The organism is Ectothiorhodospira sp. BSL-9 (assembly GCF_001632845.1).
Lineage (GTDB): Bacteria > Pseudomonadota > Gammaproteobacteria > Ectothiorhodospirales > Ectothiorhodospiraceae > Ectothiorhodospira.
Genome location: NZ_CP011994.1, coordinates 2,438,278 through 2,494,737 on the forward strand (window position 1 = coordinate 2,438,278; position 56,460 = coordinate 2,494,737).

General features: G+C 62.7%; 51 protein-coding genes and 2 pseudogenes (2 of these 53 cut by a window edge). 39 read left to right on the forward strand and 14 right to left on the reverse strand.

The window, feature by feature from the left end; all coding sequences use genetic code 11:
• The 29 genes and pseudogenes from fliG to ECTOBSL9_RS11485 all read left to right on the forward strand — a co-directional run.
• Positions 1-29, forward strand: partial view of a flagellar motor switch protein FliG gene (fliG, locus tag ECTOBSL9_RS11345; RefSeq protein WP_063465146.1) — the 3' portion only. Its footprint begins 979 nt before the window's first position; the window shows 29 of its 1,008 coding nt (coding positions 980-1,008); its start codon lies off the left edge, out of view; it ends in the stop codon at positions 27-29.
• A gap of 12 nt (positions 30-41) precedes the next feature.
• The gene (locus ECTOBSL9_RS11350) at positions 42-854 is read left to right on the forward strand and encodes a flagellar assembly protein FliH (RefSeq protein ID WP_063465147.1); all 813 of its coding nucleotides are present in this window, start codon (positions 42-44) and stop codon (positions 852-854) included.
• On the forward strand, positions 847-2,286 hold the full coding sequence (fliI, locus tag ECTOBSL9_RS11355) for a flagellar protein export ATPase FliI (RefSeq protein WP_063465148.1): 1,440 nt from the start codon (positions 847-849) through the stop codon (positions 2,284-2,286). The genes ECTOBSL9_RS11350 and fliI overlap by 8 nt, the downstream gene beginning before the upstream one ends.
• Before the next feature lie 11 nt (positions 2,287-2,297).
• Entirely contained in the window at positions 2,298-2,735 is a 438-nt protein-coding gene (gene fliJ, locus ECTOBSL9_RS11360) for a flagellar export protein FliJ (RefSeq protein WP_063465149.1), read from the forward strand.
• A 74-nt stretch (positions 2,736-2,809) separates the two neighbouring features.
• Positions 2,810-3,829: a flagellar hook-length control protein FliK gene (locus ECTOBSL9_RS11365; RefSeq protein ID WP_168161553.1), complete on the forward strand. Its 1,020-nt coding sequence runs from the start codon at positions 2,810-2,812 to the stop codon at positions 3,827-3,829.
• Positions 3,830-3,882: 53 nt separating this feature from the next.
• A pseudogene (locus ECTOBSL9_RS11370) lies at positions 3,883-5,792 on the forward strand (methyl-accepting chemotaxis protein).
• A gap of 266 nt (positions 5,793-6,058) precedes the next feature.
• The gene (gene fliL, locus ECTOBSL9_RS11375) at positions 6,059-6,574 is read left to right on the forward strand and encodes a flagellar basal body-associated protein FliL (RefSeq protein WP_063465151.1); all 516 of its coding nucleotides are present in this window, start codon (positions 6,059-6,061) and stop codon (positions 6,572-6,574) included.
• A gap of 9 nt (positions 6,575-6,583) precedes the next feature.
• Entirely contained in the window at positions 6,584-7,564 is a 981-nt protein-coding gene (gene fliM, locus ECTOBSL9_RS11380; protein WP_063465152.1) for a flagellar motor switch protein FliM, read from the forward strand.
• Between the two features lie 16 nt (positions 7,565-7,580).
• On the forward strand, positions 7,581-8,228 hold the full coding sequence (fliN, locus tag ECTOBSL9_RS11385) for a flagellar motor switch protein FliN (RefSeq protein ID WP_156500105.1): 648 nt from the start codon (positions 7,581-7,583) through the stop codon (positions 8,226-8,228).
• Positions 8,229-8,236: 8 nt separating this feature from the next.
• Positions 8,237-8,686 (forward strand): flagellar biosynthetic protein FliO, encoded by a 450-nt coding sequence (gene fliO, locus ECTOBSL9_RS11390; RefSeq protein WP_082829888.1) that lies wholly within the window; start codon positions 8,237-8,239, stop codon positions 8,684-8,686.
• Entirely contained in the window at positions 8,683-9,435 is a 753-nt protein-coding gene (gene fliP / locus ECTOBSL9_RS11395) for a flagellar type III secretion system pore protein FliP (RefSeq protein ID WP_063465153.1), read from the forward strand. Before fliO ends, fliP begins: the two co-directional genes overlap by 4 nt.
• Positions 9,436-9,445: 10 nt before the next feature.
• Positions 9,446-9,715 carry a flagellar biosynthesis protein FliQ gene (fliQ, locus tag ECTOBSL9_RS11400; protein WP_063465154.1) on the forward strand — a complete coding sequence of 90 codons (270 nt, stop codon included), beginning with the start codon at positions 9,446-9,448 and terminating at the stop codon, positions 9,713-9,715.
• Positions 9,716-9,730: 15 nt separating this feature from the next.
• On the forward strand, positions 9,731-10,507 hold the full coding sequence (gene fliR, locus ECTOBSL9_RS11405) for a flagellar biosynthetic protein FliR (protein ID WP_063465155.1): 777 nt from the start codon (positions 9,731-9,733) through the stop codon (positions 10,505-10,507).
• Positions 10,508-10,510: 3 nt separating this feature from the next.
• Positions 10,511-11,668, forward strand: a complete 1,158-nt coding sequence (gene flhB, locus ECTOBSL9_RS11410) for a flagellar biosynthesis protein FlhB (RefSeq protein WP_063465156.1) — start codon at positions 10,511-10,513, stop codon at positions 11,666-11,668.
• A 12-nt stretch (positions 11,669-11,680) separates the two neighbouring features.
• On the forward strand, positions 11,681-13,759 hold the full coding sequence (flhA, locus tag ECTOBSL9_RS11415; RefSeq protein ID WP_371259024.1) for a flagellar biosynthesis protein FlhA: 2,079 nt from the start codon (positions 11,681-11,683) through the stop codon (positions 13,757-13,759).
• Between the two features lie 67 nt (positions 13,760-13,826).
• Complete coding sequence (gene flhF / locus ECTOBSL9_RS11420; RefSeq protein WP_063465158.1) at positions 13,827-15,365, forward strand: flagellar biosynthesis protein FlhF; 1,539 nt, start codon at positions 13,827-13,829, stop codon at positions 15,363-15,365.
• The gene (locus tag ECTOBSL9_RS11425) at positions 15,349-16,239 is read left to right on the forward strand and encodes a MinD/ParA family protein (protein WP_063465159.1); all 891 of its coding nucleotides are present in this window, start codon (positions 15,349-15,351) and stop codon (positions 16,237-16,239) included. The genes flhF and ECTOBSL9_RS11425 overlap by 17 nt, the downstream gene beginning before the upstream one ends.
• A gap of 11 nt (positions 16,240-16,250) precedes the next feature.
• Complete coding sequence (locus ECTOBSL9_RS11430) at positions 16,251-16,973, forward strand: RNA polymerase sigma factor FliA (RefSeq protein ID WP_063465160.1); 723 nt, start codon at positions 16,251-16,253, stop codon at positions 16,971-16,973.
• Between the two features lie 102 nt (positions 16,974-17,075).
• Positions 17,076-17,456, forward strand: coding sequence for a chemotaxis response regulator CheY (locus tag ECTOBSL9_RS11435; protein ID WP_063465161.1), 381 nt, complete (start codon positions 17,076-17,078; stop codon positions 17,454-17,456).
• Between the two features lie 9 nt (positions 17,457-17,465).
• Entirely contained in the window at positions 17,466-18,251 is a 786-nt protein-coding gene (locus ECTOBSL9_RS11440; protein ID WP_063465162.1) for a protein phosphatase CheZ, read from the forward strand.
• Positions 18,252-18,358: 107 nt separating this feature from the next.
• Positions 18,359-20,479, forward strand: a complete 2,121-nt coding sequence (locus ECTOBSL9_RS11445; protein ID WP_063465163.1) for a chemotaxis protein CheA — start codon at positions 18,359-18,361, stop codon at positions 20,477-20,479.
• Between the two features lie 63 nt (positions 20,480-20,542).
• Positions 20,543-21,664, forward strand: a complete 1,122-nt coding sequence (locus tag ECTOBSL9_RS11450; RefSeq protein ID WP_063465164.1) for a chemotaxis response regulator protein-glutamate methylesterase — start codon at positions 20,543-20,545, stop codon at positions 21,662-21,664.
• Between the two features lie 4 nt (positions 21,665-21,668).
• On the forward strand, positions 21,669-22,412 hold the full coding sequence (locus ECTOBSL9_RS11455) for a flagellar motor protein (protein ID WP_063465165.1): 744 nt from the start codon (positions 21,669-21,671) through the stop codon (positions 22,410-22,412).
• A 38-nt stretch (positions 22,413-22,450) separates the two neighbouring features.
• Positions 22,451-23,338 (forward strand): flagellar motor protein MotD, encoded by an 888-nt coding sequence (gene motD, locus ECTOBSL9_RS11460; protein ID WP_063465166.1) that lies wholly within the window; start codon positions 22,451-22,453, stop codon positions 23,336-23,338.
• Positions 23,338-24,141, forward strand: coding sequence for a ParA family protein (locus tag ECTOBSL9_RS11465; RefSeq protein WP_063465167.1), 804 nt, complete (start codon positions 23,338-23,340; stop codon positions 24,139-24,141). Before motD ends, ECTOBSL9_RS11465 begins: the two co-directional genes overlap by 1 nt.
• Entirely contained in the window at positions 24,138-24,809 is a 672-nt protein-coding gene (locus ECTOBSL9_RS11470; RefSeq protein WP_063465168.1) for a chemotaxis protein CheW, read from the forward strand. Before ECTOBSL9_RS11465 ends, ECTOBSL9_RS11470 begins: the two co-directional genes overlap by 4 nt.
• A gap of 107 nt (positions 24,810-24,916) precedes the next feature.
• Positions 24,917-25,396 carry a chemotaxis protein CheW gene (locus ECTOBSL9_RS11475; protein WP_025281242.1) on the forward strand — a complete coding sequence of 160 codons (480 nt, stop codon included), beginning with the start codon at positions 24,917-24,919 and terminating at the stop codon, positions 25,394-25,396.
• Between the two features lie 83 nt (positions 25,397-25,479).
• Positions 25,480-25,722 (forward strand): hypothetical protein, encoded by a 243-nt coding sequence (locus ECTOBSL9_RS11480; RefSeq protein ID WP_063465169.1) that lies wholly within the window; start codon positions 25,480-25,482, stop codon positions 25,720-25,722.
• Positions 25,719-26,129, forward strand: a complete 411-nt coding sequence (locus ECTOBSL9_RS11485) for a DUF2802 domain-containing protein (protein WP_063465170.1) — start codon at positions 25,719-25,721, stop codon at positions 26,127-26,129. Before ECTOBSL9_RS11480 ends, ECTOBSL9_RS11485 begins: the two co-directional genes overlap by 4 nt.
• On the opposite strand, the gene ECTOBSL9_RS11490 is transcribed toward ECTOBSL9_RS11485, so the two are convergent.
• The gene (locus ECTOBSL9_RS11490; protein WP_082829890.1) at positions 26,114-26,479 is read right to left on the reverse strand and encodes an EscU/YscU/HrcU family type III secretion system export apparatus switch protein; all 366 of its coding nucleotides are present in this window, start codon (positions 26,477-26,479) and stop codon (positions 26,114-26,116) included. The genes ECTOBSL9_RS11485 and ECTOBSL9_RS11490 overlap by 16 nt on opposite strands.
• Entirely contained in the window at positions 26,476-27,696 is a 1,221-nt protein-coding gene (locus ECTOBSL9_RS11495) for a flagellar hook-length control protein FliK (RefSeq protein WP_063465171.1), read from the reverse strand. Before ECTOBSL9_RS11495 ends, ECTOBSL9_RS11490 begins: the two co-directional genes overlap by 4 nt.
• Before the next feature lie 201 nt (positions 27,697-27,897).
• On the opposite strand from ECTOBSL9_RS11495, the gene ECTOBSL9_RS11500 reads away from it, so the two are divergent.
• Positions 27,898-28,431, forward strand: coding sequence for a low molecular weight protein-tyrosine-phosphatase (locus ECTOBSL9_RS11500; protein ID WP_063465172.1), 534 nt, complete (start codon positions 27,898-27,900; stop codon positions 28,429-28,431).
• 61 nt (positions 28,432-28,492) lie between these two features.
• Here ECTOBSL9_RS11500 and ECTOBSL9_RS11505 read toward each other — a convergent pair whose 3' ends face one another.
• Positions 28,493-31,489, reverse strand: coding sequence for an Rne/Rng family ribonuclease (locus ECTOBSL9_RS11505; protein ID WP_063466164.1), 2,997 nt, complete (start codon positions 31,487-31,489; stop codon positions 28,493-28,495).
• Between the two features lie 417 nt (positions 31,490-31,906).
• On the opposite strand from ECTOBSL9_RS11505, the gene ECTOBSL9_RS11510 reads away from it, so the two are divergent.
• The 3 genes from ECTOBSL9_RS11510 to ECTOBSL9_RS11520 are packed head-to-tail and all read left to right on the forward strand — an operon-like array spanning position 31,907 to position 34,568.
• Positions 31,907-32,869, forward strand: coding sequence for an RluA family pseudouridine synthase (locus tag ECTOBSL9_RS11510; protein ID WP_063466165.1), 963 nt, complete (start codon positions 31,907-31,909; stop codon positions 32,867-32,869).
• 33 nt (positions 32,870-32,902) lie between these two features.
• Positions 32,903-33,601, forward strand: a complete 699-nt coding sequence (locus tag ECTOBSL9_RS11515; protein ID WP_063465173.1) for an HAD-IA family hydrolase — start codon at positions 32,903-32,905, stop codon at positions 33,599-33,601.
• Complete coding sequence (locus tag ECTOBSL9_RS11520) at positions 33,594-34,568, forward strand: S49 family peptidase (protein ID WP_063465174.1); 975 nt, start codon at positions 33,594-33,596, stop codon at positions 34,566-34,568. Before ECTOBSL9_RS11515 ends, ECTOBSL9_RS11520 begins: the two co-directional genes overlap by 8 nt.
• A 64-nt stretch (positions 34,569-34,632) precedes the next feature.
• Here ECTOBSL9_RS11520 and ECTOBSL9_RS11525 read toward each other — a convergent pair whose 3' ends face one another.
• A complete protein-coding gene (locus tag ECTOBSL9_RS11525; protein ID WP_063465175.1) occupies positions 34,633-35,226 on the reverse strand; it encodes a DUF502 domain-containing protein in 594 nt (197 codons plus the stop codon).
• A 217-nt stretch (positions 35,227-35,443) separates the two neighbouring features.
• On the opposite strand from ECTOBSL9_RS11525, the pseudogene ECTOBSL9_RS11530 reads away from it, so the two are divergent.
• Positions 35,444-39,228: pseudogene (locus ECTOBSL9_RS11530) on the forward strand (magnesium chelatase subunit H).
• Between the two features lie 116 nt (positions 39,229-39,344).
• Here the strand turns inward: ECTOBSL9_RS11530 and nspC are convergent.
• From nspC to ECTOBSL9_RS11545, 3 genes are all read right to left on the reverse strand, one after another.
• Positions 39,345-40,514: a carboxynorspermidine decarboxylase gene (gene nspC / locus ECTOBSL9_RS11535; RefSeq protein WP_240480967.1), complete on the reverse strand. Its 1,170-nt coding sequence runs from the start codon at positions 40,512-40,514 to the stop codon at positions 39,345-39,347.
• Positions 40,511-41,710 carry a saccharopine dehydrogenase family protein gene (locus ECTOBSL9_RS11540; RefSeq protein ID WP_063465176.1) on the reverse strand — a complete coding sequence of 400 codons (1,200 nt, stop codon included), beginning with the start codon at positions 41,708-41,710 and terminating at the stop codon, positions 40,511-40,513. The genes nspC and ECTOBSL9_RS11540 overlap by 4 nt, the downstream gene beginning before the upstream one ends.
• 93 nt (positions 41,711-41,803) lie before the next feature.
• The gene (locus tag ECTOBSL9_RS11545) at positions 41,804-42,499 is read right to left on the reverse strand and encodes a hypothetical protein (RefSeq protein ID WP_063465177.1); all 696 of its coding nucleotides are present in this window, start codon (positions 42,497-42,499) and stop codon (positions 41,804-41,806) included.
• Positions 42,500-42,846: 347 nt separating this feature from the next.
• On the opposite strand from ECTOBSL9_RS11545, the gene ECTOBSL9_RS11555 reads away from it, so the two are divergent.
• A protein-coding gene (locus tag ECTOBSL9_RS11555) for an IS3 family transposase (RefSeq protein WP_371258969.1) occupies positions 42,847-43,982 on the forward strand; the annotation gives its coding sequence in 2 pieces (ribosomal slippage) (positions 42,847-43,123 and positions 43,123-43,982; 1,137 coding nt in all).
• A gap of 53 nt (positions 43,983-44,035) precedes the next feature.
• On the forward strand, positions 44,036-44,821 hold the full coding sequence (locus ECTOBSL9_RS11560) for an HDOD domain-containing protein (protein WP_063465178.1): 786 nt from the start codon (positions 44,036-44,038) through the stop codon (positions 44,819-44,821).
• Between the two features lie 12 nt (positions 44,822-44,833).
• Here ECTOBSL9_RS11560 and ECTOBSL9_RS11565 read toward each other — a convergent pair whose 3' ends face one another.
• The 4 genes from ECTOBSL9_RS11565 to ECTOBSL9_RS11580 form a co-directional block, all read right to left on the reverse strand.
• Positions 44,834-45,781 (reverse strand): 1-phosphofructokinase family hexose kinase, encoded by a 948-nt coding sequence (locus ECTOBSL9_RS11565; protein WP_063465179.1) that lies wholly within the window; start codon positions 45,779-45,781, stop codon positions 44,834-44,836.
• A 60-nt stretch (positions 45,782-45,841) separates the two neighbouring features.
• The gene (locus ECTOBSL9_RS11570) at positions 45,842-47,416 is read right to left on the reverse strand and encodes an alpha/beta hydrolase (protein WP_063465180.1); all 1,575 of its coding nucleotides are present in this window, start codon (positions 47,414-47,416) and stop codon (positions 45,842-45,844) included.
• A 4-nt stretch (positions 47,417-47,420) separates the two neighbouring features.
• Positions 47,421-48,905 carry a sodium/proline symporter PutP gene (putP, locus tag ECTOBSL9_RS11575; protein ID WP_082829892.1) on the reverse strand — a complete coding sequence of 495 codons (1,485 nt, stop codon included), beginning with the start codon at positions 48,903-48,905 and terminating at the stop codon, positions 47,421-47,423.
• A gap of 209 nt (positions 48,906-49,114) precedes the next feature.
• Positions 49,115-50,128, reverse strand: coding sequence for a penicillin-binding protein activator (locus ECTOBSL9_RS11580; protein ID WP_063465181.1), 1,014 nt, complete (start codon positions 50,126-50,128; stop codon positions 49,115-49,117).
• A 1,456-nt stretch (positions 50,129-51,584) separates the two neighbouring features.
• Between ECTOBSL9_RS11580 and ECTOBSL9_RS11590 the strand changes: the two genes are divergently transcribed.
• Genes ECTOBSL9_RS11590 through ECTOBSL9_RS11600 form a run of 3 tightly spaced genes read left to right on the forward strand, consistent with a single transcriptional unit; the run spans position 51,585 to position 54,480 of the window.
• Positions 51,585-52,481, forward strand: a complete 897-nt coding sequence (locus ECTOBSL9_RS11590) for a flagellar assembly protein T N-terminal domain-containing protein (protein ID WP_082829894.1) — start codon at positions 51,585-51,587, stop codon at positions 52,479-52,481.
• Positions 52,478-53,185, forward strand: a complete 708-nt coding sequence (locus ECTOBSL9_RS11595) for an SDR family NAD(P)-dependent oxidoreductase (RefSeq protein ID WP_063465184.1) — start codon at positions 52,478-52,480, stop codon at positions 53,183-53,185. The genes ECTOBSL9_RS11590 and ECTOBSL9_RS11595 overlap by 4 nt, the downstream gene beginning before the upstream one ends.
• 26 nt (positions 53,186-53,211) lie before the next feature.
• Positions 53,212-54,480 (forward strand): HD domain-containing protein, encoded by a 1,269-nt coding sequence (locus ECTOBSL9_RS11600; protein WP_063465185.1) that lies wholly within the window; start codon positions 53,212-53,214, stop codon positions 54,478-54,480.
• Between the two features lie 15 nt (positions 54,481-54,495).
• On the opposite strand, the gene ECTOBSL9_RS11605 is transcribed toward ECTOBSL9_RS11600, so the two are convergent.
• From ECTOBSL9_RS11605 to ECTOBSL9_RS11615, 3 genes are all read right to left on the reverse strand, one after another.
• Positions 54,496-54,999: an acyl-CoA thioesterase gene (locus ECTOBSL9_RS11605; protein ID WP_063465186.1), complete on the reverse strand. Its 504-nt coding sequence runs from the start codon at positions 54,997-54,999 to the stop codon at positions 54,496-54,498.
• Positions 55,000-55,013: 14 nt separating this feature from the next.
• The gene (locus tag ECTOBSL9_RS11610) at positions 55,014-55,550 is read right to left on the reverse strand and encodes a DUF411 domain-containing protein (RefSeq protein ID WP_082829895.1); all 537 of its coding nucleotides are present in this window, start codon (positions 55,548-55,550) and stop codon (positions 55,014-55,016) included.
• Between the two features lie 86 nt (positions 55,551-55,636).
• Positions 55,637-56,460, reverse strand: partial view of an NAD(P)-dependent oxidoreductase gene (locus tag ECTOBSL9_RS11615; RefSeq protein ID WP_063465187.1) — the 3' portion only. The gene runs 199 nt beyond the window's last position; 824 of the gene's 1,023 nt are visible here — the last part of the coding sequence; its start codon lies off the right edge, out of view — the gene reads right to left on this strand; its stop codon occupies positions 55,637-55,639.

Below are 56,460 nucleotides of genomic sequence, written 5' to 3' on the forward strand. Positions count from 1 at the left end.
GCAACAAGGGCTCCGAGCAGATGGTCTAAGGGGGCAAGAGCATGGGTGGCAACGAACGCGTGATTCCCCAGGCCCAGGCCGGTCTGGCCCAGTTGTGGAAGATTCCCGAGGTGGGAGATCCTTCCGCAGAGGTCGAACCACAGGCGCAGGCCGACGAAGAAGCCGAATCCGCGGCCGAAGCCGGGCTCACGTTGCCCACCGCAGAGCGTATCCGTGAGATTGAGGATCAGGCCTATCAGGCAGGATTCGAGCGGGGACGGGAGGCGGGTTATGAGGAGGGCCTGACCACCGGGCGCGAGATGGGATACAAGGACGGTGAAGCCAAGGGTGTGAAGGCGGGCGAGAAGATCACCGAGCAACGGGCGAAGGCCTGGGATCGGTTGCTCCAGGGGCTGGTCAGTCCCTATGAGGATCTGGATGCCGTGATCGAGAATGAGCTGGCACAACTGGCCATCGCCGTGGCGAGGCAGTTGGTGCGCCGGGAATTGCGCACGGACCCCTCGGCCATCGTGGCGGTATTGCGCGAAGCCCTGGGAGCACTGCCCAGTGCCGATCGCAAGGTCAAGCTGTATCTGCACCCCCAGGATGCCAAGCTGGTCAAGGAGGCACTGCACCTCAACGACCTGGAGCGGCCCTGGTCCGTGGTGGAAGACCCCACGCTCAGTCGCGGGGGCGTCAAGGTGGAAACGGATACCTCGCGGGTGGATGCCTCTCTGGAATCAAGACTCAATGCGGTGATCGCCTCCCTGTGGGGTGGCGAGCGCCGTAGCGACAACCCTGACGCTGAGGCGAGGGGGGAAGACTCCGCCGAGACAAGGGTATCTGCGCCAGCATCCGGAGATGGACATGAGTGAGGCCTCCGTCATTCCCCGGTCAATTGCCACCCATGCCCGCGTTGCCCGGCTTGAGGCGCGACTGAAGCGCTACCGGGGGCGCCTTGAACATGCCCGCCCAGTGGTGGCCGAGGGGCGCCTTGTGCGCATGGTGGGACTGACCCTGGAAGCAGAGGGGTGTCAGGTTTCCGTCGGTGGCCGCTGCCGGGTCGTCAGTCTGGATGGTCATGAGGTGGAGGCCGAGGTGGTGGGATTTTCCGGCGAACGGACCTACCTGATGCCGGTGGGCGATGTCAGCGGCCTGACACCGGGGGCCCGTGTGATCCCCACACGCCATGCTCGCGAGACGCTGGTGGGTGAGGCCCTGCTGGGCCGGGTACTGGATGGCTCGGGCCGCCCCCTGGATAGCGGGGGGGTACCGCAATGTGATGACCATGTGTCGTTGCATGGCAGGCCCATCAACCCGCTGGCCCGGGAACCCATCCATGAACCGCTGGATGTGGGCATCCGCGCCATCAACGGTCTGCTCACTGTGGGGCGGGGGCAGCGCATGGGGCTGTTCGCCGGCAGTGGTGTGGGCAAGAGTGTGCTGCTGGGCATGATGACCCGTTACACCGCGGCGGACATCACCGTGGTGGGCCTGATCGGTGAGCGCGGACGAGAGGTCAACGAGTTCGTGCAGAAGATCCTGGGGCCGGAGGGCATGGCCCGGGCGGTGGTGGTGGCGGTGCCTGCCGACCATCCACCCTTGATGCGCCTGCATGGGGCCATGCTGGCCACCAGCATTGCCGAGTATTTCCGCGACAAGGGGCATAACGTGCTGCTGCTGATGGATTCGCTGACGCGTTTCGCCCAGGCCCAGCGGGAGATCTCCCTGGCCATTGGCGAACCCCCTGCCACCAAGGGCTACACCCCCTCGGTCTTTGCCCGTCTGCCGCAGTTGGTGGAGCGCGCTGGCAATGGGGATCGGGGCTCAGGCTCGATCACTGCGTTCTATACCGTCCTGGCGGAGGGCGATGACACCAACGACCCGATCTCCGACGCAGCCCGGGCCATTCTGGATGGGCACGTGGTGCTTTCCCGGCGTATTGCCGATACGGGGCGGTACCCGGCCATTGATGTGGAGGCCTCCGTGTCGCGGGTCATGAACGATATCGTCGACCCGGGGCATGTGCAGGCCGCCCGTCAATTCAAGCAACTTTATTCACAGTATCAGCAAAACCGCGACCTGATCAGCGTGGGGGCCTATCAAAAGGGCTCCGATCCCCGCGTTGACGAGGCGATTGCCCTGTTTCCCCGTCTGGAGCGTTTTCTGCAACAGGACCTTCGAGAGGCCGTGAACTTCAAGAAGAGCCTGCGGGCGCTGGAAGACCTGGTATCCAGGCGGGAGCCGGCACAGGCAGAGAAACCCGCCCAGCAGGTTGCTCCTGCCGGTCGCGCAACCTCGTCGTGAGGTGAGATCCAATGAATCGATCCAAGCGTATGGAACCCGTGGCCCGTTTGGCCGACACCCGACAGCAGAAGGCGGCACGCCAGTTGGGGGACTGGCAGAAGACCCTGGAAGACCGCCTTGCCAGACTGGATGAATTGAGCGGGTATCGCGATGAATATGCCCAACGATTTGAGTCCAGCACGTCCGTCCCTCTCAATGGCTTGGGGTTGCGGGACTACCGGTTATTCCTGTCTCGGCTGAACCAGGCCATCGAGCAACAGATGAAGCTGGTGCAGGCGGCGAGGGCAGAGCTGGAACGCAGTCGCGGTCAGTGGGTCGAGGCCCGGGGGCGCACAGAGGCGATCAACCGTGTGGTTGAACGGTTTGAGGTCGAGGAGCGTCATGAGATGGATCGACGGGAGCAGGCCGAGCAGGATGATCGCAATGTGCAACGCAAGTCGGATTTCTAGAACGGCACGTTTCTTGACTGTTAATTGGTCAAGAGTGGCCATCACATAGGTATCCCGTCATGGATATGCCCATCATGCAATTCCCCCTGCCCGTGCGGGGCTCCGGAGAAGGCGGTCTGGCGCAGTTCGTCAAGGAATTGCCACCTGAGCTTCAGGAGGAACTGGCCGAGGGAGGCAACTTCTGGGAGAGTCTTTTACTGCATTTTCAGGCGCTGGAAGCGGATCTGCCCGGGGAACTCGGCGATCAGTTACCAGAGGGTCTGATGTTGCCGACCGATCTGGATGCCGACCAGCTCAGGGCGCTGATGGAGGAGCAGGGCGAGGCCGATGCACAGGCGCTGTTCGCCATGCTCCAGGCCTTGCGGGGCGGAGAACTGCCAGAACCCGGCCAGGTGTTGCCGTTACAGACTGGGGAGCAGGACAGTCGCCCCAACCTCCTGGCCGCCGCCATGGCGCAGGTATGGCGGGGGGGTGTCGAGGGGCAGGTTCAACCACAGACGCCGGTTCAGATGCAGTCCACGGCCCAGATGCAGTCCATCGAGACCCTGCTGGCACGTGCCATCCCCCAGGCTGAGGGCGCGGGCCGGGAGGGGCTGTCCGTACACATGGCCGGGGATGTGTCACTGGGCCTGCAGCCTGCGTCCCAGCAGCAGTCGGGTCTGCGGGTCATGAGCCTGGATGTGCCCATGTCGCAACCCAAATGGAATGAAGCGGTGAGCAACCGGGTGCTATGGATGGTGAACCAGAATGTACAGGGAGCCGAACTGCGCCTGAATCCACCCCACCTGGGGCCGCTGGAGATCCGCGTGTCCATGGAAGGGGATCGCGCCAACGTGCAGTTCCTGGCGGCCCACGCGGTCACCCGGGATGCCCTGGACGCCGCCATGCCCCGGTTGCGGGAAATGTTTGCGGAAAGCGGCGTGCAACTGGGTGACGTGGATATCTCGCACCGGGAGGGTGGAGATGGGGGGCAGACCGGCCAGGAGGAGGGCCAGAAGGCTGGCATGACCCAGGCCGAAGGGGCAGCCGGTGGCGAGGCTCAGGATGGCGGTATCCCGGGCAGGCCATCGGGTCTGCTGGATGCCTATGCCTGAAAACAGTTGCCCCGGAGCCAAAGGGACAAAGAACCACAACTGAGTAACAGGATATGTTGAACAACATTCGCATCAGTACCCGCCTGCTGGTGGGGGTTGCTGCGGTGCTCCTGGTCACCCTGGGCCTGGTCATCCCTACAGCGCTCAATGCCATCAGCCAGATCACCGAGCGCGCCCAGTTGAGGCAACTGGAGGATCTGTTTACGGCGCTGCAGGCCTCCGTGGAGGAGACGAGTCTGCGGGCGCAGACGCAGGCCGAGGTGGTCGCCAGTCAGCCGAATGTGCAGCGTGCCTTTGCCGAGCGGGACCGCGAGGCGTTGACGGAACTCACCTTGCCTATCTTTGAGCGCATGCGCGATGAATATGATGCGGTTCAGTTCCAGTTCCTGACGGCCCCCGCCACCTCGTTCCTGCGCCTGCACATGCTGGATCGCCATGGTGATGATCTGCGCTCCATGCGCGAGACCGTGGTTCAGGCCAATCGCCAGGGGCGTCCTGTGCGAGGGCTCGAGCGCGGTGTGGCTGGTCTGGGTGTGCGTGGTGTGACACCGGTTCGCTACCAGGGCGAGTCGGTGGGGGTGGTGGAGTTCGGACTGTCCTTCGGAGAACCCTTTTTTCAGGACTTTACCGAGCAATATGGTGTTCGTGCGGCCCTGCATATCCCCACTGAGCGGGGCTTTGAGACCTTTGCCGGCACCATCGGTGGCCCGGCTCGCTTCCGCGAGGATCACCTGGATCGGGTGATGGGGGAGAAACCCTTCTGCAAGCCATTGAGCACCAGGGGCAGGCCGTCGCCCTCTACGCAGGCTCGGTCATGGATTTCGCTGGCCGCCCCGTGGGTGTACTGGAAGTGATGATTGACCGCAGTGAGTATGTGGCTGAGTACCGTCAGGCATTGATGCGGGTCCTGGGTATTGGGGCATTGGTCATGCTGGGTGGGCTGCTGGCGGCCTGGTTTATCGCCCGGGGGATTGTGGTGCCGCTCAGACTCACCGCCCAGCGCATGGATGAGATCGCCCAGGGGGATGGTGACCTCACACAGCGTCTGCCCGCCGAGGGGCGCAACGAACTGGCACAGCTTTCCCACTCCTTTAACGGCTTTGTGGACAAGATCCATCAGTTGGTGCGCCAGATCGTTGGCGCCTCTGCCCAGGTGGCCGCCGCCGCAGAGCAACTCTCGGCGACCACCGAGGAGACGGTTCAGCAGATCAAACGGCAGCAAAGCGAATCGGATCAGGTGGCCACGGCCATGAACGAGATGGCCACCACGGTCCAGGATGTTGCTCGCAACGCCTCCGAGGCGGCTCAGGCGGCGACCGGAACGAACCAGGAGGCGCATGCCGGCAATGATGTGGTGAACCGGACGATTGATTCCATCGAGACGCTGGCCAATGAGGTGGAGAATGCGGCGCAGGCCATCGAGCGGGTGTCGCATCAAAGCGATGAGATCGGCAAGGTGCTGGATGTGATCCGCGATGTGGCCGAGCAAACCAACCTGCTGGCCCTGAATGCAGCCATTGAGGCGGCTCGGGCCGGTGAGCAGGGGCGTGGCTTCGCAGTGGTGGCTGATGAGGTGCGCACATTGGCCAGTCGCACACAGGAATCCACCAATGATATCCGTGGCATCATCGAGCGTCTCCAGGCGGGTACCCATGAGGCAGTGCAAACCATGGCCACCAGTCGTTCCAAGGCTCGCGACAGCGTTGAGCAGGCGGCGTCGGCGGGTCAGAGCCTGCGATCCATCAATCAGTCCGTTGGGACCATCAACGATATGAACGCGCAGATTGCCAGCGCCGCCGAGGAACAGTCTGCGGTGGCGGAGGAAATCAATCGCAATATCAATAACATCAGTCATGCCGTTGAACAGACGGCAACCGGCTCGGATCAGATTGCCCGCGCCAGCGAGGAACTCGCCCGTCTGGCGGCCGATCTGCAGTCTTCGGTAGGCCGCTTCAGGATATGACCATGACGAGTTGAACGATCTGGCATGAAGGCGGTTAATCCGCCATCATGTCGGCACAAGTATCGTCACTTCGTTAGACTCCCCCAGGTTTGACACGCCCCCTGCTTCTCACGGCGCAGGGGGCGTGTTTGCGTCTATGGTGTCTGTCAAGATTATGGCGCGATGTTTGGCGGGTAAATCTTAACTTTCTGATTAATAGATTATTTTTCGGGGTTTTCCTGTGTGGCATATGCCTTGCATCAACCCCAGTAGAGGGAGACCAACCGATGGCCAAGAAACCTGAAAAAAGCAAGCTCGACCTGAATCCCAATGCCGGCAAAGGCAGTGGCAAGGGGGGCGCCTTGAAACTGATCCTGATCGTGTTGGTGACCTTCGTGGTGGCTGCCGCGGTGGGAGGGGCTGCCGCCTGGTATTTCCTGGTGATGCCAGGAGATCGCCCGGCAGAAGAGCAGACCGTTGTGGCCGAGCCGCTATACCTGCCGCTGGAGCCACCGCTGGTGGTGAATTTCTCCGGCTCGGAGCGCATCCGCTTTGCGCAGGTGGGCATCGTGGTGATGGCACGCAATGAAGACGTCTTTACGGGCGTGGAGCGACACATGCCGGTGATACGCAACAATCTTATGCTGCTGCTGAGCCAGAAGACCTATGACCAACTGGTCACGTCGGAGGGCAAGGAGGTATTGCGCGCCGAGGTGCTGGATGAGATTCGTGGTGTGCTGGAGCAGCGCGGGGCACCCGCGAACGTGGAAGCGATTTATTTCAATAACCTGGTGATGCAGTGAGGCTGGGCCATGCCGACCAATGATGTTCTTTCCCAGGACGAGATTGATGCCCTCTTGCACGGGGTCGATAGCGGGGCAGTGGAAACCGAGGAGGATTTCCTGGCCCATGATGGGGTGGCGCGTGGTTATGACCTGACCACCCAGGATCGCATTGTGCGGGGTCGCATGCCGACCCTGGACATGATCAACGAACGCTTCGCCCGCTACATGCGTATCGGTATGTTCGAACTGCTGCGCCGGTCTGCCGAGATCTCGGTGCTCGGTCTCAAGATGATGAAATTCGGGGAGTATGTCCATTCCTTGTACCTGCCCACCAGCCTGAACATGGTTCGCGTCAAGCCCTTGAGAGGGACGGCCCTGTTCGTGATTGATCCCAAGCTGGTTTTTATTCTGGTGGACAATTTTTTCGGTGGGGATGGACGTTACCCAGCCAAGATCGAAGGTCGGGAGTTCACGCCTACGGAGCTGCGGGTGATCCGCATGCTGCTTGAGCAGGCCTTCCGGGATTACAAGCAGGCCTGGGCCCCGGTGATGGATCTGGAGTTCGAATACAACCGCTCGGAAGTCAATCCGCAGTTCGCCAATATCGTCAGCCCCACCGAAGTGGTGGTGGTGTGCTCCTTCCAGGTGGAACTGGATGGTGGTGGTGGTGAGTTCCACATCACCATGCCCTATTCAATGATCGAGCCGATCCGGGATCAGCTGGATACTGGCCTGCAAAGCGATCGCGCCGATGTGGACGATCGCTGGCCCAAGGCCCTTCGGGAAGAGCTGAAGATGATTCAGGTGAATGTCAGCGCGACCCTGGCAGAGGCCGAGTTGACCGTGGCGGAGATGATCAACCTCAAGCCGGGGGACGTGATCCCCATCGAGATGCCTGAAAACATCATTCTGCGGGCGGAGGACGTGCCCGTCCTGCGAGGTGAGTTTGGCGTTTCCAATGGATTCAATGCATTGAAGATTGTAGGGCAAGTGAAGCTCTCGAACTGAATATCAGGAGGCTCCCATGAGTGAAAAGAACGAACAGGACAACGCTGCAGACGCAGAAGATCCCTGGGCTGCCGCGCTGGCGGAACAGGCCGAAGCCGAGAGCCAGGCCCAGAAGCCTGAAGGCGAGGGAAGCGAGCAAAGTGCCCAGGACGACCTGGACAAGCTGCTGGCCGAGCAGGAAGCTTCCATGAAGGACGCCGAGACAAAAAAAGCCGATGCCAAGGCTGGCAAGGGTGCCGCCAAGGATGCTGGCCAAGGCGATCAGGCCACCAAGGCGAAGCCGGGCAAGGATGATGATTTCGAACACGCAGGTGAGAGTTCGGCGGCCATGGGGGCGAAGAAGGTCTCCCGGGCGGAGTTTGAAGATCTGATGGATGAATCCAGGAAGGGGAAAGGGGAATCCGACCTGAACCTGGACGTGATCCTGGACGTGCCGGTGACCATCTCCATGGAGATCGGCCGCACCAAGATACCCATTCGCAACCTTCTTCAATTGAACCAGGGATCGGTGGTGGAACTGGATCGTCTGGCTGGCGAGCCCCTGGATGTCATGGTCAACGGCACGTTGGTGGCCCATGGCGAGGTGGTGGTGGTCAACGAGAAATTCGGTATTCGACTGACCGATGTCATCAGCCCGGCGGAACGGGTGAGAAAGCTCAAGTGAGGTCCACCATGCGCACCGCAACACAGATCATGACCGCCCTGGGGCTGCTCTGCATGCCCTGGATGCTGGCTGCCGAGGAGGTCCAGCGCGGCACCCCGGGTCTGGGTGTCACCGGCGACAGTGCCGCGCATCTGGTGCAGCTGGTGCTGGGCCTGATCGTGGTGGTGGCCGCCATTCTGGTGCTGGGTTTTGTACTGCGCCGCATTCACGGGCTTTCCGGTGGGCTTTCCAGCGAATTCAGAGTGATCGGCAGTGTTTCGCTGGGCTCCCGGGAGCGCATGGTGCTGGTGCAGGTGGGCGATGTGCAGATGGTGGTGGGCGTGGCCCCGGGGCGCGTGCAGACCCTGCATGTGCTGGAACGCCCCATTGATGTGAACCCGACTGCGGTCAAGGGCGCCGATCCGTCCTTCGCTCAGCGTTTACGCACCGCCATGGGCGGTCAGGGAGCGTCGTCATGAAATCCCGCGCCGGGTGGGCCCTGTGGCTGCCGCTGCTGGCCATCTTGCCCCTGGATACGGCCATGGCCCAGGCAGGATTTGACATCCTCACCGTGGAGCCGGGCCCGGACGGCAGTGAGACCTATTCGGTCACCCTGCAGATCCTGATCCTCATGACCCTGATGAGCCTGCTGCCGGCGGCGCTCATCATGCTGACTGCCTTTACGCGCATCATCATCGTACTGGGCATTCTGCGTCAGGGCATCGGTACCACCCAGACGCCTTCCAACCAGATCCTCATCGGTCTGGCCCTGTTTCTCACCTTCTTCGTCATGGCGCCGGTCTTCCAGGCGGTGAACGAGGAAGCCGTGCAGCCCTTCGTGGCAGAGGAAATCTCTCAGGAAGAGATGGTACAGCGGGCCTGGGAGCCCATGCGGGACTTCATGCTGGAGCAGACCCGTGAAACGGACATCGCCATGTTTGCCCGCATTGCCGGCTACGAGAGCTTCGAATCCCCCGAAGAGGTGCCTTTTTCGGTCCTGGTGCCCTCGTTCATCACCAGTGAACTCAAGACCGCCTTCCAGATCGGGTTTCTGATCCTGATTCCGTTCCTGATCGTGGATCTGGTGGTGGCCAGCGTGCTGATGTCCATGGGGATGATGATGCTCTCCCCGCTGATCATCTCGCTGCCCTTCAAGATCATGCTGTTCGTGCTGGTGGATGGCTGGGCCCTGATCATGGGCACCCTGGCCACCAGCTTTTTCGCCTGAGGAGGCCGATATGACCCCCGAGACCGTCGTTGAAGTGGGCCAGGAGGCATTGATGACCATCATCATGCTGGCCGCGCCGGTGCTCATCACCGGGCTGAGCATCGGGCTGTTCATCGGCATGATCCAGGCCGCCACGTCCATTCAGGAAATGACCCTGTCGTTCATCCCCAAGCTGCTGGGCATGTTCGCCGCCCTGATGGTCTTTGGTGGCTGGATGCTGGATCTTCTGGTCAATTACGTGACCCGTCTCTACGACGCCATTCCCGGACTCATCGGGTAGGCGGGGAGGCATCTCATGTTCAGTTTCACCGAAGCCGAACTCCTCGCCCTGGTGGCCGCTTTCGTGTGGCCCTTCGTGCGCATCAGCGCCATGCTGCTGGCGGCGCCGATCTTTGGCGCGGGTACGGTGCCGGTCCGGGTTCGTATTGTGCTGGCCCTGGTGCTGGCACTCATGGTGGCGCCGCTGTTGCCCGAGCCACCGCCGGTGTCGCCGTTCAGTCTGGAAGGGCTTCTGGTCACGGCTCAGCAGGTGCTGATCGGGCTCACCATGGGCTTCATCCTGCAGATGGTGTTGAGCGCCCTGACCATGGCGGGTGAATCCATCGCCCTGTCCATGGGCCTGGGCTATGCCTCCATGGTGGATCCGGCGATGGGTGTTCAGGTGCCGGTGGTATCACAGTTCTTCATGATCATGGGGACGTTGATCTTCCTCGCCATGAATGGCCACCTGGTGATGCTGGAGATGCTCCTGCGCAGTTTTGAAATGATGCCCGTGGCGGTGGACGGGCTCAGTCAGGTGGATATGTGGGCCGTGGTGCAGTTCGGCTCCACCATGTACGTGGGGGCACTGCTGGTGGGGCTGCCCATTGTGTCCGCCATGCTCATGGTCAACCTGTCCATGGGGGTGATCACCCGCGCCTCGCCGCAGTTGAACATCTTCGCCGTCGGTTTCCCCATGATGATCCTGCTGGGGTTCATTCTCATCATGTTCACGCTGCCCGCCCTCACGCTTCGGGTCGAGGATCTGGCCATGGCAGGCTTCGGTGTGATCTCACGGATGCTGGGGAGTTAGGTCATGGCCGAAAACGAAACTTCCCAGGAAAAAACGGAACAACCGACCCCCAAACGCCTGCGGGATGCGCAGGACAAGGGGCAGGTGGCCAGTTCCAAGGAACTCAACACCACGCTGGTGCTGCTGGCCGGCTCGGGCACGCTGCTTGTGCTGGGCGGCGACATGCTCAACCGGATTCAGGAACTGATCCGGCGCAGCTTCATGGTGGATCGGGAACGTATTTTTGATCCCGCCTTCATGCTCACTGCCCTTGAGCACCGGATCGCCGAGGCCCTGCTGGTGCTGGCACCGATGATGCTCATCCTCGTGGTGGCCGCGATCACGGGCCCGGTGGTGATGGGCGGTGGGCGTTTCAGACCACAGGGCATGGCGCCCAAGCCGGACAAGCTCAGCCCCATCAAGGGGATCAAGCGGATCTTCGGCCCCCAGGGCGCCATGGAACTGGGCAAGACCCTGGCCAAGTTTTCGCTGATCACCACGGTGGCCTCGTTCCTGTTGTGGAACCTCTCCGGACGCATCGTCGGCCTGGGCGCCCAGGACATGGTGCCCGGGGTCGTGCATGCCGGCTACCTGATCGCCTGGACCTTCGTGGCGTTGAGTGTGTCACTGATCCTGGTGGCCATGATCGATGTGCCGTTTCAGATCTGGAATCACCAGCGCCAGTTGCGCATGACCAAGCAGGAAGTCAAGGACGAGTTCAAGGAGACGGAAGGCAAGCCGGAAGTGAAGAGCAAGATCCGCCAGACCCAGCACGAGATCTCCCAGCGGCGCATGATGGGGGAGGTGCCCAAGGCGGATGTGGTGGTGACCAACCCCACCCACTTTGCGGTGGCCTTGAAGTATGACCAGTCAAAGATGGGTGCCCCGCGGGTCGTGGCCAAGGGGGCGGACGAGGTGGCGGCCGAGATCCGCCAGCTGGCCCGGGTGCATCAGGTGCCTTTGTTCTCCGCCCCGCCGCTGGCGCGGGCGCTGTTCTTCAGCACTCGCCTGGATCAGGAGATTCCGGCAGGCCTTTATGTGGCCGTGGCCCAGGTGCTGGCCTATGTCTATCAATTGCGCCATGCCCATCGCCAGGGGGCCGACGAGCCCACCCCACCTGATGATCTGCCCGTGCCCAGTGAATTTCTCAAGCGTGATCCCACCCGTGGGGAGGAACAGTAGATGAGTGCCCTGATGGAAGCCCTGCGCAGTATCCAGCGGTCGGGCCTGGGCGCACCCCTGCTGCTCATGGCGCTGCTGACCATGATGGTGATCCCGCTGCCGCCGTTGGCGCTGGATTTGCTGTTCACCTTCAATATCGCCCTGTCACTGGTGGTGATCCTGGTGGCCGTGTACACGCCCAGGCCGCTGGAATTTGCGGTTTTTCCCACCGTGCTGCTGGTGGCGACCCTGCTGCGCCTGGCCCTGAACGTGGCGTCGACCCGGGTGATCCTGCTGGAGGGGCATACCGGTACCGATGCCGCTGGCAACGTGATCGGCGCCTTCGGTGACTTCGTGGTCGGCGGCAATTACGCGGTGGGTCTGGTGGTCTTTGCCATCCTGGTGATCATCAACTTCGTGGTGGTGACCAAGGGCGCGGGGCGCGTCTCGGAGGTGAGCGCCCGCTTCACACTGGATGCCATGCCGGGCAAGCAGATGGCCATCGATGCCGATCTCAATTCCGGGCTCATCTCCCAGGATGAGGCTCGTCGGCGGCGTGACGAGGTGTCTCAGGAAGCAGATTTCTATGGTTCCATGGATGGTGCCAGCAAGTTCGTGCGGGGCGATGCCATCGCCGGCATCCTGATCCTGTTCATCAATATCATCGGGGGGCTGGTGATTGGCACCCTGCAGCATGGGATGAGCGTGGGTGATGCTGCCACCAACTACATCCTGCTCACCATCGGTGATGGTCTGGTGGCGCAGATTCCGTCACTGCTGCTGTCCTCCGCCACGGCGATCATCGTCACCCGTGTATCCACCTCCCAGGACATGGGTCAGCAGGTGCTCAGCCAGTTGTTCGGTGCCCCCCGGGCCCTGTTCGTCGCGGCAGGCATCGTGGGCGCCCTGGGGATGGTCCCTGGCATGCCCAACATGGTTTTCCTGAGCCTGGCCACGCTGATGGCCACCAGCGGCTACTTCATGATGCAGCGGCGCAAGGCGCTGGAGGTGGCCGAAGCGGAGGAAATGGAGGCGGACGCTCCGCCTCCAAGCCCGGAGATGAAGGAGCTCACCTGGGATGACGTACCACCTGTGGATCTGGTCGGGCTGGAGGTGGGCTATCGCCTCATTCCCCTGGTGGATCGCTCCCAGGGAGGGCAGCTCATGGGCCGCATCAAGGGTGTGCGGCGCAAGCTGTCCCAGGAACTGGGGTTCCTCATCCAGCCGGTGCACATCCGCGACAACCTGGACCTGGGCCCCAATCACTATCGCATCACCCTGATGGGGGTGACGGTGGGTGAGGGGGAGGTGTTCACCGACCGGGAGATGGCCATCAATCCAGGGCAGGTCTTCGGCGAGGTCAAGGGCACACCCACCAAGGATCCCACCTTTGGTCTGGATGCCCTTTGGATCGATCCGGCTCAGCGGGAGGAGGCCCAGGGCCTGGGGTACACCGTGGTGGACGCCGGCACGGTGGTGGCGACCCATCTGTCGCAGATTCTCCGGGATCATGCGCATGAGCTGCTGGGTCATGAGGAGGTGCAGCACCTGCTGGATACCCTGGGCAAGCATTCACCCAAGCTGGTGGAGAATCTGGTGCCCAAGACCCTGAACCTGGGCGTGGTGCTCAAGGTGATGCAGAACCTGCTGGCGGAACAGATCCCCATTCGCGACATGCGCACCATCGCCGAAACCTTGGCGGAGCATGGGCCGCGCAGTCAGGATCCCGACGTTCTGACGGCGGCGGTGCGGGTGTCTCTGTCCCGATCCATCGTGCAGAACATCATCGGAACGGCCACGGAATTGCCTTTGCTGGCCATTGACCCTTCGTTGGAACAGATTTTGCAAAAGTCTTCACAAGGGGCCTCGGGAGCGGGGTTGGGCATCGAGCCGGGGCTGGCCGAACGCCTGCAACGCTCCATCGCCGAGGCCTCCCAACGCCAGGAAATGTCCGGAGAACCCTCCGTCCTGGTGGTCTCGCCCGATATCCGGCCCTGGATGGCCCGCTGGTTACGCAGTGCTGTAAGGGGGTTGAACGTGCTGGCCTACACCGAAATACCGGATAACAAGCAGATCCGTGTGGTGGCCACCGTGGGACGGGAAGAGACCTGACAGGTGAAATACAGGCCGGCCTGGGCAATGTGCCGGGGTCGGGGCGAAACGGATAACGGGTATCGACATGAAGATTAAACGCTATTTTGCACCCGACATGCGCCAGGCGATTCGTCAGGTGCGTGACAGCCAGGGTCCGGATGCGGTGATCCTCTCAAGTCGCAGCGTGGACGGAGGGATCGAGCTGATCGCCGCCATCGATTACGACGAGGACCTGGTAACGGAAATGGCGGATCAGGCGGACCATGGAGATGCGCCGCGTGCTAACCGCGCATCTGACTCCCCGCCGCAGGAGGACGGGCTCGAGGATGATCTGCTATCGCTGGGTGTGGATGCGAAGTCAAAAGGCCAGGAGCGGATGCCATTACGTCGCGGGGCAGGGGATTCCTGGGCGCGCCTGCCTCAGGAAGCCACCCCATCCAGAGTGACTCAAAGGGACGCCTCCGGGAACGCGAGTGCGTCGTCGGAGGATGACCCCCTGAGCGCGATGATGACCCCCCTGATGGAGCCACCGGCCAGGCAGAAGCAAACCCCCTCACGCAAGAAGCCCGAGACAGGGCAGGTCAGGGCCAGGGCAGCCACCCAGAGTGACCCCGAGGATGCTGCCTTCAAGGCCATGCGCAAGGAAATTCAGGGACTGCGTGGGTTGTTGCAGGAGCAGCTCTCGGTATTGATGGATCAGGAGTTTGCCCGTTCCGAGCCCTGGCGTGCGGCCATTGCCCAGCGCCTGGCCTCCATGGGGGTGGACCACGAAGTGGCCAGGACAGTGGCCAGTGCCGTGGAACTGGACAAGACTCCGGCTGCCGGCCGGTTCGAGCCGGTGGAAGGGTGGTCCGAGGCCCTGCGCCAGTTGGCGGGCTTGCTGCCCATCGCGGACGATGACCTGCTGGACCACAATGGTATCATCGCCTTTGTGGGCCCCAGTGGCGTGGGTAAAACCACAACGCTGGCCAAACTGGCGGCGCTGGCCAGCCTGCGGCACGGGCAGGAATCCATCGCCATCATCACCACCGATGTCTATCGCCTGGGCGCTCATCGTCAGTTGCAGACCATCGGTCAGTTACTTGGGGTCACCGTCCATCTGGCGCAGACAGAGCAGCAACTCAAGGATATGCTTAGGCGGGTGAAGTCCAAAAGGCTTGTGCTGATCGATACCACCGGAACCAATCAGCGTGACAAGGGCATGCTCGATGAGCTGGCTCAGGTCACCTCGGCATCTGCCGCCCGCGTGATGCTGGTGATGGCCGCCAATGTGCAAAAGGGCGTGGTGGATGAGACCCTGAGCGGGTTCAGTCATTTGCAACCCCAGGGTTGCATCCTGACCAAGGTGGATGAAGCCGCCAGCCTGGGTGAGGTGCTGTCTGCTCTGATCTCATCCAGGCTGCCGCTCAATTTCATCAGCGCAGGCCAGAGGATCCCCGAGGACCTGCTGGCCGCCAGTGCCCCGCGGTTGGTTCAGATGGCGGCGGCGGCGCTTGAAGCCCCGGGGAGATTTTCCGAGCAACGACCTCGTTCCAGGTTCCGGGCGCAGACCGCGCCTGTGACCTCGCGTCCTGACAGTGTCAACGATCTCAGCACCAGGTTTACTCATGCCTTCACCCAGTGAGAATCAAAGCAGCGCATCGGGGCGCCGGGACAAGCCCCGGCCGGTTCGGGTGATTGCCGTTTCCAGCGGCAAGGGGGGGGTGGGCAAGACCAATGTGTCAGTCAACCTGTGTGCCGCGATGGCGCGGACGGGCAAGCACGTCATGCTCATGGACGCTGACCTGGGTCTGGCGAACGTGGATCTTCTCCTGGGGCTGCAACCCAAGAGGAATCTGTCCCATGTGCTGGAAGGGCAGTGCAGCCTGGATGAGGTGGTGGTGGAGGGCCCCAACGGGATGCTGATTGTCCCGGCGGCCTCTGGCATCGCCGATATGGCGGACCTGGGGCACGCCCAGCATGTGGGCATCATTCGCGCCTTCAGCGAACTCACTCACCCCCTGGACGTGTTGGTGGTGGACACTGCGGCAGGTCTGCATGACAGCGTGACCAGTTTCTGCCGGGCGGCCCATGAGGTGTTGGTGGTGGTCTGTGACGAACCAGCCTCCATCACGGATGCCTATGCACTGATCAAGGTCCTGTATCGGGACCACGGCGTCATGCGGTTCCGCATTCTGGCCAACATGGTGCGCAACGAGCAGGAAGACGAGGGGCGGAGCCTGTTCCGCAAGCTGGTCGCCGTGTGTGACCGTTTTCTTGACGACGTCACGCTCGACTATGTGGGGTCGATTCCCTACGACGACTATCTTCGCAAGGCCGTGCAGCGTCGTCAGTCCGTGGTGGAGGCCTTTCCCTCTTCGCCGGCGGCCCGGTCCTTTGCGGCCTTGCCCTCGCGTATAGAACAATGGCCCATGCCCCGAGGGGCCCGGGGCGGCATCGAATTTTTTGTGGAACGTCTGATCAATAGCGATCAGAGTGATCTGGAGCCAGCACCATAAGCGGTCTCGCCATGTATGCCAGCCAACAGTTGGATTCCAATACCCTGGTGGATGAGCATGTCGCCCTCGTCAAGCGCATTGCTTACCACCTGCTGGCGCGCCTGCCAGCCAATGTGCAGGTCGATGATCTGATTCAGTCGGGCATCATCGGCCTGCTGGAGGCTGCCCGTCATTACGATCCGTCCCAGGGGGCGAGTTTCGAAACCTATGCGGGTATCCGCATCCGCGGGGCCATGCTGGATGAGGTGCGTCGCAGTGACTGGACGCCCCGTTCCGTGCATCGTCACTCACGGCAGATCAGTGAAGTGATCCGCCAGATCGAGAATCGGGAAGGGCGGGAGGCCTCGGCAGCCGAGATCGCCGAGGCGCTCGGCGTGGATATGACCACCTATCAGGACATGCTCCGTGATGCGGTCTCAAGCCGGGTGCTGGGTTTCGATGATCTGGGGGATGACGATTCCTCGGCAGAAAACCTGCTGACCTCCGATGGGCCGGATCCGCTGATGGATCTGACGCGAACCGATTTCAAGAAGGCGCTGGTGGAGAACATCGGCGAGTTGCCGGAACGGGAAAGACTCGTGCTGTCCCTGTATTATGACGAGGAATTGAACCTGCGGGAGATTGGTCAGGTGCTGGGGGTGAGTGAATCCCGGGTCTGTCAACTCCATGGCCAGGCGCTGATGCGACTCAAGGCGCGCATGGGCGACTGGGTGGGGGATGGGGTTCGGGTCTGAGAGATCCCCGAGGTTGCTGGAGTCTGGAACACGTATCAATTCCGCGCGGCCAGCGCGCGGCTAACGATTTGCGCATCACTGGAGGTTTTTGTGGATAAGAATATGAAGATCCTCATTGTGGATGACTTTTCCACAATGCGGCGCATCATCAAGAACTTGCTGCGGGATCTTGGGTACAACAACACCTCCGAGGCGGATGACGGACATACGGCGTTACCCATGCTGCAAAATGGTAACTTCGATTTTCTGGTCACCGACTGGAACATGCCCATCATGCCCGGCATCGATCTGCTTCGCGCAGTGAGGGCAGACCCCCGCATCAAGGATATGCCCGTGCTGATGGTGACGGCAGAAGCCAAGCGCGAACAGATCGTCGAGGCGGCTCAGGCGGGCGTGAACGGCTACATCGTCAAGCCGTTCACGGCGGAAACCCTGCGGGAAAAGATCGACAGGATCTTCGAACGTCTCGAGCAAAACGGTTGATCATTGCCCATGGATAAGAGTCAAGACAGCGACAAAGAGGCCCTTTTCAGGAAGGAGCAACTGGAGCGGGCCCGGGAACTGGTCCAGATGATGGAGGCCGGCCAGGAAGACAAGGCGGGCCACCTGATCGAGGAACTGGGCCGCATGCACGAGAGCATGCTGTTCCAGGAACTGGGCAAACTCACCCGCGACCTGCACGAGGCGCTCAATAGTTTCCGCCTTGATACACGCCTGTCCGAACTCACTCATCAGGACATCCCTGATGCCAAGGAACGTCTTAACTACGTGGTGGCCATGACGGAGCAGGCTGCCCATCGCACGCTCAACGCGGTGGAGGAGAATCTGCCCGTGGCGGAGTCGCTGGCCACTCGCGCCGGGGAACTGGGTGCGGAGTGGACGCGGTTTCGCCAGCGCGAGATGTCTCTCGAGGAGTTCAGGCAGGTGAGCCAGCAATTGAGCGACTTTCTCGCGGATACGGAGCGGGATGCGGACAAGCTGCGCAAGGGTCTGTCCGAAGTCTTGATGGCCCAGGACTTTCAGGACCTGACCGGTCAGGTGATTCGCCGGGTCATGACCCTGGTTCAGGATCTGGAAGACAACCTGGTGGGGCTGGTGAGGGTATCGGGGCAGCGACTGACCAAACCCGAGACCGACAAGAACGCGGCTGATCCACGCAAGGATGCCGGCCCTGCCAGCGCCGGCACGGGTCCCGCAGTCTCCGGGACCTCCGACAAGGGGGAAGTGGTCAGCGGGCAGGACGATGTGGACGATCTGCTCTCCAGCCTGGGTTTCTGATCGGGTCCAAGGGCCCACCTCCGGGCGTATGCCCATTTCAGAATTCCCTGAGTTGGCCGCCAACCTGGGAGTGAGAAGGGCATCCGCACGACGCGCGAGAACAAGGCATGACTCTGGACACCGACGACGAAATCCTGAACGACTTCCTCATTGAGGCCAGTGAGATCCTGGATGCCCTCGGTGAGCAGTTGGTGCAGTTGGAGCGAACGCCTGACGACAAGGACCTGCTGAACTCCGTCTTCCGGAGTTTCCATACCATCAAGGGGGGCGCCGGGTTCCTCAATCTGGAAAACCTGGTCAAGATCTGTCACCGCGCCGAGGACGTCTTCAACCTGTTGCGCCAGGGTCAGCGTCGTGCCGACAGCAACCTGATGGACATCATCCTTCAGGTGCTGGATGTGCTCAACCGGATGTTCGATGAATTGCGTGCCGGCCAGGAGCCCGAGCCTGCGCCTGATCATCTGTTGGCGGCCCTGGAGCCTCTCACTTACCCCGAGGGAGAAGAACCCGCACACCTGTCACCCCCTCCTGCGGCGGCGCCTGCTGTGCCTGCCGAGCCAGCCCCGGCACCTTCTGCCCCCATGCCACCGGCGGGAACAGCTGACGGGGATATCACTGACGAAGAATTCGAGGCGCTGCTGGATGCCATGCAGGAGGGCAAGGACAATGGACAGCCCGGGGCCGGCGCGGGCGCATCACCCGTGGCATCAGCCGCAGAGACGGCCCAGCAAGGAAGTGATGAGATCACGGATGCAGAATTCGAGCAGTTGCTGGACGAGCTTCAAGGTAAGGGGGCGGCGGCAGGTGGGCCTTCCACTGCGCCAGCGCCCGGCAGCGGCCAGAATGAACTGATCTCCGAGGACGAATTCGAGAATCTGCTGGATCAGTTGCATGGCAAGGGTCAGGCCCCCCAGCCTCAGAAGCCGACCGGCGGCCAGCCCGTCAAGGAAAAATCCCAGGCAGCCCCAGCCCCAGCCCCGTCGCCGGCTGCCAGGCCGGCCTCGGCCGCGGAAGCTGCCCCCCCGGAGGCGGCTGCACCCGCGCAGGCCAAGGCATCACCGGCAGAGACCTCGGTGCGGGTGGATACCAAGCGCCTGGATGACATCATGAACCTGGTGGGTGAACTGGTCCTGGTGCGTAACCGACTGGCCACGCTGCGCTCACGCATGAAGGATGAGCAGGTCTCCAAGGCCGTCACCAACCTGGATGTGGTCACTGCGGATCTGCAGGCCGCAGTCATGAAAACCCGGATGCAGCCCATCAAGAAGGTCTTTGGCCGTTTTCCCAGGGTGGTCCGTGATCTGGCGCGCACCCTCAAGAAAGAGATCAATCTGGAGCTGGAGGGAGAGGATACCGACCTGGACAAGAATCTGGTGGAGGCCCTGGCCGACCCGCTGGTGCACCTGGTGCGCAATGCGGTGGACCATGGTATCGAATCTCCCGAGGAACGCCAGGCGGCGGGCAAGGCGCGGGCCGGCCGGGTGGTGCTCTCCGCCAACCAGGAAGGTGACCATATCCTGCTGACCATCTCCGACGACGGCAAGGGAATGGATCCCGACGTGTTGCGGGCCAAGGCCGTCGAGAAGGGTATGATGGATGAGGACGCGGCCGCCCGGCTGACGGATCATGACGCCTTCAACCTGATCTTCCGGGCCGGTTTTTCCACCAAGACGGAAATCTCCGACGTCTCGGGCCGCGGCGTGGGCATGGATGTGGTCAAGACGCGCATTGCCCAACTCAACGGTCGCGTGGAAATCACCTCGGCGCCGGGGCAGGGCAGCACGCTCAGTATTCGTCTTCCGCTGACCCTGGCCATCATGCCCACGCTGATGGTGGTGCTGGGCAAACAGCGTTTCGCATTGCCGCTGGCCAATGTCAGCGAGATCTTTGATCTGGATCTGTCGCGTACCAACCGGGTGGATGATCAGGAAGTCATCATGGTACGTAACCGTTCCTTGCCGCTTTACTACCTGCGGCGCTGGCTGGTATCCGGCGACGCGCCTGCCGGGGAAGGTGTGGGACATGTGGTGGTGGTGTTTGCCGGCAACCAGCGGGTGGGGTTCGTGGTGGACAGCCTGATTGGTCAGGAAGAGGTGGTGATCAAGCCTTTGGGCAATGTCCTGCACGGGGTACCCGGGCTGGCCGGGGCCACCATTACCGGTGATGGGGGCATCGCCCTGATCCTGGATGTGCCCGGTTTGTTGAAAAGTTATGCCCGGCGCTTGTGAGCGTCGGATTCTTCTGTAGCATCGTGGCCCGTCGGATGGGCTCATGGATAACGGAGGCGGTGAATGGCGGTTCGCGTTCTGGTGGTGGATGATTCCGGGTTCTTCCGGCGTCGCATCGTGGATATCCTGAATGCGGATCCCTCCCTTGAGGTGGTGGGTACGGCCAGCAATGGCCAGGAAGCCATTGATCAGGTGATTGCGCTCAAGCCCGATGTGGTGACCATGGATATCGAAATGCCCGTGATGGACGGGATCACGGCGGTGCGCCGTATCATGGCGCGTCAGCCCACGGCCATCCTCATGTTCTCATCGCTCACCTTCGAGGGGGCCAAGGCCACCCTGGATGCACTGGAAGCGGGTGCCGTCGATTTTCTGCCCAAGCGTTTCGAGGATATCGCCCGGGATCAGCAGGAAGCCCGTGATGTTCTTTGTCGTCGGGTGCGTACCATCGGTCGCCGCGGAGCCGTCAGGTCAGGGCGCGATAACGGCGCACGTGCCACGGCGCCCGCCCCCAAGTCAGCCCCTCCGGCGACGGGACGACCGATCGCTCAGCCCCCCGCGGCAACTGCGCCCCGTGCGTCTCGGGGAAGCGGCGATCGGGCGCCCCCGGTTCTGCGGGATTTCAAGGTGGTGTTGATTGGTACATCAACGGGCGGGCCCCTGGCCTTGCAAAAGGTTCTTGCCGCCCTGCCGGCCCATTTCCCACTCCCTTTGTTGCTGGTCCAGCATATGCCCGCCAGTTTTACGCCGGCCTTCGCACAGCGTCTGGATCAGCTTTGCAATATCCGGGTCAAGGAGGCCGAGGATGGTGACGCGCTGCAGCCTGGCCTTGCCCTGCTGGCTCCCGGGGGGCAACAGATGCAGGTGGAGTGTCGCGGCGGGCAGTCGCGGGTGCGCATCACCGAGAGTGCGGCCGATCAGCATTATCGGCCCTGCGTGGATGTCACCTTCAACTCCGCCGCCGCCTGCTTCCGTGGCGATGCACTGGTCATCGTGATGACGGGTATGGGTGCGGATGGTCGCGAGGGTGCCCGGTTGCTCAAGCGGTGTGGTTCCACTGTCTGGGCGCAGGACGAGGCCACCTGTGTGGTCTATGGCATGCCCGCGGCCATTGCCGAGGCCGGGTTGGCGGATCGGATATTGCCCTTGCCCCAGATCGGCAAGTTGTTGGCGGAGGCCTGTTGATATCATGGATATCCTCAGTCTCATTGGTGTGACTCTGGCTTTGGTGGCGGTGTTCGGCGGCACCATTGCCAAGGGCAGTGGTATTGCGGCGCTGTGGAACGGAGCAGCATTCGTCATCGTGATCCTGGGCACGATTGCGGCGGCCCTGGTGCAGACCCGTCCTGCGGTATTCATGCGCGCCTTTCGCATCCTGCCTTGGGTGTTTGTCCAGCCTCGACTCGAGCCGGAGGCGACGATCGAGAAAATCGTCAATTGGAGCCAGGTGGCACGCAAGGAAGGACTGCTGGGGCTGGAGTCCCTGGCCGAGGAAGAGACGGATGTATTCTCGAAGAAGGGGCTGCAACTGCTGGTGGATGGTACGGAGCCCGACAATATCCGCACCATTCTCGAGGTGGAGATGAGCACCAAGGAGGACTTCGACACCCAGGCCGCCAAGGTGTTCGAGAGCATGGGGATCTATGCGCCCACCATGGGGATTGTGGGTGCGGTGATGGGGCTCATGGCAGTGATGCAGAACCTGGCGGATCCAAGCCGGCTCGGTGCCGGTATTGCCGCGGCCTTCGTTGCTACAATCTATGGTATTGCCTCGGCCAATCTGTTCTTTCTTCCCATGAGTAATAAGCTCAAGACCACGATTCAGAATCAGAGTGCCCATCGCGAAATGATCGTGGAGGGCATCATCTCCATCGCCGAAGGAGAGAATCCCCGTAACATCGAGACCAAACTGCAAGGTTATCTGCAGCGATAGGGCCTTGAAAAAATTGCCTTTATGCCGATATTGACACTATGGCCAAACGCCGCAAAAAACATGAGGATCACGTAAATCACGAGGCATGGGCGATTCCCTACGCGGATCTGCTCGTGCTGTTGCTGGCGTTTTTTGTGGTGATGTATGCCATTTCCTCGGTGAATGAGGGCAAATACCGGGTGTTATCGGAATCCCTCGTCAATGCCTTTGGCACCCCTCCACGGGCCGTGGACCCGATTCAGGTGGGTGAACCCACCCGCGCCCCGCGCCCCGCCATTCTCGAAACCCCACCGTTGACTGCGCCCATCGAAATGCCGGAGATGACCCGCAGCCTGGAGTCCATGCTGGCCGATGTGGATGTGGAGGGCCTTGCCGAGGCCGTGGCCGGGATCAATTTCATGGCGGACGAGATCAGTGAGGCCATGCGCCCCCTGATCGAGGCCGGAATGATCGATGTGGGGCGCGATCGTCTCTGGATCGAGGTTCAGATCAATACCAGCATCCTGTTTGCCAGCGGGAGCGCCAATCTGGCGAGCGAGGCCGTGCCGGTGCTGGAGACCCTGGCGGAGATCCTCAGCCGTTTCCCGGTGCGTGTTCACGTGGAAGGGCATACCGATAACATCCCGATCAGCAGTCCCGTTTACCCCTCCAACTGGGAACTCTCCTCGGGGCGGGCGGCCACGGTGGTGAATCTGCTGGCCCGCAATGGCCTGGATCCGGACCAGATGGCCGCCATCGGTTTTGGTGAGTACCGGCCCATCGCCACCAACGAGACGCCGGAAGGACGGCGGGATAATCGGCGTGTGAATATCGTCATTCTGGCCGGGAAGCGCCCCCGCGCCGAGGATGGGGATCCCCCCGAGATGCTTCGCGAGGATATGGAAATGCTGCTGGATCGCCAACGCGTTGGCCCGGGGGGATCGTGATGGGTACCGTAACCTGGGCTGTGGCCAATCAAAAGGGTGGGGTGGGCAAGACCACCACCACCGTCACCCTGGGTGGGCTACTGGCCCTGCGGGGCCACGATACCCTGCTGGTGGATCTGGATCCCCATGGCTCGCTTACGGCGTATTTTGGCTACGATCCCGAGGGCGCTACCGGGGGCGTCTATAGCCTTTATCAGCGATCCGCCGAACGCAAGCCTCTGGATGCCTTTGCTGCGGTACGCCAGACCCGCTATGAGCACTTGTATGTGATGCCGGCATCCACTGCCCAGGCCACCCTGGACCGGCAGTTGGGCACCCGCGAGGGCATGGGTCTGGTCATCAAGCGCGCCATTGCCAGCATGCAGGATCGTTTCGATTTCGTGCTGCTGGATTGCCCGCCGATGCTGGGTGTATTGATGGTGAATGCCCTGGCGGCCTGTGATCGGTTGCTGATTCCGGTGCAGACGGAGTTTCTTGCCATCCGCGGCCTCGACCGCATGCTCCACACATTGAAGATGGTACAGAAATCCCGCAAGCAACCACTGGAGTACCTGGTGGTGCCTACCTTGTTTGATCGCCGCACGCGGGCCTCCACTCAGGCCCTCTGGGAGTTGCGTGATCAATATCGCGACTGCCTGTGGCCGGGTGTGATCACCGTGGATACCAAGTTTCGTGAAGCCAGCGTAGCCGGCGAGCCCCTGCCCGTGATGATGCCCGAGGCACGGGGCAGTCAGGCCTATGCACGATTGCTGGACTGGTTGCTCAATTCAGCCAACCAGTGCCAGCAGAAGGCGGTGTCATGAAGGATCGTCCACAGAAAACCCTGATAGTGGAAGAACAGCAGGCCCTGACCGCCTATCTGGATGGTCTGCTTCAGGAAATCGCCCTTGACGAGGCAGAACCCGAGCCTGCCGCGGCCAGGGTGGTGCCACGCCCGCGCTTGGTGACGCAGCCGAAACTGGTGTCGGTGCCTCATGTGGCACCACCGGTTCCCGCCGCCACGCTGGCACCGCGGCAAACGACGCCGCCCGACTGGGCCCAGGGCGCCTTTCAGTGCCTGCTGTTCCGGCTGGCTGGACTGCCGCTGTCGGTTCCTCTGATCAAACTGAACGGCATCATGGAGATGCCCGAGAAGATCACGCCCATGCCGGGTCACAGCCCATTGTTCATGGGGTTGGTGAATCGCCATGGACGCAAGGTGAAGGTGGTGGATATCACCCAGCTGGTGATGCCCCGGGACCGGATACCTGAGCGTTCGCCGCCACGCAATCTCATCCTCATCGATGATGCCCGCTGGGGGCTGGCCTGTGACAGGGTTGAAGAAACCCTGACCGTTACCGCGGAGCAGGTACGATGGCGCTCGGCTCAGGGCAAGCGGCCCTGGCTGGCGGGCACGATGATCCAGCATCTGTGTGCCATCCTGGATGTGGACTATCTGGCGTCTTCCCTGGAAGACGGCAACTGGGGTTGAGCACTCAACGCATTCAAAATGACCGACAGGCTGCCGCTTTGATGGGCTCCAACCCGGAGCCGGTGGCTGCAGGTAACGCAAAAAACCGACCGAGGTTCGACTCTCTCATGGCCAAAGAATCCCAATCTGCCTCTGCGACCCATGCCACTCAGTACGTCACGTTCCGGCTGGCGGAGGAAACCTATGCCATCAACGTCATGCAGGTGCAGGAGGTGCTGCGGGTTGCCGAGATTGCACCGGTGCCCGGGGCGCCACACTATGTGCTGGGAATCATCAATCTGCGCGGCAATGTGGTCACAGTGATCGATGCCCGGCGGCGCATGGGGCTGATGGATAAGGAATCGGATGATTCCTCCAGGGTGGTGATCATCGAGGTGACCGGACAGGTGATCGGCATCCTGGTGGACAGTGTGGCGGAGGTGATTGAACTGGCTGAAAAGGATGTGGATCCAGCCCCTAACGTGGGTAATGATGAGAGTTCAAAATACATCCAGGGTGTGGCCAGCCGCGAAGGTGAATTGACTATTGTGGTGGATCTGAACAAACTGCTCACCGACGACGAGTGGGCAGAGGTAGCCAGCCTTTAAAAAGGTACCCGCCAGCATCTGAATCCGAAGGTCCCAATGGCCGTATTCGGTCGTTTCTTCATCTTCAAAGGGGGAAGGTCATCATGGCGGCTGAAACTCCGATTTCCCCGATCCACCCCAGCATTCCGGGTCGCCCGGTCCCGGAAGAGGGTGATGACTACCGGCGTAACCCCAGACGCCGGCCTGAGAGGAAGGAGCCTGAAAACGACACGGATGATGGCAAGGAGAAGCGTAACGACAAGGACAAGAGTATCAAGGACAAGGCTCGGGACACGCCCGGACCGCCCAAGGATCAGGACCCCGATCACATCGACGAGTACGCATGACCCTGACGATAGCCATTGGCGGCGCATTATTACTGTTATTGGCCCTGGCCCTCTCTGCGGCCAGCTTGGTGGCGTGCGCCCGACAGTCCCGAAACATGAAGGAACTGGAATCACGCCTGCAGAGTCAGGAGCGCGCGTTGGGTGCTCTGCGCGGTGCCCTGAGCGCCCTGCATGTGGAGGATCAGCACGCCGAGGAATATCGCGCGCGGATCGAGCGTCAGATCGCGCGGCTGGCAGAACAGCAGGAAGACATGTTGTTGAGGGTGCCGGATGAGGGGGCCTATCAGCATGCCCTGAGGCTGGTGCGACAGGGGGCCGGCCGCGAGGCGCTGGTGGATCAGTGTGGCCTGTCGCTGGGCGAGGCTGAACTCTTGCTGGCCATGCACCGGGATCAGTCGCCCTCCTGAGATTGTCGGTCCCGTCTCGGCGTGACGGCCACAACACCCTCTTCCTTGTCCGACGCCTGCCCAGGCCGAACGTCACCGGGCCGGCGACCGCTGAGCATGTAGACGAAGGCCAGCACCTCCGCCACCGCCACGTAAAGGTTTTCCGGTATCTCATCCCCCAGAGGGATCTGGGCCAGTGCCGAGGTCAGGGCAGCGTCTTCATGGACGGGAACCCCATGTTCATCGGCCAGTTCCAGGATCTGCCGGGCAATATCCCCGCCCCCCTTGGCGGTCAGCCGCGGTGCCCCCTTACCAGTGTATTTCAGGGCAATGGCCTGGCGTGACTCGGGCCTGGAATGCTTGCCGCTCATGCGTGGCCGTCCACGATGGGACCGCGCGCCGGAGAGGCCACGGGGGAGGGTGGGTCCTTGGGCGGCTCTCCTTCACGGCAACTGATGTTCAGAACCTGCAGATCCCGTGACTCCAGGTTTTCACGCAACTGGGGCAGGGCGTTCTGGATAGTCTCCCGGGAAGTGTCGGAATCCGTCCAGAACTGGGTGCTGACGTGGTCCCCGCGCACCACCACGCGGATGGTGAGCGGACCAAGCTCAGGGAGATGCAGGGCCAGGTCGGCACGCCAGGAACGTTCGTTGTCCTCCTTATTCTGCCGAGCGTCACGATCCAGCCGCAGGTGCACCAGGTCCGTGTTCTGCCCGTTGCGCAGCGCCAGTTCCATCAGCCATCGGGGGGTTGCTTCGTCCGGGCTGTCGGCACTGGATAACTGATGCATGACCATGCGGGCCAGCGAGCGCTCCACCTGCTGGCGCAGCATGTCCAGCAGTGGTTCACGCATCAGGTTTGCCAGTTGCGCCGGTGCGGCGCGGGCCTGGGCCACGGGGGTGCTGTCCCTCAGTGGGGGAGGCGTGCTTCCCAAGGCGGCCCGTCCTTCCCGGCGTGGCACGGGGGTGGAGCGTATTTGCTCTGCCAGGGATAGCAGGCGGGCCTTGAGATCCTGATGGATGATGCCCCGGGGATCCGTGCGCGTGGCGGCAGCACCGGCCAGGCGTGCCTCCAGGAACAGGCCCGAGTCACGCATGACCTGCTTGAGGCCTTCGCCGGTCATGGCCCGCTCACGGTTGGGGATGGCCTGCCAAAGGGCCTCCAGCGCCTGTCTTACCGCCGCTGGGAGCTGTTGGGCGGCTGGGCTTCCTGTCAGATTGAGTTGTTGCAGCGAGGCCATGAGAGGGGTCTGGCTGCCCTGCTGTGGGGCCCACTGGCGGAGCAGGGGAGGGAGCGTGCTGTTCATGCTCGTGCCGGCCCCCCGGGGGGCTTCGCGCATCAGGGTGAGCTCCAGCTGGGGCTTGACGCTGGCCACCTGCAGCCGCAGGCTATCGCCGGCCTGCACATTGGCGGGCAGGCGTGCCTCGACCGTCTGCCCGCCCAGCCTCAGTTGCACCGGCTGACCCGCCGTGGCGGCCTGCCCGATCACACGGGCCTGAAGCACCTGCCCCACCTGCAGCGGGCGCTGGCTCACGGCGCCGGAGTCGGCAAGCTGGACCCTTGGCAGGTTGGTGGGGATGTCGATCATTGAATCGGATGGATCTGGCCTGGTATGGAATCCCGGGATGGGGACGTGGTCAATGAAAGGCAGATGATGTGTCCCCAGTGGTGGGGACTTGTTCTCATGTCCGGGGCGATGAAGTCAACACCCCGTGGCCGGAGAGGGTGACCCCAGGATGGTTTCATCCCCGGCGTTCACTGAAGATTAAACGGCAAAGAAGATCGACCTATGAGATGGTTTCAGCGCGTATTTCAGTCGGAATCCGAACAGGGTGGCAGCAGCTCCAGGGTGGGTGTGCTGTTCGTGTGCCTGGGCAATATCTGCCGCTCACCGACGGCTCAGGGGGTATTTGAGCATCTGCTGGCAGAGCAGGGCTTGACAGACCGGATTCACGTGGACTCGGCGGGTACCCATGCCTATCACGTGGGAAAGCCGCCGGATGATCGGGCCCTCAAGGCGGCCATGAACCGTGGGGTTGATCTGAGTCGACAGCGGGCCCGCCGGTTGGAGGTGGGGGATCTGCAGCGTTTTCATTACGTGCTGGCCATGGACCGGGATAACCTCGCCAACATCCGTACGCTGATGAAGTCGACCCCGATGGGCCAGGTGGGACTGATGATGGAGCATTCGCGGGCCTGGTCGGAGAAAGAGGTGCCCGATCCCTACTATGGGGGCACCAACGGCTTTGAACGCGTGCTGGATATGGTGGAGGATGCGTCGCGGGGTCTGCTTGAGCAGATCCGCCGCGAGCATGGTTTCTAAGGTCGGAGATGTGTCTGTGCAGATGGGATGGGCCGTCAAGGCCCATCCTCCCTGCGTGGTCTTACTGGCCTGACTTCTTTGAGTCCGACGCTTCCTCGGTGGAGGGCTGATCGGGCTGTTCCCGTGATTCATCCGGGCTGGAGGTGGCCTGCTTGGCCACGGCCTGGAGCTTTTCCATCTCCTCCCGTGACACCCGGCGCTCACTGCTCCCAGAACCCTGGCTTTCCTCACTGCGTTCGCTGCGCCCCGAACTTCTCCGGCCACCGCGGGTACGCCTGGACGGTCCGCTCTTCTCCTGTCCATCAGGGGCGTCGGTTGCCGCCTTCTCCCCAGAGTCAGCCTCACTGGACGTGGAGGTGGCTGCGTCGGCGGTATCGGCCTTGCGCTTGGAGCCCGCGTCTTCATCCTGCTTTTGCAATGCGCGGGAGTGGGGTACGGACTCCTCATGGGTCAGCTTCGCCAGCTCCTGGGTGTCCTCGGTGCCCGTTTTGGCCTTGGCAGGAGACTTTTGAGCCTGGTCATTCGCTGGGGCCTCGTCAGGCGCCTTGGTCTGGGTCTTGTCTTCGGCTGGCTTGTCCTGTGGCTCTTCGGTGCGCTCACGCTTGTCGGAAGCCTGTTTCCTGGGAGCCCGTTCGGCGCTGGATGACGCGTCGTCGGATTCGCCTTCGCCTTCACCTTGCGGGTTGCGATCATTATCGTCCTGGCGGCCTTCGGTGTTACCCGTGCTGCTCCGACGACGGCGACGCCCTCCGCGACGACCCCGGCTGCGACCACTGCCACTGCGGCCGCCCCCGCTGGACCCTTCCTGCTCCTGTGGCTGACCGTTGCCTTGCTGCCCAGTGGCCTCGCCTGTCGATGTGTCAGCCTGTGCCGCGTCCACTTCGTTGCTGCCAGTCTCGGGCTGCACCTTGGCGGTGTCAGCGTCTTTCTCGCGACCCCGGGTCTCTTCCTTCTGGCCTTCCTGACTGCCTTTGGTATCGCTTGCCTGAGGGCCCTTGCCGGTTTCGGTGGGTTTGGCCTGTGGTGTTTCCTCAGCGGCATTGGGCTGAGTATTGCGGTTCTGGTTCTTGTCCTCGCTCAGGTTCTCGTTGCCGTCGCGTCCACCCCGTCGCGTACGACCACCGCCGCGTCGTGTGCGGTTACCGCGAGTGCCGTTGCCACTCTCCTTGTCCTTGTCTGCTTGCGAACGCTCGCGGCGCTGTGGGCCGCCGGGGGCCACGTTGCGGGTGCGCGCGGGCCGTTGAGCACCGCCACTGCGGGTGCCCTGCCCGGATGACGAGGTGCGCTGGGGAGGACGGGAGGTACCGCTGTCGCCATCGACGCTGCGGGACTCGGGTCTTTGCCCGCCATTGGAGAACAGGCTGGTCCAGATGCGGTTGAAAAGCCCGGGGAGTGACACGGGAGAGACGGGTTTTCTCTGCTCGGGTGCCGTTTCGGCCGGTGCCGGTGCTGCGGTCGGAGCCGGCGTGGACGGTGAGATCGTCTGTACCAGGGCCTTTTCCAGGCGCGCCGCCCGCGGCTGGTTGACCAGTTCCGGCTCCTCTTCGGTGAGCAGTTGATAACTGCTCTTGTCGCCGATCTCGTCGGCGGTCTCGTCATCCCGCATGCGGCGCACGGTGAAATGGGGCGTAAGCAGGTTGGGGCTGGGAACGAGGGTGATGTCCACGTGATAGCGCGACTCGATGGTGGAGATCACCTGGCGCTTTTCGTTGAGCAGGAAGGTGGATACATCCACGGGCAGGTGCGCGAGTACCCGGTGGGTCTTTTCCTTCATGGCCTCTTCCTCCACCAGTCGCAGCACCGACAGGGAGAGGGATTCCACGCTGCGGATATGGCCGTGGCCGTTGCAGCGGGGGCAGACATTCTGACTGGATTCACCCAGGGAAGGCCGCAGGCGCTGGCGGGACATCTCCAGCAGGCCAAAGCGGGAAATCCGCCCCACCTGCACCCGTGCACGATCCATCTCCAGGGCCGAGCGCAACCGGTTTTCCACTTCCCGCTGGTTCTTGTTGGGGGCCATGTCGATGAAGTCGATGACGATCAGGCCGCCCAGATCCCTCAGGCGCAGTTGCCGGGCGATTTCATCGGCGGCCTCCAGGTTGGTGTTCAGGGCGGTCTCTTCGATGTCGCTGCCCTTGGTGGCGCGGGCAGAGTTCACGTCGATGGAGATCAGGGCTTCCGTGTGATCGATGACGATGGCACCGCCGGAGGGCAGGGTGACATCGCGCTGGAATGCCGCCTCGATCTGGCTTTCGATCTGATACCGGTTGAAGAGCGGCACATGGTCTTCGTACAGCTTGAGCTTGCGCAGGTTGTTGGGCATCACCTGCTGCATGAAGTCCTGTGCCTGGGAGAAGACCTTGGGGTCGTCGACGACGATCTCGGCGATGTCGTTGCGCATGTGATCCCGCAGGGTGCGGATGATCACGTTGCTTTCCTGGTAGATCAGGAAGGGTCCCTTGTTGCTCTGGGCGGCTTCATCGATGGAGGTCCAGAGGGTCTTGAGGTATTCCAGATCCCACTGGAGTTCTTCGACGCTGCGGCCCACCCCGGCCGTGCGGGCAATGAGGCCCATGCCCTGGGGGACTTCCAGTTGCGCCAGGGATTCGCGGATCTCGCTGCGCTCCTCGCCCTCGATACGGCGGGAGACGCCTCCGGCACGGGGGTTGTTGGGCATCAGGACCAGATAGCGTCCGGCCAGGCTGACGAAGGTGGTCAGAGCTGCACCCTTGGTGCCTCGCTCTTCCTTCTCCACCTGAACGATGAGTTCCATGCCCTCCTTGAGGCCGGTCTTGGGTGAGGCATCGCCGTCTTCACCTTGAGCCAGGTAGCTGCGGGCAATCTCCTTGAAGGGCAGGAACCCGTGGCGATCGGCGCCGTAATTGATGAAGGCGGCCTCAAGGCTGGGCTCAACCCGGGTGATGACCCCTTTGTAGACGTTCGCCTTTTTCTGTTCCCGGGAGGGGAGTTCGATGTCGAGATCGAAGAGTTTCTGGCCGTCCACCATGGCCACACGCAGCTCTTCGGGCTGCGTGGCATTGACAAGAATTCGTTTCATGAAGTGTGTCTCGAGTGCATGGCCCAGCCAGGCCCGGGCGGTGACCCGGCGTCGGCGGTGCCGCATGGGATGGTCGCACGGCGCTGAACAGCAGCGCCCACGCGCACAACCATGGGAACACAACGCCCGCGCGGGAATCGCGCCGGGGCGTGGGGGCAAAGTTGTCCAAAAATCCGCTCAGAATCATCAAGTTGAGTTGGCGTTTCGTGAGCGATTGTCCATGGCGGGAAACGTTACTTGCCATTGGCAGGCGTCTCCCGGTGGTATTCTGTTAAGTCGCAGGGTGGGGCGATCCGGGCGGGCAGCAGGTACTGCCGGGCCGATCCGATATCTGCCGAGTCAACCCAGCGCGACACGGTATGATAGCAATGTTGCAAAAGGGCATCAAACCTTTGAATGAACTGTTATTATCCGGGCATGCCAGAAACGTCCCAAAGCCCCGCCTCGCGGGTTGTTCACGTCCAGGTCACCCGGGACGAAGACGGCCAGCGCGTGGATAACTTTCTCATGCGCCGCTTGAAGGGCGTGCCCCGCAGTCGCATCTACCGCCTGCTGCGCAAGGGGGAGGTGCGAGTCAACAAGGGGCGCTGCAAGCCGGATCAGCGCCTGAGTGTGGGCGATGTGGTGCGCATCCCACCGGTGACTCGCAGTGAGAAAAAACTGGAGGAGCTGCCCCTGCCCGAGGGCCTGGCGCGAACCCTCGCCGACGCCGTGTTGCTGGAAGATGATGATCTGCTCATCCTGAACAAGCCAGCGGGCCTGCCGGTGCATGGGGGCAGTGGCGTGCCGGTGGGGGTCATCGAGGGCCTGCGTAGGCTCAGGCCCGATTCGGGTTTCCTGGAGCTGGCCCACCGCCTGGATCGGGAGACCAGTGGCTGCCTGGTGCTGGCACGCAATCGTCCGGCCCTGCTGGCCTTTCATGAACTGTTGCGTCATGGCGGGGTCGATAAGGTCTACTGCGCCCTGGTGGCGGGTCGCTGGCAAGGGGGATCCCGCCGCGTTGCCCAGAGCCTGTCGCGCACGGATCGTCGTGGTGAGGTGCGCCTGGTGCAGGTGGACGAGGAGGGGCAGGATGCGGATAGCTTCTTCACGCCGCGTCAGGCGTTCGACGAGGCCACGCTCATGGATGTGCAGATCGGCACGGGCCGCACCCACCAGATCCGGGTTCATGCTGCTCATGAAGGGCATCCCGTGGCGGGTGATCGGCATTACGGTGATTTCGAGTTCAATCGGCGGATGAAGCGTCTGGGCCTCAAGAGACAGTTTCTTCACGCCGCCTCCCTGCGATTCACGCTGCCCACCCAGGGTCGTGCGTACAACGTGGTGGCGCCGCTGGATCCCGCCCTGGGGCAGGTTCTGGAAAGGCTGGAACCCCGCTGATCCTGGCTTTATCGACGACAAACCGACATCATCATGGCCAATCCCTACCAACTTCTCATCTTCGACTGGGATGGAACCCTCATGGATTCCATCGGGCGCATCATCGCCTGCCTTCAAGGTTCCATCGCCGCCCTGCAACTGGACACCCGGCCGCCGGATGAATTGCGCCATGTCATTGGTCTGGGCATGCGTGAGGCCATCGTGGACCTGTACCCACAGGCGGATGATGCGCTGATCCAGGACTTCACAGCCGCTTATCGGGAGCGCTTTCTCCACACGGACAAGACACCCGCGCCACTCTTTCCCGGCGTGCCCGCCCTGCTGGATGACCTGGTGGAACAGGGTTACTGGCTGGCCATCGCGACGGGCAAGTCCCGGGCTGGGCTTGACCGTGTGTTGGAGGCTACCCGCCTCGAAAAACGGTTTCTGGCCACCCGCTGTGCCGACGAGAGCTTCTCCAAGCCCCATCCCCAGATGCTCGAATCCCTCCTGGATGAACTGGGCGTGGCGCCGGCCGATGCCCTGATGATCGGTGACAGCAATCTGGACCTGCTCATGGCGGTCAATGCCCGTACGCATGGGCTGGGGGTCACCTCGGGTGTGCACGATGCACGGGAACTGTCGCTGCACCAGCCGCAGGCCGTGCTGGACGGGGTGGCACAGTTGCCGGCGTGGCTGCGGGAAGGCCGGGCGCTAGATCAACCACTGAGCAAGGAATCCACACATGAGTGAAGAAAACGAAACCGCCAGCCAGCGCAAGACGGATCCGGCCCCCGAAAACTGGGAGCGGGAAGCCCTACGGGAGATCGCCCTGGCGGGGGTGAAGGAGCGGCGAGCCGCCCGGCGCTGGGGGATCTTCTTCAAGACGCTGGGTTTTCTCTACCTGTTCTTCCTGCTGTTCATGTTCATGGATGGCATGTCCGCGCGGGATGCGGAGCGCAAGGGCAGTCACACGGCCCTGGTGGATGTGCAGGGCATCATCAGTGAGGGCAGTGCCGCCAGTGCCGACCTGGTGGTGAGTTCGCTCACGGCGGCCTTCGAGAACAGTCGAACCCGGGCGGTCATCATCCGCATCAATAGCCCCGGCGGCAGTCCGGTGCAGGCCGGCTACATCAATGACGCCATCGGCCATCTCAGGAAAGAACACCCGGATATCCCTGTCTATGCGGTTATCGCCGATGTGGGGGCCTCGGGCGGGTACTACGTCGCGGCCGCCGCTGATGAGATCTATGCCGACAAGGCGAGCATCGTCGGTTCCATCGGGGTGCGTCTGGACAGTTTCGGTTTCGATGAGGCCATTGAGCGCCTGGGCATCGAGAGGCGTCTGCTCACCGCCGGCGGCAACAAGGGCCTGATGGATCCCTTCCTGCCGGTCAAGGAAGAGGAAAGGGCTCACTTGCAGGTCATGCTGGACGGCATTCACAACCAGTTTGTGGAGACGGTGAAGGCGGGTCGCGGAGATCGACTGGCCGATGACCCGGATATCTTCACCGGCCTGGTCTGGACGGGAGAGCAAAGCCTGGAATTGGGCCTGGTGGACGGCCTGGGCAGCGCCAGCTATGTGGCACGGGAGGTGGTTGGCGAACCCAGGATCGTGGATTTCACCCGCAAGCAGGATCTGTTCTCGCGTCTTGCCGAAGGTTTCGGTGTGTCCTTGCTGCGCGTGGTTGAACAATGGGGGCAGGGCAACCTGCGGTAATATGCTGGCCGCTGCGTGGGTGGGTGGATCCTGGGGTCCACCCACCCGTTTTCAATGCTGCTGATCACTCGTCACGTCGCGCGGAAACACCGGCCGTGAGGGTGTAACGCATGGCATCCTCCAGGGACAGGTCCAGCGGTTCCACCCGGTCTCGAGGCAGCATCAGCGTATAGCCGCCAATCTGGTAGCTCATGGGCAGATAGACCGCGATGGTACCCTTCTTGCCCAGATTATCGGGCAGCCCCTCGAAGTCGCTGCGGGTCACGAACCCCACCAGGCGAAAATCCACGCCCGGCAGTGTGACGATCACCGCCTCGCCAAAGCGCTCGTGAATCTCCCCGGAAAACAATCGGGTGACGTCCCGTACCACCCCATGGATGGTCTTCACCACCGGGATGCGCTGCATCAAGCCTTCCAGCCAATGAAAGATGCCCTGCACCAGGTAGACCCGGAGCAATATCCCCAGCGCGAAGATCAGTGCGATGCCCACGAGCAGGCCCATGCCAGGGAAGTAGAGGACATCCGGCAACACACCCTTGAGGAGGGCGCCCAGTACCTGTTCCAGGGTGTTGCTCAGCCAGAGGATCAGGGCAACGGTGACGAGAATGGGCAGAATGGCTGCCAGGCCAGCGAGAAATGTGCGCGTCAATCCTTTCAAGACTTACCTCCAGGCCGCGACACACTATAATGTGCGGCTACGGCGGTTGGGATTTTGGGGGAGTATCCGGGCATGAAGCACGATCAGTGCCCGGATGCGCGTGCTGAATGTCCACCTTGGTTGACACCCGCCGCGGGTCGATCTAATTTGACACGCATCCCAAGGGTGAATCCAGATCCGCGCCCGAAAAAACTCAAGTCGACAGGCACCTGAATCTATGGCATCCAAGCCCTCGTCAGCAGCCGATCAAACCCCCATACGGGTAGTGATCGTGACCATGGACACCCATCTGGCCAGCGCCGCCGACCGTGCTCGCGCCGAGCTCAGGCACGAGTTGCCAGGGTTGAAGTTCTCGCTTCATGCCGCCTCCGAGTGGGCCGCGGATGAAGAGGCCCTGGAGCAGTGCAAGGCCGATGTGGCCAAGGCCGACATCATCATCACCACCATGCTCTTCCTGGAGGATCAGTTCCAGCAGATCCTGCCGGACCTGCAGGCCCGTCGTGATGATTGCGATGCCATGGTCTGTGCCATGTCTGCGGGCGACGTGACCAAGCTGACCCGCATGGGCAGCTTCGACATGTCCAAGCCAAGCAGTGGCCCCATGTCCTTGCTCAAGCGACTGCGGGGCAAGAAGGAAGGGGACTCCAAGGCCAGCGCTGGCGCCCAGCAGATGAAGATGCTGCGCCGTATTCCGCAGCTGCTGCGATTCATCCCGGGCACGGCCCAGGACGTGCGCGCCTACTTCATTACCCTGCAATACTGGCTGGGCGGCTCCGAAGAGAACATGGCCAACATGATCCGCTTCCTGGTGGATCGCTATGCCGATGGGCCGCGCCGCAGCCTGCGGGGCAAGCTCACCATTGCCTCGCCTGCAGAATATCCCGAAGTGGGTGTGTACCACCCGGACATGAAAAAGCGCCTTTCGGATCGCCTGCAGGATCTGCCGGGCAGGTTGTCCGAGCGCAATGGGAAGGGCCGCGTCGGCGTGCTGCTGCTGCGCTCCTATGTGCTGGCCGGCAACTCCGGGCATTACGACCCGGTGATCCGGGGGCTGGAGGAGGCCGGCTTGCAGGTGGTGCCGGCGTTTGCCTCGGGCCTGGATTCGCGTCCCGCCATCGAGCAGTTCTTCATGGAGGAGGGGCGTCCCACCGTGGATGCCGTGGTTTCCCTGACCGGATTCTCCCTGGTGGGTGGCCCGGCCTACAACGACGCCAATGCCGCACAGGAGATCCTCTCCAGGCTGGATGTGCCCTATATCGCTGCCCATCCGGTGGAATTCCAGACCCTGGATCAATGGGGCAATTCCGAACGCGGCCTGCTGCCCGTGGAGAGCACCATCATGGTGGCCATTCCGGAGCTGGACGGCAGCATCGCCCCCATGGTTTACGGTGGGCGGCCTGGCCCGGAAGGTGCCATCTGCGCCGGTTGCGAGCGTCACTGCAAGTTCACCGACTCCGAGAACACCCAGGACATGTTCACCTGCCCCGAGCGCACCGGCATGCTGGTTTCCCGCGTGCGGCGCCTGGTGGAACTGCGGCGCGCCGAGCGGGCCGAGCGCAAGGTGGCCATCGTCCTGTTCAACTATCCGCCCAACGCCGGCAATACCGGTACCGCCGCCTACCTGGGCGTGTTCGAGTCCCTGCTCAATACCCTCAGGAAAATGAAGGAAGAGGGGTATCAGGTGGAGGTGCCCGATAGCGTCGATGAGTTGCGCGACAGCATCATCCATGGCAACAAGGACAAATATGGCGCCGACGCCAACGTGCACACCATGATCCCCGCCGAGGATCACGTGCGCCGCGAGCGCTGGCTCAAGCAGATCGAGGGGCAGTGGGGGCCGGCACCGGGCAAGGTGCTGACCAACGGCAGTTCCATCTTTGTACTGGGCAAGCAGTTCGGTAATGTGCTGGTGATGGTGCAGCCCTCGTTTGGCTACGAAGGCGACCCCATGCGCCTGCTGTTCGAGCGCGGCTTTGCCCCCACTCATGCCTTCTCGGCCTTCTACCGTTACCTGCGCGAGGACTTCAAGGCCCATGCGGTGCTGCATTTTGGCACTCACGGGGCGCTGGAATTCATGCCGGGCAAGCAGGTGGGCATGTCCGGGGCCTGCTGGCCAGATCGCCTCATCGGCGATATCCCCAACATGTACCTGTATGCCTCCAATAACCCCTCCGAGGGTGCCATCGCCAAGCGTCGTTCCGGCGCGACCCTGATCAGTTACCTGACGCCGCCTGTGTCTCATGCGGGCCTGTATCGTGGGTTGCTGGACCTGAAGAGCTCCATTGATCGCTGGCGCGGTCTCGAACCTTCCCAGGAGCATGAGCGTGGAGAACTGGCCGAACTGATCCAGTCCCAGGCCGCCGAACTGGAACTGGCCAAGGCTGAGCCCCTCTGGGATGTGGCCGGCGGTGAGGCCGAGGAGCGGGTACGCAAGCTGGGTGAGGAGATCCTGGAACTGGAATACACCCTGATCCCCTACGGCCTGCACGTGGTGGGCACCCCCCTGGGCGAGGACGAGCGTATCGACATGCTCATGGCCATGGCCGAAGCCTCCCAGGACACCCGCCTGGAGCGCTCCGTGGTGGAGACCCTGGTCAAGACCGGCTCGGTGGATAATGCCCTCCAGGAGGCCGGGTTCCAGAACGACAACGAGCGCCGGGAGCAGTTCGAGCAGCTGGCCCGCTCCAATGAACTCATGTCCCGCGATACGGAGCTGGAGGGTATCCTCAAGGCACTGGACGGTCGCTTCATCAAGCCCGCCCCGGGGGGGACGTGATGCGCCAGCCCGATGTGCTGCCCACCGGTCGTAACCTGCACGGCTTCGATCCCTTCCGCATCCCCAGTGCCTTTGCGCTGAAGGATGGGGCCATGCAGGCCGAGCGCCTGCTGGCCCGTCATGTGGAGGATGGCAACGGCCTGCCTGAATCCGTGGCCATGGTGCTGTGGGGCAGTGACAACCTCAAGACCGAGGGCAGCCAGATCGGCCAGGTCCTGGGTCTGCTGGGCGCCAAGCCCCGCTTCGATAACTACGGTCGCCTGGCCGGCGCCACCCTGATCCCGCTGGAGGAACTGGGTCGGCCCCGGGTGGATGTGCTCATCACCCTGTCCGGCATCTTCCGTGACCTGCTGCCCCTGCAGATCAAACTGCTGGCCGAGGCCACCTTCCTGGCCGCATCGGCGGAGGAGCCGCCGGAGCAGAACTTCGTGCGTGCCCACACGCTGGAATACATGAAGGAGCATGGCTGTGATCTGGAGACGGCCGCGTTGCGCGTGTATGGCAATGCGGACGGGGCCTATGGTTCCAACGTCAATAACCTGGTGGAGAACGGTCGCTGGGATGACGAGGATGAGCTGGCCAACACCTATACCCAGCGCAAGGGCTTTGCCTATGGCCGCAGCGGCCGGCCCATGAAGCAGGACACCCTGCTCAAGAGCATGCTCAAGGATGTACAGCTCACCTACCAGAACCTGGATTCGGTGGAGCTGGGCGTGACCACCATCGACAATTACTTTGATACCCTCGGTGGCATCAGCCGCGCCGTGCGCCAGGCCCGCGGTGGTCAGGACGCCCCGGTGTACATCGGTGATCAGACCAAGGGCGAGGGGACGGTGCGCACCCTGTCCGAGCAGGTCTCCCTGGAGACCCGCACCCGGATGCTCAATCCCAAGTGGTACGAGGGTGCCCTCAAGCACGGCTACGAGGGGGTGCGCCAGATCGAGGTGCACATCACCAACACCATGGGCTGGTCAGCCACCACCGGTCAGGTGCAGCCCTGGGTGTACCAGAAGCTGTCCGAGACCTTCGTGCTGGATCCGGAAATGCGCGAACGCCTGGCCCAGCTCAACCCCACGGCCTCCGCCAAGATGGCCAACCGTCTCCTGGAAGCCTCGGACCGCAACTACTGGCAGCCCGATGACGAGACTCTGGAAGCCCTGCGCCGTGCCGGCGAGGAGCTGGAAGATCGTCTGGAGGGGATTGAGCAGGAGACGCCGGCAGCCTGAGGTCAGCTGGCTCGCGGAGCCATGCCTTGCCTTCTCTGCATACCGCAGAGAAGGCAAGGGACCCAGGTCCAGGGCTTCGATCGACAGGCCTTGAGGTGAGCCTTGAGTCCTTCCTGTTAACTCAAACGTTCCTTGTAGGCCTCGTAGCCAAAGGTCCTGACCACCCGTACCTCACGCGTCTGTGCGTCCACGCGGCAGATGGCCGGCAGGCGCATGCCGTTGAAGGTGTTCGTCTTCACCATGGAGTAGTGAGCCATGTCGGTGAACACCAGGCGATCACCGATCTTCAAGGGTCGGTCGAAGGAATACGCCCCGATCATGTCCCCCGCCAGGCAGGTGAGGCCTCCCAGGCGGTAGGTGTGGGCCTTTTCCTCGGGCATGCCGGCGCCGATGATCTCGGGTCGGTAGGGCATTTCCAGCACATCCGGCATGTGGGCCGTGGCTGAGGTGTCCAGAATGGCGATGGGGCCTTCGTTGTCGATGATGTCCAGTACCGTGCTCACCAGGTAGCCGGTGTTCAGGGCAATGGCCTCGCCCGGTTCCAGGTAGACGGGGATGCCATTGTGACGCTCCCTGAAGCCACGTATCACCTTGATCAGGCGATCGATGTCGTAATCGGACCGGGTGATATGGTGGCCACCCCCGAAATTCACCCACTTGAGATCGGGCAGGAACTGACCGAAGCGGCCTTCGAAGGCCCCCAGGGTGCGCTCCAGGGCGTCGCTGTTCTGTTCGCACAGGGTGTGGAAATGCAGCCCCTCCAGTCCGGTGAGATCCACCCCTTCCAGATCCCGCGCCCGGGTGCCCAGGCGTGAACCCGGCGTACAGGGATCGTACAGGGCCACGGTCCCTTCAGAATGTTCGGGATTGACGCGCAGACCGCAGGAGATGGCTCGGGGGTGGGCCGCGACGCGCGCGCGGTGGTGCAGCCACTGCCCGGGAGAGTTGAAGCTGATGTGGTCGGCGTACTGCAGCACCACATCCATTTCGGCGTCGGAGAAGGCCGGCGAGAAACAATGCACCTCGCCGCCAAAGGTTTCCGCACCCAGGCGGGCCTCGTCCTGGCCACTGGCGGTGGTGCCTACCAGGTACTGGTTCACCAGCGGGAAGGTATCCCACATGGCAAACCCCTTCAGGGCCAGGAGAATGCGCGCCCCACTGTCCTCCTGGACCTGCCGCAGCAACTCCAGATTGCGGATCAGCAGGGCATCGTCCACCACGAAGGCCGGCGAGGGGCAGGCCTGAATATCAAACGGGTTGTCCATGGCGGTGACCTTGCGGCTCAACCCAGCGGGTCCGCGTCCGGATCCAGTTCCTTCATCTGCCAGGGCAGGCCCATGTCGCCGATGCGCTCCATGAAGGGGTCGGGGTCCATCTGCTCCACGTTGAACACGCCAGCACCCTTCCAGATGCCCTGCAGCATGAGCATGGCGCCGGTGACGGCGGGCACACCCGTGGTGTAGGACACCGCCTGGGACTGAACTTCCCGGTAGCAGGCCTGGTGGTCACAGATGTTGTAGATGTGCACCTTGCGGCGCTTGCCATCCTTGATGCCATCCAGGATGACGCCAATGTTGGTCTTGCCCTTGGTGCGCGGCCCCAGGGAGGCCGGGTCGGGCAGCACGGACTTGAGGAACTGCAGGGGGATCACTTCCTTGCCTTCATACATGACTGGTTCGATACCGGTCATGCCCACGTTCTCCAGCACCTTGAGGTGCGTGAGGTACTGCTGGGAGAAGGTCATCCAGAAGCGGATGCGCTTGAGGCCGCGGATGTTCTGCACCAGGGATTCCAGTTCCTCGTGGTACAGCAGATAGATGTCCTTGGGACCAATCTCGTCAAAATCAAACTCCCGCTTCTCCGACAGGGGCGGGGTTTCCTTCCACTCACCGTTCTCCCAGTAACGTCCGTTGGCGGTGACCTCACGGATGTTGATCTCCGGGTTGAAGTTGGTGGCAAAGGGATAACCATGGTCGCCGCCATTGGCGTCCAGGATGTCGATCTGGTGGATCTCGTCGAAGAGGTTCTTCTGGCCCCAGGCGCAGTAGATGTTGGTCATGCCGGGGTCGAAACCGCAACCCAGGGTGGCCATGAGGCCGGCCTTTTCATAGCGGTCCTGGAAGGCCCACTGTTCCTTGTATTCGAACTTTGCCTCGTCCGGGTGCTCGTAATTGGCCGTATCCAGGTAGGGCACGCCGGTCTTCAGGCAGGCCTCCATGATGGTGAGGTCCTGGTAGGGCAGGGCCACGTGGATCAGCAGATCCGGCTTGAAGGATTCGATCAGGCGTACCAGGGCATCCACATCATCCGCGTCCACCTGGGCGGTCTGGATGGGCCGATTCAGCTTGGCGGCGATATCCCGGCACTTGGCTTCATTGCGGCTGGCCAGGCAGATCTCCGAGAAGACTTCGGGATGCTGGGCGCACTTGTGGGTGACGACACTGCCGACGCCGCCGGCGCCGATGATCAGGACTTTGCTCATAGGTCTCGATTCAGGAATCTGGATGGGTGAAAGAAGGAAGCGGACGGAGCGCTTGGGGATGCGTGGGATGATGCCCCCTTGTGACTGCTGGGTTCAAGCCCTCTCGACGGCGAAACTGACCGCGTAGCGCCGGCTCTTGCCAAATACCAGCGCCAGCCGGCCTTGTCCCTGGGTGTCCAGGCCCAGTTCCGAGGCCCGGCGAAGGCCGCCGGATCGATGCAGGCGGCGCAGGGAGGTTTCGATGCTGCCCTTGTGACGACGGATGTAAAGATCCAGATCCGGGCGCACGCTGGCTTGAATGTCGTGCTCCTGACCCAGCACTTCCATGTGGGTCTGTGCGGGCCCCAGGTCCTGGCCGGGCAGCTTGAAGAGCCGTTCCAGGATGCGATGCATGCCGTCCACCGGCTCTTCGCCCAGGTAGAGGTTCCACAGGAAACGGCCGATGCCGTACTCGTCACTCCACCATTGGGTCTCCGGGTTGAGTACATGCACGCCGACCGGAACCAGCCGGTAAGTCCCCAGCCCCGGGTCATCGGTCAGGATCTCGAAGCTCACTTGCTGGCATCCCAGGTGTCGTTTATTCCCCTTGACCATCAGGGCGGCGTTACGGGGGGTGAGTAGTTTCAGGGCCATGCGGTCCCGGGGCTGCAAGGGCCTTCCCCGTTGCTGGGCGACGGTCTGGATCACGTCCAGGGCACAGGACGTGATCAGGCCCTGCTCACGAACCAGGCGGCCCTGGGAGTGCTCCTGGCCTCGCTCCCGTCGGGATTGTTCATGAGATGTGTTCATGTCTTGTGACTAAGCACTTTTCATGCCGCGTTGCTGGGCATTATATTCTGGAAGGTTCCGTCATCTTTTTGACGGACGAGCGACTGCTGAGGCAGACAAACCACGATGCTTGTTGCGCTGCAAGAGTCCGGCGCCGACAATGGTGGTCTTTTGCCGCGCGTTAAGCTTAGGCTTCGTTGACGCCTGCCGAGCCAAAGGATGCACCATTAATGGCTGACCTGGTCATGTCCCAAGAGGAAGAGCGGATTATGGGGCAACTCATGATTCCGTCACAGCCCACCGTGAGGTGGACCCCAAGATTCGGACCAGGGGTTAAGCTCTGATCATTCCGACAGGAGAATCTGATCATGAGCAGGAAACGCAAGCAATACAGCGCCGACTTCAAGGCCAAGGTGGCCCTTGAAGCCCTCAAAGGGGAACAGACCACCTCGGAGCTGGCAGCCCGCTTCGAGATCCATCCGACCATGGTGAGTCAGTGGCGGCGTGAGTTGCTGGACAAGGCGACGGGGATCTTCGAGGGCAAGGGTGGGGGCAAGGCGGCCCAGAAGACTCAGGAGGAGATCGACACCCTGTACCGTGAGATCGGCAAGCTGACGGTGGAACGCGATTTTTTATCACGCAGGCTCGGTCGTTGAGCCGGGCCCAGCGACAGGCCCTGGTGGAGCCGCAGGCGGTTGATGTCAGCGTCCGGCGACAGTGTCAGTTGCTCGACATCAGCCGTTCTTCGGTGTACTACCGGCCCAAGCCGACCCAGGATAGCGACCTGGAGCTGATGCGCCTGATTGACGAGGAATACCTGCGAAGGCCGTTCTATGGTTCGCGGCGGATGAGGGCCTACCTCAACCGCTTGAGCCACCCGGTAAACCGCAAGCGAGTCCAGCGGCTGATGCGCCAGATGGGCCTGCACGCCGTGTATCCGAGGCCGCGCACCAGTCGACCGGGCGAGGGCCACCAGATCTATCCCTACCTGCTGCGGGATCTGGTGATCGATCGTCCCAACCAGGTCTGGGCGACCGATGTGACGTTCATCCCGATGGCCCGGGGGTTCATGTACCTGGTGGCCATCATGGACTGGCACAGTCGTCGTGTGCTCTCCTGGCGTGTGTCGAACACCCTGGACACCGACTTCTGCATTGATGCCCTTGAGGAGGCTCTGGCACGCCATGGGCGACCCGAGATATTCAACACGGACCAAGGCTGCCAGTTCACCAGCAAGGCGTTCACCCAGGTGCTGAAAGACCACAAAATCCAGATCAGCATGGACGGTAAGGGCTGTTACCAGGACAACATCTTTGTGGAGCGGCTCTGGCGCAGCGTGAAGTACGAGTGCGTCTACCTGAAGGCCTTTGATAATGGCGTCCACTTACGCCAGGATCTGAAGCAGTACTTCACCTGGTACAACGCCGAGCGGCCCCATCAGGGGCTGGACGACGCAACACCGGATGAGGTTTACTTCAACCAACCTCTGACTCGGGCGGCCTGACGCCTGAGAGCTACAACCCCGGTTAGAGCTTAACCCCCCTGTCAGGTGGTCCAGTGGATGGGGTCCACTTCACCGTGCTGCGTGCCATTGCAGCCGAGGTGGAAAAGGAGGAGGGCGATCTGATTCAGGTAGCCAGGCTTGTGTCGGAGGATGTCAGTGTCTCCGGCGGCATCCTGCTGGTGGTGAACTCCCCCTTGTTCCGCCGTCGCCGCGAGATCAGTTCCATTCGTGAGGCGGTCATGCTGTTGGGGCTTCAGCGGGTGTACTCGGTGGCACGCACGGTGGCCCTGCGTAATGCCCTGTCTCACTTGCCGCGCATGCACGAATTCTGGAAATCCAGCGTCACCCTGGCTGAAGCCTGTGGTGCGGCGGCACGTCGCGTGAAGCGGCCGGATCTGGTGGACGATGCCTATCTGGTGGGGCTGTTCCACCTGGTTGGCGTGCCTGCACTGCGCAGCGTGTTTGGCGAGGCCTACGAGAGCGTTGAGCGTCAGGCGGATTTGAGGGGGTGGCACTCCGCCATCCACGAGGAACAGCGACGCTATGGGGTCAGTCATGATCGCCTGGGGGCGCTGATCACTCAGCGCTGGCGCGCACCAACGAGCGTCATCCAGGCAACGGCCCACCAGTATCAGGTGCAGCGTCTGGATATGCTGGTGACGCTGCACCCGGACGCCCGGGATCTGCTGGTCATGCTCAAGCTGGCGCTTCGGGCCACCACCGCTGTTGACCCAGCACGCATGACCTATGCGGACTGGGAGGCCACACAGGACTTCCTGGCCGACTACCTGGCCCTGGATGTCCAGTCACTGGATGCCCTGGTGGATGAACTGAACTAGGGTGTGGGTCGTTCAAGTGGCCGTGGAAGCCTGGCCGCTGAGCAACAACTTCCAGAAGTGTTCGATGTCGGATTTGTGGCACAACTCCGTGCCGGATGTCAGCACGGTCGCGGTACCTGCGGCCACACCCAGGGCGAAGGCACGCTGGACATCCTCTCCCCGGGAGAGGCCAAAGGTCATGCCTGCCACGAAGCTATCGCCGGCGCCCACGGCTGAGCGCGCAGTCACCTCCGGGGTGGCGAGGCGGTGGATGCCGTCCCGGGTGGCCAGCACGGCTCCGTCATGCCCGAGGGTGATGGCCAGCAGTTCCACGCCCCCGGCAGCCACGCACTCCCGCGCGGCTTCTTCCAGGTCTTTGGGATCTTCCAGGTCTCTGCCCATCAGGCCTGCAAATTCGCCGCGGCTGGGCTTGGCCATGTACACACCTTCCTCCAGAGCCGCTGCCAGAGCCGGTCCCGAGGTGTCCAGGATGAGCTTGCCACCGCGTCGTTTCACGGAGACTGCGAGTCGGGCGTAGACGTCTTCCGGCACACCCCGGGGCAGGCTGCCGCTGGCGACGACATAGTCAAAATCCAGCATTTCGATGAAGTCCAGTGCTCCCTGCCATTCGTTGCGCCGGATCTGTGGGCCCTCGGGTGTGAAGCGAAATTCCTGCCCCGAGCTTTCCTCGAACACCACATGGCTCATCCGCGTGGATTCCAGAATATGTACCCGATGGGACATCACCCCCGCCTGGGCGATCAGTTCATCCAGCACGTCCCCTGGGCGCCCGCCCGCCAGGTAAACCGCGAAACTGCCGGCTTCCAGCTCATTCAGTACCCGCGCCACGTTGATGCCGCCACCACCGGGGTCATAGCGCTCATTCGTGGTGCGCACCTTGTGGATGGCCTTCACCCTTTCGGCCGAGCACGAGGAATCCACGGCCGGGTTCAAGGTCAGTGTGACGATTCGCTTATGCATCGAGGAACTCCCTGTGTGGCTGGCGTTCAGTGTGATGGTACAGGGGACGGGCCGCCAGGGTCAGTACCCCACCAGCGGAAAGGTGACGCTCATGCCCCAGGCCAGGGAGAAGGCCACGGCGATGGCCCCCACCAGGGGATGACCGGTTCCCGTGAAGACCCAGCGTGCAAGCAGGCCATAGACCAGCAGGAATACGGCGATGGCCGGGAAGATGATGATCAGGAAGAACAGCTCATCGAGGCGCAGCACCACCGCGCCCGCCAGGGAAAGCAGGAACAGCACCTTGGTCAAGGCATGGGCGCCGGTGGTGCCGGTTTCTCCCCGGGTGAGCCATTCATCGGCACTGAAGAACAGCAAAGTGCCCAGGAAGATCACCGGCAACCACACCAGGCGTTCCGGGATGGGCAGGTAGCCAGTGACAAAGGCGTGGATGGGCAGTCCCACAGCCAGGGTGCCATAGGCCGTGGCCAGAACCGTCGCCGCGACCAGGGCACCCCATGCCGTGCGGCCCGGGAAGGGCCCGAAGACATTGCCATGGCGGCGCTGCATCAGCCAGAGTCCCGCCCAGGTGAGCAGCCCATAGACCGCGAAATGCATGGTCAGATAGTCGGACAGCAACAGTGGCAGCACCCCCAGCGGTACCTGCCAGAGCAGCAACGGCGTAAGAATGGCGGGAACCACTGCCACGGGCCAGAGCCGGCGCCATGGCATATCCGAGCCCCGGGCCGGATGGGCCACCCGGGGCAGGGCACGCATCAGGGGCCAGGCCAGGGCGATGATACCCAGGAACAGCAGGCCCAGCCAGGGGCCCCTGGCATCCACAAAGGGCGCGTCCAGATCGGCTGGCGTCACGCCCTCCATCCAGGCCAGGGACTCCAGCAGCGCCTGCCGAGCCTGGATGATGCCCATGTGCTCGGCCCCTTCGATCACCGCCAGCCGGCGGGCATCGCCCTGGGCAAGGTCGCCATAGGTCATGCCGGGTTGCACCTGGGAGGCGTCGTGAAGCTCGAAGGCCGGCGCTGCCGTGTTCCGCAGGGGTTCGGGCTCCAGTTCTCCGAAGATGAACAGCAGGTTATCCAGCCCTTCCATGGAGGTGTCTTCGGCAATGAAGGGGGATATCAGCACCATGGAGCGCACCTGTCCCGGATGCTGCTGGCCATGCTGGAGCATGATGTCACCGGCCATGGAATGCCCCATCAGGGTAACGCTGCCATCGCCGGCCGGATGGCTGCGGGCGTGGTCCACAACCCGCTCCAGCGCACCGCCCAGCAACTGGCGGCGCCGTTCCATATTCATCAGGTCCGGTACGAAGGGTTCGGCATTGGCCCCGTGGCCGGGGAAATCCAGGGTGATGGCCAGATAACCCTGCCGGGCCAGTGTGATGGCCAGAGGCTGCATCATCTGCCGGGAGCCGGCGAAGCCATGGGCGATGACCGCCACCGGGCCGGGCTCGGTGGCGGTGGGACTGACCACGGTGATGGGAACGCCGTCCACCCGATCATGGGTGATCTGCAGGCCTTCGGGCCCCGACATCAACTGCCACAGGGCCACCAGGATGCCCATGGTCGCCAGTATGGCAGTCAAACCCCGGGCCATTCCGGAGAACCGGGCTCTTGCACTGTTCGCTTCGGTCATTGGATCAGCGCCGCCGCATCTCGCCCTGCACCTGATCGAACTCCCTGAGCATGTCCTCCGTGGGCCCCTTGCCCACGCGGCTGAACAGGATGATGGCCAGGGTGGCCAGGATGAAGCCGGGCAGGATCTCGTACATGTCGAACAGACCGCCGTCGAAGCGATCCCAGATCAGCACCGTCAGCGCGCCGGTGACGATCCCCGCCAGGGCGCCATTGCGGTTCATGCCGCGCCAGAACACCGAGAGGATGATCACCGGGCCAAACGCGGCGCCAAAACCGGCCCAGGCATAGGCCACCAGATCCAGCACCGCCGCCTCCGGGTTCAGCGCCAGCAGGGTGGCCAGCACGCCGATGCCCAGCACCGTGCCCCGACCGATCCATACCAGTTCGCTGTCGCTGGCCTGGGGACGGAAGAAGCGCTTGTAAAAGTCTTCCGACAGGGCCGAGGAGGACACCAGCAACTGGGAGTCGATGGTGCTCATGATGGCTGCCAGGACGGCCGCAATCAGACAGCCCGCCACCCAGGGGTTGAACAGGGTCTGGATGAGCAGGATGAACACGGTCTCGGGGTTATCCAGGCCTGCCTCCCCGAAGAAGGCCATGCCGGCAAAGCCGGTGAAGATGGCGCCGAACAGGGCCACCACCATCCAGGTCACGCCAATGAAGCGGGCCAGGGGGATGTCCTTGGGGCTGCGGATGGCCATGAAGCGGGTGAGCACGTGGGGCTGGCCGAAGTAGCCCAGGCCCCAGGCCATCAGGGAGATGATCCCGAACAGGGTGATGTCATGGAAGGCGTCCAGGGCGCCGGGCTCCAGTTCGCCCACCATCTGGGTGGTTTCGGTCCAGCCACCCAGGTTCATGATGGTGATCACCGGTACCAGGATCAGGGCCACGAACATCAGGATGCCCTGGATGAAGTCGGTCCAGCTGACTGCCAGAAATCCTCCCAGTAGGGTGTACACCAGGATCACGGCCGCGCCGACCGCCAGCGCCAGCCGGTAATCCATGTCGAAGGTGCCCTCGAACAGGGTGCCCGCCGCCACCAGGCCTGCCGAGGTGTAAAAGGTGAAGAACACCAGGATCACCAGTGCCGAGACCACCCGCAGGGCAGAGGTGTCGTCACGGAAGCGATTCTCGAAATAGGCCGGTATGGTGATGGAGTCGCGCGCCACGGAGGTGAGTCGCCGCAATCGCTCGGCCACGAATTGCCAGTTGAGGTAGGCGCCGATGGTCAGGCCCACGGCAATCCAGATCTGGTTCATGCCCGCCGCATACACCGCTCCGGGCAGGCCCAGGAGCAGCCAGCCGCTCATGTCCGAGGCCCCGGCAGACAGTGCCGCCGTGCCAGCCCCCAGGCGCCGTCCACCCAGGATGTAGTCGGAGAGGTTGGTGGTGACCCGGTAGGCCAGCATCCCCACCAGCACCATCAGGATGAGATAGGCAACCAGCGTCGCCAGCAGCGCGAAATTGACATCCACTTCCGTACTCATCACTTGCCTCCCCGCAGGCTGTGCAGAACCAGGCTCACCAGCGAAAACAGCACCATCAGCAACATGGGCACCAGCAGCCAGAACCAGGTGGCGGTCGTGAGGGAATGATCCATGGGGGCTCCTTGTGGTTTTTTTTGTGCGTACTCAACCGGCGTTGCGGATGAGTATAAGACACATGAGTGCCCACTCACCAAGGACGGTGGTTGGTTTCATTGCCCCTGGACGGGCCTAGGGCGCCCATTGCGAAAATGGGCCCAGTGGGGTTCGCGCACCACGCGCCCCTGCGAATCCAGACGCAGCTGGCCGGTCAGACCCGTGTGGCTCGCCTGCGGGTCCTGCTGCAGCATGGCGAGTTCAGGGATCATGGCAAAGGCATCAAATCCCATGGCCACCAGGCGTGGCCACAGGGGATTGCCGTGGCGCATCAGGCGGTCATGATCCGGGACACCTGACCGACCCAGCACGGCGGGCATGTCCGGGAAGATGATGCCGTCCAGATCCGTGTCCTGTCTGGGTACCCCTCCGAGGTCGAAAATGTGGGATGTGGCATACACAGGCGGATGTCGGGTGCTCAGGTAACGCAACTGGGGCTGGATCATCCGGCCCTGCTCCGGACTGGCCACCAGGAACAGCATGTCCACGTTCTGAGCCAGGATCCTCCCGAGCACGGCCTGAAAATCAGTGGCCTGGGGAGCATAGTGCTGGACCGAGGTCACATGTCCCCCCTGCTGCGTGAACTGATCACTGAATGCGCTGGCCAGTCGCTCCCCCAGGGAGGATCGTGGGGCCAGGATGGCGGCGCGCCGGTGACCCCGGGCGTGAGCCCTGTCAGCCACCCGGGCGGCCTCCTGTTCGGGTTGCAGTGAAAACAGGATGACCTGTCGGGATGCCGCGAGGTCGCCTTCCGGCTGGTTCAACACCAGGGTGGGTATGGGCAGCGGTTGTCGCTCGGTGAGTTGCGACACAGCCTCCTTGGTGAGCGGCCCGATCACGATGTCCGCGCCCGCCTCCACCGCTTCCTGGTATTTCTGCCAGGCGGATTCCGGGCTGTCACCCATATCGTAAATGCTCAGTATGGGGCGTTGGGATGATGTGACGGCCTCATGGGATGCCCTCACCCCGCTCAGCACGGCCTGGGCCAGGTTCGCGTAGCGACCCGACAGCGGCAGGATCACGGCCACATGCTCGGAGAAGGCTCCCTGGGGCAGCTCTTTTGCGCCCATGGGGCGAGTCGGTGTCCGGAAGCCCCGATGCGGGCTGGAGGACTCGGGTTGGGCGTCATTCAGCCACTGCAGCGTCACGGGGTTTCGCGCACGCTGCTTTAATGCCGTGACGTGGCCGGGGGGGAGTGCCCGGAGCATGTCCTGTATGGATCGACGTGCATGCGCGGAATGCTCTGCGCTGAATCCAGCCGTGTACAGGGTGTGCCAGGTTCTGATGGCGTCCAGGGTTCGCCCCAGAGCGGCTTCACTGCCTGCCCGTATATCCAGCGCCTCTGCATGCAGTTCATCGGCTAGACCCTCCGTGCGCCATGGTAACCGGCGGAGTGCTTCCCTGGGGTCGCCGGCATCAAGGCTGGCTCGAGCGTCGGCAAGACTCTGCGCGATCCCGGCGCTCTGGGGAGGGCCTGCGGTCGCGAACGCCATCACGTGAGGTGGGGTATGGCCGGACGCGACCTGGCCAGCTTGTGCCTCCATCCCTATCAGCATGGCCATGCAGGGCGCAATGATCAGGGCCTGCACCCGTAATGACACGGGCCGATGACGGGATGGGTCCGTTGGTCCCGAAACCACTGCCCGTGAAAATGGCCGCGCGGTGGAAATCAGCCGGGACAGGATGGACACCTTCAAGAGATTGGTCGCGATGCCTAAAGTCCTTGTGGTCGATGCCGATACCGACCATAAGGGCCGCTTATACAAAAGCTTGGGGCTCCTGTCCAGTCTGTCTTCGGGCCTTCGGTTTCGTGTTTGATATGCGGCCAGGGTGTCGGGCGGCCCGGGCGCTTCTGGAATTACTAAGGCTGGTTGTTCCTCACGGAGAAAGAAAATGAAAAAAATGGCGTATGTGCTTGTGGCTTTGGGTGTAATAACGCTGACAGGAGCCTGTGCCCACTCCTATCAAGTGCCTGTCCAAGGGTACCAATACACGGCTATGGAAGAACGGACCATCCGGGTCCGGGGGCATGGCACGAGTGTGCCAAGATCCGATCTTACGCAGTCCCAGCAGAGACTCATGGCCATTCGGGCCAGTCGTATGGATGCGTACCGCAACCTGGCTGAAGAACTCTATGGCCTCCGGCTCGAGAGTGGCAGTAGCTTGCGTGACATGGCCGGCGAGCATGATAGAGTGAGGACTTTCGTCGACAAGAAGATTCGGGGCGCGCGCGTCATCGACGTGACCCTCATTGATGATGATATCTATGAGACCACACTCGAGTACACCGTCGGTCGGGACTTCTACAGATGCGTTTCTCAGCCACATTTGTGCCAGCCCGTCCGGCCGGTGGCGCCCCGGCAGCCCGTCGTCACGCAACCTTATTGCGGCGCGAGTCCCTGCCCGCCCGCGCGCGTGGTGCCTTTGCAACCAGCACGGCAACGTGTCCCCGAATGGCAGCACTGCACTGAGCCCTACTGCTCGCAGGCGCCATACTATTATTATCAACGTTAACGATAGGATGTCATGAGGGTCCTCGCACTCATCGTGTTGTTGTGGCTGCCAGGGATGGCCGTCGGGGGGCAGGCCATTGTTGCCGATGGCGTTGCATCCACCGAGAACCAGAGTGTTCAGGAGGCCCGCAGGGAGGCACTGAAGGACGCCCTCTGGTCAGCTTCGTCGCAGTCGGGCATCACCATCCGGGGGGAGTTCGGCCTCAGCCAGGGCGTGGTGGTGTCCGATGAATCCCGGTTCCGAATTGGCGCCCATGTTTCCCGCTATGAGGTGATCAGCGAAGGCCAGGAAGGAGGCCTCTATCGTGTGCGAGTGCGAGTGGACGAGGCCCAGACCGGTTGTGGCGCGCTGGTGGGGATGCGGATCGGGGCCGTGAGTTTCCCGCTCCTCAAGCCCCATCAAAACACCCTGATGGGGGTGGCGGGGGTCGAAATGGGCGTTCCGAATGAGATCCTGCATCGAGTGGGGATCAACACGCCGCTGGAGGTCCATCGCGCTGCCCATCGTCTTCTGTTCTTTCCCCTGAACGGCAATCTTCCCAACCCCCGCGCTACCGAGGTAAGGGAACGGGTGAAGCTGATCGCGGAGGACATGGAGGTGGACTTTCTGGTGGCCGGCATTGTGCTCGACATCGGTTATGAAAGCGTGGGCATCCTGAGAAACCGGCATAGCCGGCGAGCGGAGGTGGAGATCTACCTGTTCGAAGCTGAGTCTGGTGACTTGATGACACAGCGGCGTGCGGCGCGAGAGTCCCGGGGGGATGTGCTGGTGACCTCACGGGTGGGTTTTGGGAGTCAGCGTTTTTACGAGTCGGATTATGGAGAGGGCTTTGGCTGGGTGATGGATACCCTGTCTCAGGAGATCCTCTCCACCCTTGATTGCCCGAAGAGGAATGGTGTGGCGCAATGAACATCCTGATTATCGGCGCATCCGGCGGCATTGGTTCCGCCTTCGCACAGACCCTGGCGGCGCGGGAGTCGGTGCAGCGTGTTGTGGGCACCTATCGCAGCACGCCACCCTCATGGGAGGACGCCAAGGTGGAATGGGTGCCTCTGGATGTGACCGATGAAACGGCGGTGGCCCGGCTGGCTCAGGATCTTGGCGAGATCGACTGGCTGATCAACACCGCAGGCTTGTTGCATGAGGGGGCGCACGGCCCCGAGAAGCGTGTGGCCCAGGTGGAGCCCGAGTTCGTGATGCAGAACTTTCGCGTCAACACCCTGCCGACGCTGCTGCTGGCCAAGCACATGGCGCCGCTCATGCGTCATGGCCGCCCGGCGATCTTTGTCACGGTATCCGCGCGCCTGGGCAGTATCGGCGAGAACGGACTGGGGGGCTGGTACAGCTATCGGGCCTCCAAGGCGGCCTTGAACATGGTGATCAAGAACCTCTCCATTGAGTTGCGGCGCACCCATCCACAACTCGTGCTGGCCTCACTGCATCCGGGTACGACGGATACCGCTCTCTCCAGGCCCTTCCAGCGCAACGTGCCCGCCGATGCCCTGTTCACGCCCGCCTACAGCGTGAACTGCATGCTTAAGGTGCTGGAAGGGTTGAGCCCCGAAGACAGCGGTGGGTTCTGGTCTTTCGATGGTGAGGCCTTGCCCTGGTGAAGGGAGGCAGCGGGGATTCAAGGCCCATGGTGATCCGTGATCCGGTCCATGGCGATATCGAGCTGAGCGCGCTTGAGCAGGCCGTCCTGGACCTGCCGGATGTGCAGCGGCTGCGAGGTATCAAGCAGCTGGGCACGGCCAGTTTTGTCTACCCGGGCGCCCTGCATACCCGTTTCGATCACTCCCTGGGTGCCTGTGCCCTGGCACACCGGATGATCGATGGCCTGCGCCGTGAGGGTAGGTCGGTACCTTCGGATCTGGAGGATCTGATCGGTGTGGGGGCGCTTTTGCATGACGTGACCCACATCCCGTTCGGGCACACCCTGGAGGATGAGCGGCGCCTGTTCCCGCGTCACGACAAGGGTGACCGGATGGGGCGACTGCTGAAGGGAACGCTTGGGGGCGCCCTGGACCGGCTGGGTGTGCTGGGCGAGGTCACTGGCCTGCTGGGCGAGGGCCCAAGCGACCTGCCCACCTGGGCCCGGGAGGTCATTGCCTCCACGCTGGATGCGGATCTGCTGGACTATCTGCGCCGCGACAGCCTGTTCACCGGCCTGGCCCAGGACTACGACGACCGGGTGTTTCGTTACTTTACCGTGGCCGATGATCACCTGGCCCTGCGCATGGCGCGCCATGGCATGGACCGGCCCGATGCCCGGTCCGAGGTGGTGCAGTTGCTGCGGATGCGCTATTTCCTCACCGAGCGGGTCTATTACCACCACACCAAGGTGGTGGCGGGCGCCATGATCTCCAAGGCGGTGGAACTGGCCCTGCAGGCGCAGTGGCTGACCGAACCCGAACTGCTGCACCTCAACGACTGGACCTTGCTGGATCGGCTGGAACAGCCCGGTGCCCCGCCGGGAGCGCGTCATCTGGCGCAATGCCTGTCACAGCGGCGCCTGCTCAAACGCAGCTATGTGCTGTCCGCCGACAGCCTGGACCCGGCGGGGCGGGCAGCCCTGGTGGGGCAGTATCATGACTCGGGCACACGCCGCGCCGAGGCGGAAGCGGTGCTGGCCGCCGAGCTTGGGGTGTCGCCGGAAGAGGTGATCGTCTATTGCCCGGCCCTGACGGTCATGAAGGAGGCGCGGGCCTGGGTGGAGACGGCCTCTGGCCTGCGTCGTCTCAATGACCCCGACAGCGCCGCCTGCGCCGAGATCGCTGCCCTGGAGGCGCGCTACGCTGGCCTCTGGCGATTCCATGTGTTCACACCCGAGGCAGTGGCCAGCAGGGCGGCGGAACTGGCATCCGGGTATTTTGGCCATCCCGGTGAATACGCGCCGACGGCCAGATAATCTGGGGTCGTGTGCTCAGGGGCTATCGTCACTGGGGGCATGCGTCTTGCGGATTTCCGCGTTGCGGCGTTCGATCTCGCGGCGGAATTCCCGGCGCGTTGCGGCGTTTTCATACCGCCGGCGTTCGGTGGGGGTTTCGATCTCCAGGGGGCGGACCTTCATGGGGCGCCCGTGCTCATCCACTGCCACCATGGTGAAATAGGACGTCATCACGTGACGCTCGTTCTGGTGGATGATGTCCTCGGCATTCACCCGGATGCCCACCTCCATGGAACTGTTGCCCGTGTAGTTGATGGAGGCCAGGAAGGTCACCAGTTCACCCACCCTCAGGGGCTCCCGAAAGAACACCTGATCCACCGAGAGGGTCACCACATAGTTGTGGGAGTAGCGCGCGGCACAGGCGTAGGCCACCTGGTCCAGGAGCTTGAGGGTGGCGCCTCCGTGGACATGGCCGGTGAAATTGGCCATGTCCGGCGTCATGAGCACGCTCATGGTGAGGGTCTTGTTCTGTTTTTCCATTACGGCGAGGGTGCTCAGTTCTGATTGTGCCGAGAAAATACCTCGCTTTGGCCACTGCGATCAAAGGTGATGACGTCAAAGGCGTCGAAACGGTCACCCATTTCCATACCGGGGGAGCCCACCGGCATGCCGGGTACGGCCAGTCCGGCCACGTCCGGCTGCTGATCCAGCAGGCGGCGGATGTCACTGGCCGGTACATGGCCCTCGATGAGATAACCGTCGATGAAGGCCGTGTGGCAGGACCCCATCCCCGGCTGCAGACCGCCGTGGTACTTGAGTCGGTTGAGTTGCTCCTGGCTCACGTCCACGGCCTCCACCGTGAAGCCTTCCTGCTCCATGTAGGTGACCCAGTCATTGCAACAACCGCAGTAAGGGGTCTTGAACACCTTGATGTCCTTGTCGGTGGCGATCAGTTGCCCCAGTGGCGAGGATTCACTGACGCGGTTCTCGGAGGCCAGCGCGGTGACCGGCAGGAGGAGCAGGGCGGTCAGCAGGCAGAGCAACAGCCGGAAGCGGGGGATTGGTGGGGCGGAAGAGATGGCCGGTGGCATGATGGATGTCCTCTTGATCAATCGCTGGAGTGGGTCATATTGACAATCCGCAATATGGATGGGTTTCAAGCGACACATGATCTGGGTCAACTGGCCATCGCCTGAGCTGACCCCTCGCACCCACCTGCGACACCCGGCACCGGAAAGGCCCGGACATCCAGCTGATCCAGGGTCGCTCGGTCGGAAGCGAAGGGATTCCCGGGGTCTGTCCGGCCAATGCGCACCACCCGGGCACCACTGCGGGCGTGGCGTATCATGACGGGCAACGTGGGACTCTGAGGCATGCCATTGAGATCGTTGCATTGGCCCGCCGGGATCAGTTCCGCCTCCCGGCGGGCATAATCCAGAACCGGACCCGGCGTATCCGGGTCATGAATGATCACATCTGCCTGCTGCATGAGCCGCAGGGCCTGGATGGTCAGTTGTTCCGGTTCGTTTCCCGGGCAGGGAATGAACGCCACCTCGCCCTCGGACGCTTGCCCCCTGCGCCAGGTGTCCAGCAAGCGGGAGAAGTCCTCGTCGCGGGCTTGTTTGTCCATGCCCGGCTGCCAGATGCCCCCCAGCAGTGCTTCCCAGAACCGTCGCCGTTGATCAGGCTGCGGTAGAGCCTGGGCCACCCGGTCGCGCCAGCCACCGGCCAGTTGCGCCAGCGCGCCCAGATTTCGCGGTAATAGAACCTCCAGTCGGGCGCGCAGGGCACGGGCCAGGACCGGCGCCGTGCCACCGGTGCCGATGGCCACAAGCAACGGACTGCGGTCCACCACTGCCGGCATGATGAAACTGCACAGGGCGGGTCTGTCGGCCACATTCACCGGAATGCTCCGTTGCCGGGCGGCATCGTAGACCGATTGATTCACGATCTCATCGTCTGTGGCGGCAATGACCAATGTCATCCCTTCAACGGCCTCGG

Coding starts and splice junctions, on each gene's coding strand:
- ECTOBSL9_RS11350 (WP_063465147.1), top strand. CDS start 42: ATGGGTGGCAACGAACGCGTGATTCCCCAGGCCCAGGCCGGTCTGGCC.
- fliI (WP_063465148.1), top strand. CDS start 847: ATGAGTGAGGCCTCCGTCATTCCCCGGTCAATTGCCACCCATGCCCGC.
- fliJ (WP_063465149.1), top strand. CDS start 2,298: ATGAATCGATCCAAGCGTATGGAACCCGTGGCCCGTTTGGCCGACACC.
- ECTOBSL9_RS11365 (WP_168161553.1), top strand. CDS start 2,810: ATGCAATTCCCCCTGCCCGTGCGGGGCTCCGGAGAAGGCGGTCTGGCG.
- fliL (WP_063465151.1), top strand. CDS start 6,059: ATGGCCAAGAAACCTGAAAAAAGCAAGCTCGACCTGAATCCCAATGCC.
- fliM (WP_063465152.1), top strand. CDS start 6,584: ATGCCGACCAATGATGTTCTTTCCCAGGACGAGATTGATGCCCTCTTG.
- fliN (WP_156500105.1), top strand. CDS start 7,581: ATGAGTGAAAAGAACGAACAGGACAACGCTGCAGACGCAGAAGATCCC.
- fliO (WP_082829888.1), top strand. CDS start 8,237: ATGCGCACCGCAACACAGATCATGACCGCCCTGGGGCTGCTCTGCATG.
- fliP (WP_063465153.1), top strand. CDS start 8,683: ATGAAATCCCGCGCCGGGTGGGCCCTGTGGCTGCCGCTGCTGGCCATC.
- fliQ (WP_063465154.1), top strand. CDS start 9,446: ATGACCCCCGAGACCGTCGTTGAAGTGGGCCAGGAGGCATTGATGACC.
- fliR (WP_063465155.1), top strand. CDS start 9,731: ATGTTCAGTTTCACCGAAGCCGAACTCCTCGCCCTGGTGGCCGCTTTC.
- flhB (WP_063465156.1), top strand. CDS start 10,511: ATGGCCGAAAACGAAACTTCCCAGGAAAAAACGGAACAACCGACCCCC.
- flhA (WP_371259024.1), top strand. CDS start 11,681: ATGGAAGCCCTGCGCAGTATCCAGCGGTCGGGCCTGGGCGCACCCCTG.
- flhF (WP_063465158.1), top strand. CDS start 13,827: ATGAAGATTAAACGCTATTTTGCACCCGACATGCGCCAGGCGATTCGT.
- ECTOBSL9_RS11425 (WP_063465159.1), top strand. CDS start 15,349: ATGCCTTCACCCAGTGAGAATCAAAGCAGCGCATCGGGGCGCCGGGAC.
- ECTOBSL9_RS11430 (WP_063465160.1), top strand. CDS start 16,251: ATGTATGCCAGCCAACAGTTGGATTCCAATACCCTGGTGGATGAGCAT.
- ECTOBSL9_RS11435 (WP_063465161.1), top strand. CDS start 17,076: ATGAAGATCCTCATTGTGGATGACTTTTCCACAATGCGGCGCATCATC.
- ECTOBSL9_RS11440 (WP_063465162.1), top strand. CDS start 17,466: ATGGATAAGAGTCAAGACAGCGACAAAGAGGCCCTTTTCAGGAAGGAG.
- ECTOBSL9_RS11445 (WP_063465163.1), top strand. CDS start 18,359: ATGACTCTGGACACCGACGACGAAATCCTGAACGACTTCCTCATTGAG.
- ECTOBSL9_RS11450 (WP_063465164.1), top strand. CDS start 20,543: ATGGCGGTTCGCGTTCTGGTGGTGGATGATTCCGGGTTCTTCCGGCGT.
- ECTOBSL9_RS11455 (WP_063465165.1), top strand. CDS start 21,669: ATGGATATCCTCAGTCTCATTGGTGTGACTCTGGCTTTGGTGGCGGTG.
- motD (WP_063465166.1), top strand. CDS start 22,451: ATGGCCAAACGCCGCAAAAAACATGAGGATCACGTAAATCACGAGGCA.
- ECTOBSL9_RS11465 (WP_063465167.1), top strand. CDS start 23,338: ATGGGTACCGTAACCTGGGCTGTGGCCAATCAAAAGGGTGGGGTGGGC.
- ECTOBSL9_RS11470 (WP_063465168.1), top strand. CDS start 24,138: ATGAAGGATCGTCCACAGAAAACCCTGATAGTGGAAGAACAGCAGGCC.
- ECTOBSL9_RS11475 (WP_025281242.1), top strand. CDS start 24,917: ATGGCCAAAGAATCCCAATCTGCCTCTGCGACCCATGCCACTCAGTAC.
- ECTOBSL9_RS11480 (WP_063465169.1), top strand. CDS start 25,480: ATGGCGGCTGAAACTCCGATTTCCCCGATCCACCCCAGCATTCCGGGT.
- ECTOBSL9_RS11485 (WP_063465170.1), top strand. CDS start 25,719: ATGACCCTGACGATAGCCATTGGCGGCGCATTATTACTGTTATTGGCC.
- ECTOBSL9_RS11490 (WP_082829890.1), bottom strand. CDS start 26,479: ATGAGCGGCAAGCATTCCAGGCCCGAGTCACGCCAGGCCATTGCCCTG.
- ECTOBSL9_RS11495 (WP_063465171.1), bottom strand. CDS start 27,696: ATGATCGACATCCCCACCAACCTGCCAAGGGTCCAGCTTGCCGACTCC.
- ECTOBSL9_RS11500 (WP_063465172.1), top strand. CDS start 27,898: ATGAGATGGTTTCAGCGCGTATTTCAGTCGGAATCCGAACAGGGTGGC.
- ECTOBSL9_RS11505 (WP_063466164.1), bottom strand. CDS start 31,489: ATGAAACGAATTCTTGTCAATGCCACGCAGCCCGAAGAGCTGCGTGTG.
- ECTOBSL9_RS11510 (WP_063466165.1), top strand. CDS start 31,907: ATGCCAGAAACGTCCCAAAGCCCCGCCTCGCGGGTTGTTCACGTCCAG.
- ECTOBSL9_RS11515 (WP_063465173.1), top strand. CDS start 32,903: ATGGCCAATCCCTACCAACTTCTCATCTTCGACTGGGATGGAACCCTC.
- ECTOBSL9_RS11520 (WP_063465174.1), top strand. CDS start 33,594: ATGAGTGAAGAAAACGAAACCGCCAGCCAGCGCAAGACGGATCCGGCC.
- ECTOBSL9_RS11540 (WP_063465176.1), bottom strand. CDS start 41,710: ATGAGCAAAGTCCTGATCATCGGCGCCGGCGGCGTCGGCAGTGTCGTC.
- ECTOBSL9_RS11545 (WP_063465177.1), bottom strand. CDS start 42,499: ATGAACACATCTCATGAACAATCCCGACGGGAGCGAGGCCAGGAGCAC.
- ECTOBSL9_RS11565 (WP_063465179.1), bottom strand. CDS start 45,781: ATGCATAAGCGAATCGTCACACTGACCTTGAACCCGGCCGTGGATTCC.
- ECTOBSL9_RS11570 (WP_063465180.1), bottom strand. CDS start 47,416: ATGACCGAAGCGAACAGTGCAAGAGCCCGGTTCTCCGGAATGGCCCGG.
- putP (WP_082829892.1), bottom strand. CDS start 48,905: ATGAGTACGGAAGTGGATGTCAATTTCGCGCTGCTGGCGACGCTGGTT.
- ECTOBSL9_RS11580 (WP_063465181.1), bottom strand. CDS start 50,128: ATGGGCGCAAAAGAGCTGCCCCAGGGAGCCTTCTCCGAGCATGTGGCC.
- ECTOBSL9_RS11590 (WP_082829894.1), top strand. CDS start 51,585: ATGAGGGTCCTCGCACTCATCGTGTTGTTGTGGCTGCCAGGGATGGCC.
- ECTOBSL9_RS11595 (WP_063465184.1), top strand. CDS start 52,478: ATGAACATCCTGATTATCGGCGCATCCGGCGGCATTGGTTCCGCCTTC.
- ECTOBSL9_RS11600 (WP_063465185.1), top strand. CDS start 53,212: ATGGTGATCCGTGATCCGGTCCATGGCGATATCGAGCTGAGCGCGCTT.
- ECTOBSL9_RS11605 (WP_063465186.1), bottom strand. CDS start 54,999: ATGGAAAAACAGAACAAGACCCTCACCATGAGCGTGCTCATGACGCCG.
- ECTOBSL9_RS11610 (WP_082829895.1), bottom strand. CDS start 55,550: ATGCCACCGGCCATCTCTTCCGCCCCACCAATCCCCCGCTTCCGGCTG.